This is a genomic window from Vibrio sp. B1Z05 (genome assembly GCF_052955985.1).
On the sequence record NZ_CP130464.1, the window covers coordinates 115,343 to 173,013 of the forward strand.

A 57,671-nucleotide genomic window follows, 5' to 3' on the forward strand; every position below is an offset into this window, starting at 1 on the left:
TTAATCTTTGTTTTTTGTTAAAAAATTCATTTACAACAAACACTTACTAGTTATATTTTGACAACGAGACCCACACGGATGCAGGAGGTTATCCTGCTACTAATTAATAAGCTGTTAGGCGTCAGGAATTAGCATGGTTGCTGTAAAAAGAATTCAAGCAGGTCAATACTCCGTTTCTGATGGCCGCTATATAATAAAAGACGGCTCAAATTGGTACGTACTAAATAGTGAGCAACAGCAAGATTTTGGTCCTTTACCAACGCTAACTGCTGCAAAAAAATATGTTAGTAGCGGTAAAATGCCTTTAGGCGAACATAATCTAGCTTCAAAGCATGGACGGCAACAAAGTAAAAAAGAGTTTAATGCTTATTTAGCCTCAGAGACTGAGAATGATAACCCTGTTCCTGCGATTTTATATATTTTGGTTATGGTAGCTATTTGTGTGTTTTTCTTTGTTGTTCGGGGGTATTAATTGCTGGACAGCTCGGTAGTCAGTCGCCTAACAAGGTGTTCAATATTTTAGCCAACAAATTTTTGCCGCTTGACGTGGCGTTAGAACGTATAAGTTCAAATTTGGAAAGGGTAGATTAGCTGTTAATTTTTAAGCGGGACTACTCATTGAATTAGAGTTTATATTTCTAATATTTAGTTGTTTTTTGTTTTGTATCGTAATTCATTTGATTTGTAGTTTTTATGCTCTTTTTATCGAACTATTTTCTTATTATTTACACTGAACTGAGCAAGTAACATCTGAAGTTTATTTAGTGAAGTTCCGTGGAGCATTCACGTTGGGCATAATTTGTTATGCGAATTGCGGTTGTCGGTAATATTTAAATTTAATGCCCTTTTTATCGAGCTATTATTTGATAGTTCACGTTCAGTTAAGCAAGTAAAATACGAAATTTATTTGGTGAAGCTTCGTGGAGTCTTACGAAGGGAATAATTTGTTTGAGTACAAGAGAATACGAATTTCAGTCGTCGGTAACATTTAAATTTGGTGATATTTATTAATATTTGAGCGACATCGAATAAGTATTTTTTAGTTTAATATAGAATTGTGTACAACAGTTCTAACAAACAATGGAACAGGGACAAAAATGCTCGGCATTATCGCTTTGAAGCGAGATTTTATGCCAAACGTTTTTGCCATTTAGCAGAACATTAGCTACCTAGCGGTTGACCTAAATTATACGTAGAGTGCAAGGTAGATTCAAAAATCATTTACAAAATTAGAGAGGTAGTTATGTCGTCACCTTTTGGGCAGGGTAGACCAAAAAAATGGGAAGAAACTGATGGGATGTCTGCACTTCCAAAAACCTGGGGAGCATATCGGTTTAAAGGGCATGATGGAGTTGATTACTTAGGAATTACTTCCAATATCTATAATAGAATTAGCCAGCATCGATCTGTAAAAACTTATTTCCGTTCTGGAGAGCATTATGTAGAGTACCAAGAAGCTAGAGTTGGGACTACTTGGGATGAGTTATGTTCTTGGGAGAAAACAAAGATACAGAAACATTCTCCGAATCTTGTAACTTATATTGGTGGTAATGGTCGACGTCCGGCAATACAAGTGAATGGCAAAGTTATCGAAATTGCGGATAACGAATCTATCGAAGACACATTGATTAAGCATGGGCTATTTAGTCGGATGTCAGACTTTATTAAAAGTTTAATCCGGTAGCTAACAAATGCTTCAAGTGGATATTAATGCTTGGCATGATGAGTTTGAGTTCAAGGTAATACAAATTGCAGTTGTATAAATGGGGTCAGGTCTTTCTTTTTGCACAAAAACTTTCAAAAGCAAAATTCAAGACCTGACCCTGTAGACAGGAGCAATGTTTATTTATGGTCATTCATTCGATGAGTCAGATAAACACATCTTTGATGAATTGAAAACGAGTGATATTGAACGCTTTGATATTAGTATTTTTGGTAATGAAAATTCAGAGTAAAATCAACGAACTATAGCAAATGCAAGAACTTTCCTTGCACCAAAAGATGTAGTGATTTTTAGTGCGGGTAGCACCCATATTTGAAGAGTGGCATACAATCTGTTTAAGAGTAATTCGCAACGCTTGGCAGTTTAGCTTCGCTCAAGTGTAAATGGGGTCAGGTCTTTCTTTTTGCACAAAAACCTTCAGAAGCAAAATTCAAGACCTGACCCTGAGATAGTTCTCGATACTTCGTGGCGAAGCCTGATCATCAAAAGGGATGTGTGGTGAAATCGGGAAACCAGTGTGTTTCCATTCATCTTCATAGATGAACGAGAACTCTGTTTCTGTTCCGACAGGAAGAATCAAACGACCAATTTTGGTATTCGTACCGATAAACACATCTAACTGTTGTAACTTACTCATACCAACCTTCCTCATTGCTTCTCACGCTGTTTTCATCTTGGTTGGGGATTTGGTTATGTGGACGAGTAAATAAGTTTTAAGTCGATAAGGCGTAACGACCGCCCTAAGATATCCATGAGGACAAGTACATTGGTAAAGGTGACACTGGTATCGCCTTTTTCAATCTTCATGATTGTCCTACGAGATAAATTAGCTTTTGAAGCGAGATCATCAATACGCCAGCCTCTATTGGTGCGCTTTGAGCGAATGGCGCTCCCCAGCGTTTCCATACTGAATTCGGTATTCAAGTCAGGTATAGGTTGTGCTTTTACCATCTTACCTTTTTTCATAAGTGCCTTTTAATGTACTTTTGTAGCACCTAAATAAGAAATTATTTAAAAGTACAATTTAAGTAACTTATGGATGAAAAAGAGCTAGAGAAAAACAATCCAGAAGAGTTAAAAAACTGAAGAAACAATACCAACATTAACAACCATGTCTTTGCTCCATTCCAAGCTAGACCAGAATTTAAACCTATATACCACCACACTTCGACCTAGAACCAAGTATCAATAAATCAGTTTGTTAGAATGCTCATATCAATTCAAGCAGATTAAAGAGAATAAAATATGATAGCTGTTATTTTTGAAGTTCAAATTGCTGAGGGTAAAACGGCAGAATACTTAGATATCGCCAATGAGATAAAGTCACAATTGTTTGAAATAGAGGGGTTTATTTCCGTTGAGCGTTTTCAAAGCCTTACCAATGAAGGCAAAGTTCTTTCTCTTTCATTTTGGGAAAATGAAGAGGCAATTCAAGAGTGGCGTGCGTTAGAGTCGCACAGGTACGCACAATCTAAAGGGCGTGGTGGAGTATTTAAAGACTATCGACTGAGAGTCGCAGGTGTTATGAGGGACTATGGTATAAACCATCGCTCTGAAACCCCTAAAGATAGCATCGAAGTTCATGGGTGATATGACGAAATTGATAATTGTCACGAGCCGATTTGTTATGCGTTGCGTTTAGTGTTTAAGTTGCTGCACGCAGACACATTTTTCTACGCGACTTTTGGTTCAAGGTCGTAAACTCCCATTACAACACCAAAAGTAGCTCCGCAAAACGCGCGCATGAGCAAGGCGTTATATGCCAGTAATCAAAAAGTCGATAGCGGCAAGGATCTCGTCTCTAAATGTGCTGAGTTCATTGACAGGCTCACGTAGGATTTTAGTTGGTACACTTGCCATTTGGTGAGTCAAAATAACGAAGTCACCTTCATCAATATGTATCACAGGGCATAGGTGACTAGGTGCTTTCTTTTCTAACAGTTCAACAGGTGTTAGTGGGATGACTAGTCGGGTGTTCAGTGTATCGAGTAATTCGCTCTGAACATCAACAAAGTAAGGGTAAGCAGTTGCAGTGCTCTTATCATTGTTTTGGTATAGCGCAAATTGTGACATTAGAATACTCGGTAAGAGTCAGAAAATAGACCATGCTTTTCGGTGAGCTCGTTGCAAGCATTGATAGCTTCAGCATTTTGCTCTTGCCATTCAGCTTTAAGGCGTTGGCTTACTTCTTTCTCAAGGGCTTTTTCCATTGTTGCTGACAAGTTAATCTTCAGACGTTTCGCCTCTGCTAGCAGCTCGCTATTCAAACTTAAATTGGCTGCTTTCTTTGGTGCTTGTCTATCAAATGCGTTTCTCATAGTATCAATCCATGCGTATTTTATATGCGCATTAATTATAGGTGCGCGCTAGGCATATAACAAACAATTTTCCCCAAAATAAATGGGGTCAGGTCTTTCTTTTTGCACCCAAACCTTCAAAAGCAAAATTCAAGACCTGACCCTGAGATAGTTCTCGATACTTCGTGGCGAAGCCTGATCATCAAAATGGATGTGTGGTGAAATCGGGACACCAGTGTGTTTCGATCCATCTTCATAGATGAACGAGAACTCTGTTTCTGTTCCGACAGGAAGAATCAAACAACCAATTTTGGTATTCGTACCGATAAACATATCTAACAGTTGTAACTTACCCATACCAACCTTCCTCTTTCCAATTAGCAGCAAGTTGGTTTTACTCTCTATGTGGAAAACGTTCATATTTGGATCTCGAAACATATGAATGAATATGAAAAAGAGTTAGAAAAAAACAATCCAGAAGAGTTAAAAAACTGAAGAAACAATACCAACGTTAACAACCAATAACCCGATGCAACCGTAAATGTTATTAAATTTACGGTCACTACTCTTACTGACTAACTCGAGTTTTTCGGAAATATAAAGACAGACAATACTAGTGGTTGGTTGCACAAGGTGTTATCTAACTAGGTTAACAGGTAAGTATCCTTACACTACACGCTCGAGTAGTTTGATTATCAAAAATAAATTGAATGTAATTAAAAGATTAGGCGGTTTATCTAGGATAAAAAATCTCTATGATGTGGGTGTCCAATCAAAGGAGAAACAACATGTCAGCACCAACAACTATGAAAGCAATTGGTTTTACTCAATCACTAGCAATTACAGAGCAAGATAGCTTATTTGAGTTTGAAATAAGCCTGCCAGAGTTAAAAGACAATGACCTGCTTGTGAAGGTGAGTGCGACCTCGATTAACCCTGCAGATGCGAAGATTCGTATCCGTAACGCACAAGATAAAACCCTAGAACAACCAAAAGTATTAGGTTACGACGCAGTGGGTGAAGTGATTGCTAAAGGCGACAATGTTGTAGGCTTCGAAATTGGTGACCGTGTTTATTACGCAGGTGATGTGACACGTATGGGGGCGAATGCTGAGTATCAAGCGGTCGATTACCGAATCACAGCTCACGCACCAAAAAGTCTTTCTGACGAATCAGCTGCAGTCATGCCTCTAACAACACTGACAGGTTGGGAAGCCTTGTTTGATCGCCTACGAGTTCGCCCAGAAGAGAAGAAGTCTATCCTAATTATTGGTGGTGCGGGTGGTGTCGGTTCGATAACGATTCAATTGGCGAAACAGCTTACTAACCTGACAGTGATTGCGACGGCTTCAAGACCTGAGACGGAGCAGTGGGTAAGAGATATGGGGGCTGACCATGTTGTGAATCACCGTAATCTGGTGGAGTCAGTACGTGAGCAGGGAATTCAACATGTTGACTACATCTTCAACGTTGCTGATACCAAGGGCCACTGGGATGCAATGGTTGAGCTGATTGCTCCACAAGGCATGATCAGCTCCATTGTAGAATTTGATGGTGGTGTTGACCTATCAAAACTACAAGGCAAATCAGCAGGCTTTGTCTGGGAATTGATGTTCACTCGCTCACTGTTTAATACTGACGATATTCAGAAGCAGCAAGATATCCTGTTCCAAGCGGCAAACTTGATTGATGCTGGCCGCATTAAGTCAACACTCACTACAACATTGAATGGCTTTAGTGTTGAGACGCTAAAAGACGCACATCAACGCATCGAAAGTAGCGCATCAATTGGCAAAACTGCGATTAAATACTAATACCAATCGTACTAAATAACTGGTCATTCTAGCTTGTTAAAATACTCGATAACGGCGTTAGAATTTTTGATTGTAGAATAACTACTTATCGAAAAATTGTGCCTTGTTCTCGAGCATTTTTCCTGCGCTAGTTCTGATCACTTACTTAGTGTGATTGGTATAATTCAAAATATAATAAATGGGATTATTGATGAAACTGTATATCTACGAGCATTGTCCATTTTGTGCACGTGTTGCTTACGTTGCTAATGTACTGAAACTTAACGTTGAATACCAGGTTGTGGATTATGCTGATGCACAAACTCTGATTGATTTAATCGGTCAGAAAATGGTGCCAGTATTGGAGAAAGCTGATGGTAGCGTGATGGCGGAAAGCATGGATATCATTGCTTACTTTATCGAGCAAGCTGGTATTGATGCGGTAGCTGTACCATCGGCAGAGACGTTGGTATTTCAGCGTGAGGCTTTCCCTTTGATTCAAAGAATTGGCTACCCCCGCTGGACGAAATTGAATCTAAAAGAGTTCGCTACTGAAGCAAGTGTTGCTGCATGGCAAGCAAAGAAAGAGACAGAAGAGCTGAACTTTGTTCGCCTGTTAAAAAACACAGAGCAGATTGTTGCAGACGTGAATGCACAGTTACTTAAAGCTGAAGCGTTGATCCAACCGAATGCGGGTAGATCGCCACTCCCTTTGGTTGATCAGGCAATCTACTTCTCGCTACTGCGTGGCTTCTTTACCGAATCTACGATTGAGTGGCCGCAAGAGCTTAAATTATGGCTAGAAACAAACAGTAATGAGCTAGGTGCAAGTTTACTAACTTTTTAGGCTGGTTGGATGAAAGCACATTAATTAGCCCCGAGTTATCACTATGATAGCTCGGGGCTTTCTTCATCAAACTAGAAGACAATAAAGGCTGTGATCTCCTTTTACTCATTGTTATCCAACAACGTGCTAGATCTTTACGCCAAAAAATACCCCATAGAACAAATATCTATCCAAAAAAAAACGCCTCAATGAGTCTGGAGTGACTATCATTAAGGCGTTTGAGTGCATTTGTAAGGTTAAGCAACAGGAAAGCGTAATAGCTTGTAATTCTTTTCTGTTTTTCGCTATTAGAAATGACTAATTAATTAACTAAAAATCAATAGCTTAACCAGTAAATGATGGTAATAAACCTACCATAGACATTAGGTGGAATACCGCAGTTAACACACCAAAAGCAATTACGCCGTAAACCATCGCGTTGCCGCCAGGTGCTTTAAAGGTGTTTTCACCTGTATTCGTTTTACGTGCTTTGTACACTAGAAGTGCAGGGATGATACAAGTCCATACCGTTGCTGCTGCGCCTGCGTAACCGATAGCGATAACAAAACCGAATGGGAACAGTAAAGAAAGCACCAGTGGTGGTAGAAAAGTCACAGCCCAAGTTTTACCACGACCTTGTTTAGTGTCATCAAATTTGCACAAGTCAGCTAGGTAATCAAATACGCCCAGACCTACACCAATGAACGATGACAAGATAGCCGCCATAGAGAAGGTGTTGATTGCACTTGCTACTCGCTCAGATTCAATGACAGAGCCTAAAGCGCCAAGTAGGGCATCAATGTTGCCACCTTGCTCGATGATAGGTACAAAGTCAGTACGTGGCAGGTTGCCAAAAATGCTGAATAGCCATAGGAAGTACAAAGCTAATGCGATACTTGTACCAAGTAGAATCGCTTTACTGGCTCTTTTCTCATCACCGTAATAAGAACGCATAGAACCTACAGAGTGGTGGTAGCCAAAAGAGGTCAGTGCGACAGGCAGCATAGCCAGTACATAAGGAGTGTAACTTGCGTTGCTATTGATTGAGTCAGACAAAATAGCGAAATCAACATTAACCGCTAGCCCTGATACGCCAAACACAAAACTTAAAATCATAAAAGTAATGAGAACGACCGAAATACGGTCTACAGCGCGAGTAGAGTGCCAGACAAAAATGGAGAAAACTAAAACGAATAGAATAGAGGAGATCTGACTGCTAACGCCGAGCATATCTTGCAGGATCAAACCTGAAGACGTGATGTAAGCGTACAGTAAGATGCCACCCACGAAGTAAACGGTTAAGTTGTTAAATAGGTTAACTTTTTCCCCAAGAATATCCTTAGTTACAGTGTTAAAAGAAGCTTTTAAATCGTAGCTTTTGTACGCTTCAAGTAGCATCCAACCAGAGATGGTCATGACTGCCATTGTGAGGGAAATAGCAACGATTGACCAGAAGGTCCATGCGCCCGCTCCCGCACTTGGAAGGCCTAGCATTCCTGCGCCCACACAGACGCTAGCAATGATACATGCGCCTCCAATGAGGGAAGGACCTTTTTCCTTCGCTCCCTGTTTTTCTAAGGGCATATCAATACTTTGTGCCATAGATGATCCTTTGTTTCACGTTATTAGAATTTAATACCCAAACCTATTTTTATTTATGATGGTTTTTTGGGTCTGAAATATAAAAGGCCCCAAAAGTTGAGGCCTTATATTGTGTTGCTTATGCTGTTTCTAGTACTTTTTCTTCAGTCTTAGGTGCAACTTTTACTGATTCAACTTCTTTTAGTCGAGCAGTGAAGTGACGCAATACTTTAGGTTCGTAAGTGAACTCAAGTCCTTTCACATTGGCTGCATTCTCTTTAACTTTCTGGAATGCTTCGATAACGAAGTCCATGTGTGTTTGCGTGTAAGTTGCGCGTGGGATAGTCAAACGCAGTAGCTCAGCTGGACATGGGTGTTGCTTACCTGTAGCAGGATCGCGACCCAATAGTAGAGAACCAATTTCAACCGCACGGATACCGGCAACTTTGTACAGCTCACAAGCCAGTGCGTGTGCTGGGAATTGACCTGCAGGGATATGAGGAAGAAGTTTGCCTGCATCAACGAATGCAGCGTGTCCGCCTGCTTGTTGACAAACAATGCCAATTTTCTCTAGGCCATCAACCAAGTATTGAACCTGACCGATACGGTAAGCTAGCCACTCTTGACGCATGCCGTCATATAGACCAACCGCTAGACGTTCCATTGCGCCGCCTTCAAGACCGCCGTAAGTAGGGAAGCCTTCTTGAACAACACACAAAGTACGACATTCAGTGTACGAATCTAGCATTGAGTCATCTTTGAAACACAACAAGCCGCCCATTTGTACCATTGCGTCTTTCTTAGCAGACATTGCTAGGCCGTCAGCATACTTGTAGGTTTCGCGAGTGATTTCTTGGATAGTCCAATCTTGGTAGCCTTCTTCACGTTGCTGAATAAAGTAAGCATTTTCAGCGTAGCGAGCAGAATCCATGATGACTGGGATGTCATATTTTTGTGCCATTTCGTACACAGCTTTTAGGTTAGCAATAGAAACTGGCTGACCACCTGCAGAGTTACAAGTGATTGTGCTAACAATGTAAGGTACGTTGTTAGGGCCTGCTTCTAAAATAGCTTCTTCTAGTTTAACTAAGTCGAAGTTACCTTTAAAGTCTGCGTTTACTGAAGTATCAAATGCTTCTTCTGTATAAACGTTTTTCGCAACACAGCAGTTAACTTGAGTGTGGCCTTGAGTTGTATCGAAGAAGTAGTTAGAAAGTGCAACCATCTTATTGCGGTCTAGGCCTTTCTCCATTTCACGTTTCTTAATAAGAACAGGAATATAAATCTGCTCTGCACCACGTCCTTGGTGAGTTGGAATCGTGTGCTCGTAACCGAAGATATCTTTTACGGCATTTGCTAGAGCGTAGTAGCTGCGGCTACCACTGTAGGCTTCATCACCACGTAGCATAGCGGCTTGCATTTCTTGAGTAATAGCGCCGGTGCCACTGTCTGTTAGTAGGTCAACAAATACATCTTCACTGTCCAGTAGAAACGGGTTCATTCCTGATTTGATGATAGCTTCTTCGCGGTACTCACGAGTTGTGCGTTTCACAGGCTCGATTACACGAATGCGGAATGGTTCTGGTAGATGCTTAAAGTTTTCCATAATAATACCTTTGGATTTTTGGGTGTATAGAACACCACTTATATAATGTAGGATGTTATTTTTAATTACGTGTATTTATTAAATCTATTTTATTAATCACGTAAGTATACAGACTCACTCTATTATTTTATTAGAGTTAAGTTTTATTGGTGGAGCTTTATTATTAAAGTTATTGGTCAATATTTATATAAGCAAAAGTTAACTATATTGAATCTAAATATTTTCTATATAATTTAACGTTAAACTTGTTTGCTTACGGCCAACCTAAAAGACAACAATCACAGTACAGAACTCGCAAGTTATTGAGAGGTTCTGTTGAACGGATTTATGACTAATGGTCAGTGGTAAAAATAAAATATTGATTTATAACAGTGGTTTACAAGGTTACTCTGACGACAAGTGGAAAGACAACTGATGATCAATATTATACCAAGCTAACAGGGTTAGCTCTTTTTCAGATTGCGATTTGTAGTAGATAGACATTTGATGTCTCCGTTTTATTCTGCAATGTTGTATAACTTGATGGAAAGAATAATAGTGCATATTAATAATGAATGAAACGCCAGTTAATTATAATTGTGACGAATGGGAAAATGAAGATCACAGATAAGGTCTATTCGCTATTAAAATAGAGTTTTATTGAGTATTTCACTATATTTAATTTGATCACCGTCAAATTTATACTTTGGTCATTCATTGCCTATTAACTAAAATGAGTAACACTGCAAAGAATAAATAAATGATAGTTGTTTCATATCGATAGTATTCATCGTAATTATGAGTGGTAATTTCATCGCAAAGTAATACTAAGATATAAAGATATGTCTTATTAGTTGCCATTTATGCAGGATCTGGACGATTCTTAGTGGGCTGTTCATTTTTTCTGCTAAATATGGTGTACAAACGATTTTAACTATTGCACACGCAAACGTTTAGCTGTATTTTTTCGCCACTGAAATTTTTACTAACATTTTTATGGGAAATGAGCTTGTCAGGGGCTTTTCCAACAAACACAAAGGAAACAAAATGTCCGAGAATACATCAAATCAGTCCTCAAAAGCGGGACTGAATGATAATGGCACATCTGCTACTGGCGGCTGGCTTGATACATTCTTTTTGATTTCACAGCGCGGAAGTAACGTTCGCCGTGAAGTAGTAGCGGGGTTAACTACCTTCTTAGCTATGGTGTATTCCGTAATCGTTGTGCCAAGCATGCTAGGCAACGCAGGTTTTGACCAAGGTTCAGTGTTTATCGCAACCTGTTTAGTGGCGGCGTTTGGTTCTCTGTTGATGGGGTTATGGGCAAATCTACCAATGGCGATTGGTTGTGCTATCTCATTGACCGCATTTACCGCTTATAGCTTAGTATTGGGGCAAGGCGTATCTATCCCGGTTGCTCTAGGCGCGGTATTCCTAATGGGTGTGGTCTTTACGGCTATTACCGTAACGGGTGTGCGTCAGTGGATTCTAACCAACTTACCTTCAGGTATCGCGCACGGTACGGGTATTGGTATTGGCTTATTCCTACTACTTATCGCCGCAAGTGGTGTTGGTCTTGTGATCAAAAACCCAGTAGCTGGCTTGCCTGTAACTTTGGGCGAATTCACTTCTCTACCTGTAATCATGTCAATGCTAGGTCTAGCGGCGATTTTTGGCCTAGAAAAACGTCAAGTTCCTGGCGGCATTCTATTGGTTATCGTGGCTATCTCGATCTTTGGTCTTATTTTTGATCCTGCAGTGCAATACCAAGGTTTCTTCGCTCTGCCTAGTATCGGCGGCGACAGCTCTTTGATTGGCTCTATGGATATCATGGGCGCACTTAACCCAATCGTACTACCAAGTGTACTGGCATTGGTAATGACCGCGATTTTTGATGCAACAGGTACAATCCGCGCAGTAGCAGGTCAAGCTAACCTTCTTGATAAGAAAGGCAACATCATCGATGGCGGCAAAGCGCTGACTTCTGATTCTATCTCTAGCATCGTATCTGGTGCTGTAGGTGGCGCGCCAGCAGCGGTTTACATTGAATCAGCAGCAGGTACAGCAGCAGGTGGTAAAACAGGTCTAACTGCGGTAACGGTTGGCGTTCTGTTCCTTCTACTATTGTTTGTGGCTCCAATTAGCTACCTTGTTCCTTCTTACGCAACTGCGCCTGCACTTATGTACGTAGGTCTGTTGATGCTAGGTAACGTTCGTAAACTGGACTTTGAAGATTCAGTTGATGCACTTTCAGGTCTTGTATGTGCGGTATTTATCGTACTCACAGGCAACATCGTAACGGGCATTATGCTTGGCTTCATGTGTCTAGTGGTTGGCCGTGTGTTCGCGGGTGAGTGGAAACGTCTAAACTTCGGTATCTTATTGATCACCATTATTTTGGTTGTGTTCTACGCTGGTGGTTGGGCTATCTAAGCTTCGCTATACAACACAGTTACATAGAATTATGAATACCCAGCCAATTGGCTGGGTATTTTTTTACGTGAGGGGTTATATCAATCGCCGCAATTAATGGTCATCGTGTAAGGTTAAAACACGTTAGAGCTTACTCAATGTTGCTAGACCATTCTTCAGGGTGAGTGAGCATGGTTTTGTCAGCAAATTGCTTTGCTCGAATGTCTTGCGGGTTGTAAATCGCGCACGATTCCATAGATAAACAACCACAACCAATACAGCCACCGAGATCGTTTTGCAGTGCTTTTAACTGCTCAATACGATGTTCGAGCATGGCGTTCCAATTTAACGCCATTTGCTCCCAGTGCTGGCGGTTGGGAGCTTGATGCTTTGGTAAATCTGCCAGTGACGTTGCAATCTCGTCTAAGGTCAGCCCAACCATTTGCGCCGCTTTGATCACCGCAATTCTGCGTATTACGCTGCGATGATAACGTCTTTGATTGCCCTGATTTCGCCAACTGTAGATAAGCGCTTTTTGTTCATAAAAATGTAGGGTAGAGACCTTAACCCCAGTTCTTTTTGCTACCTCACCAATGGTCATTTCCATAAATTATCCCCGTATTTGTTTCGCCCTTTTGCATAATTAAATGCGAAAGCGCTTTACCTCAAGTTAACTTGAGGTATTAACCTAGCATCAAATAAGCAATAAATGGAATATAAGTATGGGATTGACTGTAAAAAATCGTACACGCCCCTATCTGACAGGACAGCTCTTTGATGGCATTTCATCCGGTTTATTTATGATGGCGCTCCCTTGGATCATGCTATCTACTCCAAATATGGGGGTATTTGTCGCGATATTAGCGCTTGTTTGTACCGCACTTTCTTTTTGTCTGACTCCCATTTTCTCAACCTTGATAGATCGAACCTCAAGGAAACATTTGTTGATATGGGTGCAAATGTTGCAAACGAGCACGGCACTTTTAGTCGCGCTGGTTTATGGATTGGGCTATGAATCTCTGTGGTTGTTAGCCATTGCGCAGATAGTATTTTGGACATCCAGTAACTTAGCGTGGACCGCCAATAACGCTTTTACTCAAGAGAATTTTGAACAGCATGAATATGCGGCGCTTTCAGGGAAGCAAGAAGTGATAATGCAAGGCGCTACGTTAGGTGCTGGAGCATTAGGCGTGCTGTTACTAGAAAGGTGGGGCATGTATGAATTTGCCTGTTTTGCAGCTAGCGCCTCAGCCATCGCAACGGTCAGTTATATATTAACGCCATATCGCCGACAATTACGTCAATCAAAGGCAGTTTCTTTTGTCACGCAGATGAAAGAGAGTCGCGAGATATACACTCAAAGGCCGCACTTCTATGTGTTCTTGATGCTGTCTGCACTGAGCTACCCAATCTTAACTTTTTTAACTAAGTTGGTTCCTATTTGGTTTTCCGAAATGGGTATCTCTGGTGATTGGTTTGCCGGCTATAACATTGCCTTTGGCATGGGATCATTAATGACGGGGTTATTGGTCAGTCGTTTATTAGGCTTGGGCTCTCATCAACGGATTATGATGGGTTCTATGGGGTTTGCCGCCATCATGCTGGTGGGAATGAGTCTGTCACCATCGCCACACTTTATATTGGTCTTCACGTTTTTATTTGGCACCTTTAACGCTTTAAATCGAATCGCTCGTACTAATTGGATGCATCATAGTATCCGCATCGATCAACGTGGCCGAGCCGATGGCGGGTTGCAGATGTTTGCGACATTAGCGCAAAGCATCAGCTATGTTGGCATTGCGTTTCTAAGCCATTTTGGTATCACGCAACTCGGTTTCTTTATTGCCGCTGGTGTTATGTTGTTCGCGGTCTTGATGATGATGCGTCTTAACAATAGATTGCACGGCGCGCGTAAAATAAATCCATCGCTTACTTGAATGTCTTTGATAACTATAGCTAAAAATTGTGCTGAAAGTTTCTTCTGATAGATAGTGTCTATTCTATAAGAGACAAATAGCCAAGGGGGCACAGCAATGAAGAAGAAAGTCACAACTCGAATCAGTATGTTGATCGCAATCGGCCTGTTATTTTTCGCCAGATCCGTATTTGCATTGGATGCGGTGTACAGCGATTTTCTTGGGAAAGCGATTAAAGGCTATGATCCCGTGGCGTATTTTACGATGCAAAAGGCGCAAAAAGGGGATAAGCAGTATCAATATGAATGGAAGGATGCGACTTGGTATTTTTCGTCTGAAGAAAACCGAAACTTGTTTGTAGCAAATCCAGAAAAATATGCTCCGCAATATGGGGGATATTGTGCATGGGCAGTCAGCAATGGCTATACCGCGAAGATTGATCCAAATGCTTGGTCTATTTATGAAGGCAAGCTGTACCTTAATTACAACCAATCTGTTCAGGTAAAATGGGTAAAAGACGTACCGAATAATATTGCTAAAGCGGATGGTCACTGGCCAACATTGTTGGCGCAGTAACGCTTGTTCTGCGGTTATTTTTCAATAACAGCAGCCAAGAAAAGAGAGGCGCGCGCCTCTCTTAGTCTTAGTTATTTGTTAGTTATTTCTTAGCGTTAAACATTTTTTCGTTACGCTTGTCTGAATCAGACCAGAAGTTGATGTTGAATTGCGCATCATCAGACATTTCAATGCGGTGCCAGTATTGCGGTGGGCTAGTTGCAAATTGACCGGCATTGATCACTACAGTGACTTCAGGTTCTGTCGCATCGCCATCAGCAAAACCGTAGTAAGTTACAGTACCTTCCATTACAACAAGCTGACCAAATACTTCTGCCGCAGTGTTGTGATGAGTAAGTAAAGCTTGTGGCACGCTGTCTTTAGTGAAAAATGGAGTAGAACGTTGGATAGTCCAGTTTTTTGGGATTCTTAAATGGCTCATAATTTTTCTCCTACACACCGGTTGGTGTGATTGATGTAAAGGTAACTGTAGACTGCTTTGCGATAGAGTGTTGAGATTGATTGAGATTTGGCAACACAGTATTTTTCAGCAGCGAAGACCAGATAGAGTGCACAGCATTTTGGATGCCTTTAAAAAGCAAACTGGCAGAAGAGTTACGCTCTTTTGCGAAGCAGTGTGCGGATTGGCATTGAAGCTCCTCAATGTAAGCCTCTGCAGTTTGGTTTTCTAAAAACATCTGATACATGATGGTCTCTTATCGGTTTGATTATCTATTTGATACTTTATACATAGCAATTGCCGTGCCAAAAAATTAAATCTACTAATTTCAATTACTTACGAATATGCGGTTAGTTTCGTTGTTAAATTGACAATCTTATTTCGTTATCGCAAACACAAATAATTATCATTTAGATAATGCTGTTCTATTTTCAGGGTAATTTCTCGCCTGTTTAAGTGAACACTTCTAATCTAAGTAAAGGACAAATAAATAAGGCAGGGAATATGAGTCGAAAAAAACCAACACCTAAGCGAGTGACCGTCATTAGTACGCAACGTATTTCTCCCAATATGCAAAGAGTGGTGTTACAAGGCGAGGCACTGGCTAATTTCCCAGAAGATTGCGCAGCAAGCTATGTTAAGTTTTTGTTTGACGGGAAAGGCAATACCATTTCTGAGATAGCGCCTGATTCTCGGCCAATTATGCGCACTTATAGCATTCGACGTTTCATGCCAGACACTGCCTCTATCGAAGTCGATTTTGTGCGTCACATTACCCAAGACCCAGACAGCGGTTTTGCAACTCGTTGGGCCGATGCCGCACAAGTCGGCGATGAGATTAGTTTGATGGGGCCGGGCGCAATCGCGCCCATTAATACTGATGCCGATTGGTTTTTTATGGTGGCGGATATGACAGGTTTGCCCGCTTTATCAGCCAAGCTGAAAACATTGCCTAAGCAAGCGATAGGGTATGTGGTGATCAAAGTGACTCATCAAGACGATATTCAACCCCTTTCGCTCCCGAGCAATATGCAAGCCACTTGGATTACAGATGAGTCATTAAATAAAACAGTGCAAGCATTGCCGTGGCTGGATGGCTCTCCCTTTGTTTGGGTGGCGAGCGATTTTGATTCTATGCGCGAGCTGCGCCAATACTTTAGAAACGATAAAAATATCCCTAAGGATGACATTTATATCAGCAGTTATTGGAAAGAGGGCATTGCAGAAGACGGGCATAAAGTATTGAAAAAACAAGATGCCGAAGCGCATGAATAACGGGGAATTGTAGTTTTTAAACAGTTAAACCAGCAAGCTCCATGTTACACGTTCCATAGCATAAGCGGAGCTTGCTGATTAATTTCTGTTATCTACCTGAGTAATACACGATCACCGCATCATCATCGAGGGTGCGAGAGAAAGCGTAACCTCTGCTCTGCTTGAGATCTTTATGTACGCCGCCGCCAATAGCAGGGTGGCGCTGGCGAAATTGCCCCAGTGTTTGCCAGTGTTCTAACAAACCCTCTCGCTGTGCATCAAGTTTCCACAACATATCTGAGCGTGTGCCTTGATGAAAATCGTCTGCATACGGGCCAATTTCTCTGGCTATTTCATCGCCGTAATAAATTTGGATAGCGCCCGGTGATAGCAATAAAGCGTTGGCCGCATTGCGTTGCATCTCAAAAGATTTGAAGCGTGAAAAGAACAACTCGGTATCGTGAGAAGACATATAGCTAACAGGCGTATATCCGGGGTTTTGCTGAATTTCGGCGCTGTAATTGGCATAAGTCTTACGCATGTCAGAGAAACAGGTCGCCCCTCTATCCAATTGTTTTTGCATATCAAAGTTAATTAGAGCATCAAAGCCCTCATCGGCATACGGTGAACGATAAGCCGAATGCGCCCATACTTCTCCCATCATCCAAAACGGTTGCTGTGGGCGTTGGTTCTCTTTTTGCCATTGTGCTAATTTTTCACTGGCTTGCGCTTTTAGATCCAGCCAAACATCACCTTCTACGTGTTTTACTGTGTCGACACGAAAAGCATCGATGCCAAAACGTTTCACCCAGTCGGTTTGCCATTCGACTAAATAATCAGCAACCCGATAATGCTCTTTTGCCACTACATGCGTGCCGGGGTTATCTAACAACCATTGCGGTGGTGTGACAAACTTATCTGATTCGGTTTTAAAATCAGGCAGCCCAGCTAGCGTTAATGTTTTGTCACTGCTACCGGGTTTATCGTATCCTGGCAGACCTGAGCGCACCCAATCTGCGCCCCACCATTGCGACCAATTTTGACTCTGGTAGTCGATAAGCTCATGAGAGGAGTGCCAGTTTTTGCCTGATTTCGGTTGCCATTTAGTGAGATCTTGGTCTTTGGCAGCCGCTTTGAGGACATCAATGTTATCAAATTCAAGATCGGCTAAGGTGGCATAGCCTGGGTGATTGATCACCGCATCTAACATTACCTTGATGCCGCGTTTGTGCGCTTGCTCGACCAATGTTTTCAGGTCGTTGTCATTACCAAAGTTTTCATCAATCTTGGTGAAATCTCGTGACCAATAGCCGTGATAAGCATAGAAAGGAAAAGAGCCTTTATCGCCACCACCGACAAAGCCATGCACTTGCTCTACAATAGGGGAGAGCCAAATAGCATCGGTTCCAAGAGATTGAATATAATCAAGTTTGTTGATTACACCTTGTAAGTCACCGCCATGGAAGGTGCCAATCTCTTGCTTACCATCTTGTTGACGCCCATAGCTATGATCATTACTGCTATTACCGTTGTTGAATCTGTCTACCATCACAAAGTAGATATTGGCATTGCGCCAATCTAACGGTTTTGCATCTGTGCTAGATTTTTTAGCCACAGGTTCTATTAGCATCACACTACCGGTTTTACGTGTAGGGTTAAAAACCACTACGCCGTTATTTACCGTCGCAACTTGGCCACTAAACGCTTCTTTGAGTTGAGTGCCGTCGGCAAAAGTATCGGCTACGTTAATTTCAGCAGGCATATCGGTATATGCTTCACAACCTACTTTAGGCAAAGGGCGGACAAAAGTTTGTTTTACGGCCTGTGTAGGTTGGCGCTTAATTAAAAGAGTATGTTGTTGATTATCATAAGTAATGGCGTAATCACCAGAAAATCGAATATTAAACGGGAGCTCAGTTTGTGTTTCACAGTTCAGGCCCAGTGGCGTGTTAAAACGAATTTTCTGCGAATCAGGCGCAATACAATTACCGCCTAAACCGGTGACAGTAAAAGTGTATTGGTTTTTGTTTAAGGTAACCACTAGCGGTTCACTGGCGTTTAAAGGATAGTCTCTAGCCGTAGTTGAAGTGGCGATAGAAATATTAGGGCCAGCGGCGTACGCAAGGGATCCACTTAATGCGATAGCGGATAGTACAGCGCCATAAACTAAAGTTGTTCTGATGGTCATGGAAGCTCCATAGATAATGTCTCAATTGGGCTTAGAATGACCAAACTTGGCATTGAGCTCAAATAGCTCGATAGGAATTTGCAGTGCAGATCATTAACTGCGCAAACACAAAGGAGTTCATTGATTTTTATGATTTGTTATAGTGTTTATCGCCTAATGCCACAGAGCTCACACATATGAGTGTTCACCAATTGCGCAGCACAATTTGCTGTTTGATGTTTTTAATTATGCTACCCGTACCACTACAAGCGGCCCCAAACCCGCATTGGTACCCCTCTTTTATTTCCTCTCAATATCATGCGTGGACCGAAACCGATTTTCGCCAATCTAGCCAATGGTTTGACTGTGCAGAAAATGAAACGCCTTTATTTTGTTCCGATGAGGTAGTTATACATCGAACTCCCATGTATGGGACGGTTGCGTTTGACGGACAACAAAAGCCAATACTGAAATTAAACAGTGAGTTTAGCTTGGTCTATTTCAATGAATTGCAACTAGGTTTAAGAAGCGATGGTTTTCAATTAATCAAAATTGAAATAAAGGGCCACATGTTCGATATCACCCAGCAATTAACCACTCAATCCGCAACCGAGGTCGATAAACAGGTACAACAATTTATCCAAGGTTATCGAGCCACGGATCCAAGAGTCTTGTATTGGCAAAGTCTAGATCAGCAATATTCAGTGTTATGGCAGAGCGATAAAACCGCGATACAACTTATTTACACCCAAGGGGACACGCAGTTTGATGCCCATTGATGTGGATGAAATGTACAGCTTAGTCCCTGCAATGTGTGTCCAGCCTCGCAGTTCTTACTTAATTCAATGCAATTTAAATACTCGTTAATTGAGCAATAGCACTACAGCACATAGGATGAGGGCTTACTCGACCGACAAAACTTGGAGTAGTTAATGGTACAGAAAGTGACTCTCGCCCCACAGGGACCGCAGTTATCAGAGTTAGTACAAGGATATTGGCGTGTTGCTGATTGGAATATGACCCCAGAGCAACGTCTTGCTTTTTTGCATCAACATGTAGAATTAGGCGTAACCACCGTTGATCATGCCGACATTTATGGCAACTATGAGTGTGAGCGTCTATTTGGCGAAGCACTGGCGTTAGATAAAAGCATCCGCGAGCAAATACAAATTGTCACTAAGTGCAATATCATGCTCTGCGGCGATAAAACGCCACAACGCAAAATCAATCACTACAACTCATCACAGCAACATATTATCGCTTCAGTAGAGAACTCACTGCGCAATCTGCAAGTCGACAATATCGATGTATTGTTGCTGCACCGCGCAGATGCCTTAATGGACGCTGATGAAGTGGCGCAAGCTTTTGCAACCTTAAAAGCGTCAGGTAAGGTTTCGCACTTTGGCGTATCAAACTTTACTCCGCGCGGCTTTGAGTTACTGCAATCGCGCCTAGATGCGCCTTTGGTAACCAACCAAGTTGAAATTAACCCATTAAACTTTGATGTTGCCGATGATGGCACACTCGATCTCATGCAAACCTTACGCACTCGCCCTATGGCATGGTCATGCTTAGCCGGTGGCGCTATTTTTGGTGGTGATACCGAGCAAGCACAGCGCGTTCGAGGCGAGCTAGAAGCATTAAAAGAAGAGTTAGGGGCATGCAGTATTGATCAGGTCATTTACGCTTGGGTCAGAAAACTGCCATCAAAACCACTGGCTATTATTGGTTCAGGCAAGATAGAGCGCGTAAGCTCAGCGGTAGAGGCACTTAAACTGGATATGACCAACGAGCAATGGTATCGAGTGTGGGTAGCGTCGAAAGGCCATGGTGTGCCATAGACAAAACATAAAAAGCAAAGACACTTAACGAGAAATGGCTTAGTTGCGAACAACTAAGCCATTTTTGTTTATTTCAGATATTTATATAAAAGTCGATGGGCAATTAAATTAAGCGTTGCGAGCCGTATAAATATAAGCGCAAGTTGCACCTAAGGCGCACAGCACCATACTCAATACCAGAGTAAAGGTCGGATTATGTGGGGAACCTGCCACAATGGAGCCTAGCACGGCACTCATACCAAAGCGCATTGTTCCGGCAAGTGCTGATGCGGTACCTGCTAAAGAAGAGTAGTTGTTGAGTAACAGTGCCATGCAATTACTGTTAATTAGTCCAATTGATCCCACATACACCATGATGCAAGGAACCAATCCGACAATACCTAAATCAAAGTACCACACGTTAATTAAGCCGATGCTTGCTAGAACGATGAGCGCTAAGCCTGCACGCAATAAGCTGTGTACGCCAATGCTGACTACCCACTTTGCATTGATCATAGTTAATAAGGTCATGGTAATCACATTCAAGCCAAACAGGTAGCCAAAGTGCTCAACCTTCACGCCAAAAATATCGATATAAACAAATGAACCTACGGTTAAGAACGAAAACATTCCGGTAAAGGCGAGCGAGTCACAAGCGATGAGCCCTAGAGATTTCTTATTACGCAAAACCTGTATGTAATTTAGGAAGATGGAGCGAAACTTCAGGGGTTGACGTTTTTCTACCGGCAGCGTTTCTGGCAACTGCTTGGCAATAAGCAGAATCATCACCACAGATAAACTGGCTAATAATATAAAGATGGAGCGCCATCCAAACCACACGGTAAGGTAGCCGCCAATTAAAGGAGCAACGAGTGGGGCTATGGTCATGATCAAACTGACCAGAGACATTACTCGAGAAAACGCCTCGCGATTAAACATGTCGCGAATCAACGCCATTAGCACAACCGCTCCTGTGGCGCCGCTTAGTCCCTGACACAAGCGTGATAGTGTTAATGCAAAAACCGAATCAACAAATACGCTAGTCAGTGACGATATGCCAAACAGCGCGATACCTATCATTAATACCGATTTTCGGCCATAACTGTCGGATAGCGGGCCATGGACAATTTGCCCTATGGCAAAGCCTGCCATATAAATGGTTAATGTGAATTGGATACTGTTGATACTAGTTGCGAGATCGGTGGCCATGATTGGCATCGCCGGCAAGTACATATCCATTGAAAGAGGCGTTAGCCCCGAGATAGCGCCAAGGGTGAGCATCATCGCTAGCGTTAGGTGAAATATGGGCTTAGAGTTGGCTGTCATTATTTAGTCACATGCTTTGAGGTACAAAATTGCAGAAACGGCTTTGTACTTTTGAGAGTAGAACCCAAATTATGCGCTAAATAAGGAGATGTAGGCATTCACAATAGGCCGGAGTGTTAGCACTATTTGAACATTTTTAAGCGATAGTCGCTTGGCGAGCAACCCTCTTGGTTTTTAAATAAACGACTAAAATAGGAACTGTCTTCATAACCCAGTTGTTGAGCAATGGTTTGCACAGATTTAGTGGTAAAAGTCAGCTCTCGCTTTGCTTCCAAACAAACTCGATTAATGATGCTGGTGGTGACAGTTCTGCCTCGGCTATTTCTCATCAACTCATTGGTGCGCTTGGCGGTGAGGTTGATGGTTGCGGCGTAAAAATCACAACGTTTATAGCTCCGATAATGTTGTTCGATAAGCGATTCTATTTTTAACACCCGTGGATCAAGGGTGCGGGGTTCGGACGATAAGCTCGTATCTTGCTTATAACGGCATAAGTATCGCAAGTAACTAGACAGTAACGATTCTAATAACGCGCTATTTTGTTCCTGATCCGCTTCTTCAAGCAGTTGCCACAATTTGTTGAGTTGTAGTGCACCTTGCTCATCTAAATCTAAATAAGGCACTGCAAAAGCTTTATCAAAACCTAAAGTAAACATGGTCGCTTGTTGGCGAGTCGTGTGTTCAAACAGCTCACTTTTGAATGCGATAACACGCAATCCTCCCTTTAACTGTCTTGCATCGTGTACCTGATCGGGGGAGATAAGAAAGACGCGATTTTTCGCTAATGGGTATTGGATAAAGTCGATGGCATGATGCCCGCAACTTTCTAGCGACCACATCACTTCATAGTAATCGTGGCGGTGTGGTAACCAAATGCCATTGGGTTCATGGCCTTGGATATTAAGCACTTTTGCCGCGCGACCTTCAGGAATAATTTTACTTGGCACCATAACGACATCGACCTAGGGTTAATTGTACATTTTGTAAACCAGTGATTAGCGCTGTTCAATCATGAACGACTGGCAAAACTCGGTTTAACCTCAGTAGGTTGCGCTAACTCATTAGTTAATTACTACTAATACGCTACCTAAAACAGATTATCATTCGCGCTATGCCCGAGCCATTTGTTTTTAGCAATATTGGTCGTGTTATCAATAAGATGTGATAAACAAGCAGCATGATAATTTTTGCTCATTCGACTCGCCAATTTCACAAGGTTCTACAATACTCAGCATAGGTAGGAAATAATCATCTCTATTATTGAATGACTCGGATTGCGATAAGTTAAGGACGGCAAGCCATATGCACAGGACAAGATTGCAGTTAGTCGGTTTTTTAGCGCCTAAACGAGGGCAAGTTAAAGGCGTATTGTTGGCGGCGTTGTTACTGACGTTAACAGCGTGCACAGCCAAGATGGTTTATCGTAATTTAGATTGGGTGGTGCTTGAGTATGTGGAAGATTACGTCACCTTAACGGGGGGACAGGAAGAGATACTCGATCAGCGTTTACAACAATTGGCGCTGTGGCACAAAAACGAAGAGCTGCCTCACTACCAAGCGCAATTACAAACCTTATATGATGCCGATCTTTCAGCGGTGGATATGGCGTTTTTACAGCAACAGCAAGAGGTGTTTCGCTCGCATATTCGTCGCTTATCTAACAAGGCCACGCCGGATGTGTATTTGTTGTCTCGCTCCCTTAGCAAAGGGCAAATTGACGAATTTATCGAGAATTTGACCTTAAAGCATGAGATGTTCACAAAAAAATTCGCCAGCAAAAGCGACCAACAAGCCAAACGTTACTACCAAGAACGAATTGAGAAAAATTTACATCGCTGGCTAGGCTCGGTATCCGATGAACAGCAAGTGATTGTCGAAAGCTGGGCTAATAACATAGAGCGTTCACATAATGAGTGGGCCTTGTATCGAATTACCATGCGCGATCGCATTCACACTATGTTTGCGCGTCGTGATGATCCGTTCTTTTATCAAAAAGAGCTGACCTTTTTAGTCAATGAACCAGAGCAGGTGTATCCAGAGCTGCTTACCCTCAAACTAGAGCGTAATCGCCAGCTCGCCAATCAAAGCATTGTCAGCATACTTGCCAGTGTTTCCGATGCACAAAAGCGACATTTCCGTGAAGAAATCCAAGATTGGCTAAAGTTAGTCAAAGAGCTGCAAATTGAGTGATGAGAGATGTCATAGCAAGGTCAATATGCAACATAATTAGGTGTTTTTAGAATGAATTAGCTTTTGTGATTGTCATACTTTGGCTAATACCTGTTATGAAACTGGTTTTGTAAATTTTGGTTACATTTGTTTTATTAATACTACTGATTTTCACGAATACACTTATCGATTATCCATCTTTTGCTGGGGCGAAAATGACGCCTTTGTGTAAGAGATTTTTGATTTTTAAAAGGTGTATTAATGAAGAAGTCGTTACAAGTAGTGAGTCTGGTGAGTGCTTTGATGCTTGCAGGTTGTGGGGAGTCGCAAAAGCCACAACAAACCGCAGTCGCTCCTACTGTTATCGTCGAACCTGTTGCCATTGTCGCGTATCAGCCTAGCAAAGCTTATGTGGGTCGTATTGAGGCGGTGGAAGATGTTGATATCACTGCGCAAGTGACGGGTTATCTCAAACAACGTCATTTTAAAGAAGGTCAAATTGTCGAAAAAGGCCAATTGCTGTATACGATAGAGCCTTCTTCTTTTGAAGCTCAAGTTGCCAGCGCCAAAGCCTCTGTTGCCCAAGCAAGTGCGCACTTAAAACGTGCCGAAAACGATTATCTGCGTGCAAAAAACCTGCTCCCTAGAGGCAGTATTTCTCAGTCTGAATTTGATACCAAACAAGCCGAGAAATTGGGTGCTGATGCACAATTGCAAGCAGCCAACGCACAGTTATTGCTAGCGCAAGTGAACCTCTCATATACCCAAATTACCGCGCCGTTTACCGGCCGTATTTCAGATACTAAAGTCAGCACAGGCGATCTACTTTCCCCGTCATCTGGCACATTGACCACATTAGTCAGCCTTGATCCTGTGCACGCGTCATTTCAGCTTAGTGAAAGAGAGCGCTTAGCGTTTGGCTTTGATAAATACCAAGGCGATGGCGAATCCAATAGTACTGAATCCAATAGCGGTGGTGTTGAAGTGACGTTAGAGCTGGAAAATGGTCAGCAACATCCGCAAAAAGGCACTTTAGACTTTGTGGGCAACCGCATTGATTTAACCACAGGCACATTAGCCGTGCGCGCGTTAGTGCCGAATGCACAGCATACTTTATTGCCGGGTCAGCACATCAATGTCGTGATCGCTTCAACCAATACCCAAGATGCGGTGGCAATCCCTCGTCGCGCCGTGCAAACCGATGTCGCGGGCGATTTTGTGATGCTAATGAGTGAGGGCAACGTAGCGGAGCGACGTAACGTTGAGCTAGGCGTACAGACTGAAAATGGAGTGATTGTACACACTGGATTAGGTGAGGGCGATAAAATCATCGTCGGCGGATTACAGCGTGTGCGCAATGGCTTACCTGTGCAGGTAGCGCCAGCCAAAGCTGACTCTAAACCAGAAGCGGCGGAGTAATCATATGCTAAGTCGATTCTTTATCCAGCGCCCCAAATTTGCGCTGGTGATTTCTATTATTTTGACCTTGGCAGGCGTCATATCTTTGGCGGTATTGCCCGTTTCAGAATACCCACGAATCAGCCCGCCATCGGTGAGTGTGACCGCTTACTACACAGGTGCTAGCGCCGAAACCGTCGAGCAGGCGATTGCCGATCCGATAGAAACTTCGGTTAATGGCGTTGAAGGCATGATTTACATGTCGTCAAAAAGCGCGAATGATGGCTCGTATAATTTGAACGTGACCTTTGAGGTCGGTACTGATCCTGATATGGCTCAGGTCAACGTACAAAACCGCGTTACGCAAATAGAATCTAAGCTGCCGCCAGAGGTGCGCTCGGTCGGGGTGACGGTGAAAAAACGTTCGCCTGATATGCTGATGGTATTGAATTTCTATTCGCCTGACGGGCGCTATGACGATCAGTTCTTGGTCAACTACGTTAACTTAAATATTAAAGATCAGCTCACTCGCGTGCGCGGCATTAGTGAAGTCAACGTCGTCGGCGGCGGTGAATTTGCCATGCGCGTATGGCTTGATCCGGAAAAGCTTGCCAGTTTAGGGCTGACCACCTCGGATGTGTATGCCGCGTTAAGTGAGCAAAACATTCAGGTGGCGGCAGGTAAAGTGGGCGCTCCGCCGTATGATGCGGCGACTGACGTGACCTTTAACCTAGTGACTAAAGGGCGTTTAGACAGCGTTGAAGAATTTGAAAACGTCATGCTACGCGCCAATCACAATGGTTCGGCGGTGTATCTAAAGGACGTGGCTCGGGTAGAGTTAGGTAAAAAATTCTACGACGGTACGGGTCAGTTTCGCGGTGAAGATGCCTCGATTGTTATCTTAAATTTGCAATCCGATGCGAACGCTCTAGAGAGTGGCGAGTTGGTGATGAGCACCTTAGAGAAGTTAAGCGTTAACTTCCCTGATGGGCTGGCCTATGAGAGCAGTTACGACACCACTTTGTTTGTAGAGGAATCGATAAAAGGGGTAGTCAAAACGCTGATTGAAGCCATCTTATTGGTGATTGCCGTGACCTACCTATTTTTAGGCAGTGCGCGCGCCACGTTAATTCCTGTGGTGGCAATTCCCGTATCGTTAATTGGTACCTTTGCGGTGATGCAAATCACGGGCTTTACCATCAATACGGTTACGTTATTTGGCTTGATCCTCGCCATAGGTATTGTGGTGGATGATGCGATTTTGGTTATCGAAAATGTCGATACCACTATGGCGAAAAACCCATCGCTGACACCAAGAAAAGCCACCTTAATCGCGATGAAAGAGGTGACAGGTCCAATTGTTACTTCAACATTGGTATTGCTGGCGGTATTTTTGCCAGTGGCGATGTTGCCGGGCATTACGGGCATTATGTATCGCCAATTTGCCTTAACCATCTGTATTTCTGTAGTGATTTCATCCATTAACGCACTGACTTTGTCTCCTGCACTGTGTTCACTGGTGCTAAAACAAGGCGGAGGCAATACCGCTGGTTGGTTTAAAGCCTTTAACCGAGGTTTGGATAAGGTGACTTCAGGTTATGGGCGCTTGGCGGGTTTCTTGGTTAAAAAAGGCCTGTTGTTAGTGGCGTTTTTCCTTGTGGCAGTGGCGTTGGTGACTTACTTTGGCAAAACCACATCCACTGCATTTGTGCCGCAAGAAGACAAAGGCATTTTGCTGACCAATGTGCAGCTTCCTGACTCAGCATCGCTGTCTCGCACCGAAGCTGTGGTGGAAGATCTGGTCGGGCTATTTGAAAATGAACCTGGAGTCGAAGGCGTTACTGTAGCTACTGGCTATGCCTTTATGACAGGCGCGGCGGCATCAAACGGTGCTTCGCTGTTCGTGAAATTAAAAACTTGGGATGAACGCGCTAAGCTTGAGGGCGATCATTCATCGTTTGCTATTTCAAACAGAATCAATGCAGCTTCTGCGGCGCAAATTCCAGATGCTATGGTATTTGCCATGGGGCCGCCAGCGGTGCCGGGCATGGGCTCTGCATCGGGTTTTGAGTTTGTATTAGAAGATACCTTAGGCCGCAGTCGCACCGACTTGGCGCAATTGATGAACGATGTGATTCAAGAAGCCAATAAACAGCCAGAGATTGCCTACACCTTTAGTACTTTCCGTGCCAATGTGCCGCACTATTATGTGGATATCGACAGAACTAAAGCCAAACAATTAGGCATTTCGCTCACGGATATCTTCCAAACCCTACAAGGCAACTTAGGCTCAATGTACGTGAATGATTTCACTATGCTGGGTAAGAACTTTAGGGTGACCATGCAAGCGGATAGCGAATACCGCTCGTCGATGGACGATCTGGAACGCTTCTTTGTGCGCAGTAATGAGGGAGTCATGGTGCCGTTAAGCACCTTGATTACCTACGAGCAAGTGTTTGAACCTGATGTGGCGTGGCGTTACAACATGTATCGCTCAGCAGTCATTCAAGGGCAACCTGCACCGGGATTCTCCAGTGGCGATGCGATTGAGGCGATGGAGCGAGTCGCCGACGAAATACTGCCGCAAGGTTATCAGTACGAGTGGACAGGTATGGCGTATCAAGAAAAGATGGCTGGTAATCAGGCAATCTTTGCCTTTGCCCTAGCGCTTATCTTTATCTACCTGTTTATGGTGGCGCAATACGAGAGTTGGACTATTCCGATTGCCATTATCTTAGTGGTGCCAATTGCCACGTTAGGTTCTTTCTTGGCGCTGAACTTAGCCGGTATTCCGTTAAATTTGTATGCGCAGATAGGCTTGGTTCTGCTAATAGCATTGGCGGCAAAAAATGCGATATTGATTGTAGAGTTTGCTAAAAATGAACGCGAAGAAAATGAGCTAGAACTGGATAAAGCGGCGGTAATGGGCGGTAAATTACGCTTTAGAGCAGTGAACATGACCTCGTGGTCATTTATCTTAGGTATTTTCCCGTTAGTGTTTGCCTCGGGCGCGGGTCATATTAGCCAAAACTCATTGGGTATTTCACTGATTGGTGGTCTGCTATGTGTGCTCTTGGCGGGTACGTTATTGATTCCGGGCTTTTATGCCATGATTCAAAGACTACGTGAAAAAGCGCACGGCGGTAGTACTAAGTTGGTGGATCTTGATGATGAATAGCACCGGTTAGGTTATTGCTAATTTAGAGAAAACAAAAGGGTCATGCACAAATGTGCATGACCCTTTTCTATTAAAGGAGCTGATAAAAGCTAACTATTTAGCAACAGCCACCTCATCCAACAAATACAAGATAGATTGATACGGAATACCGCTGTGGTGCGACAGCCCAATCTCACAGGTTTTACTGTTACTAAAGCCGCGAGAGCACCCTGCTGGCACTTGTTCTTTGAGCGGATGCACCGCCGCTTCATTAAGCTCTGGGGTGGTGAAACCTTTGTCGCCTGCCCAGCCGCAACACTGTATGTGCTCTGGAACAATCACTTTTGAGGTACACGCTTTGGCAATGTTTTGCATGGTTTGCTCAAGGCCCATACGTCTTGAACTGCACGTGATGTGTAACATGACCGGTTCATCAAGAGGGGAAAGAGTTAAATGTTCTAGTAAATAAGCTTCGGCAAACCCTGTTGGCTCTAAAACTTCTAAAGGTTTAGTAAATTGCTCAATACTGCGTTTCGCACACGGGCTAGTGTCCATCAGCACTGGGTATTTACCTTGCTCACTGGCTTGCCAAAGCACGGCTTCTAACTGCTGGGCTTTCGATTGCGCTAGCTCATTCATGCCTTTGCTATCGTAGGGCATTCCGCAACATTGCTCGTTAAGTTGCGATGGCATAATCACTTCAAAACCGGCTTTTTCTAGTAGAGATAAAGTGACTTCGGTAAGAGGTCTTTGATCAGGCGCGTCATTTTGCTGTCCCATACTGCGACTGGCGCACGAGGGCATATAAACCACTTTCTTCTGCGCATCGGCGTGCGAAGCGGCATTGATTGATGCGTGTTTCTCAACATCAAAACGGTTTGCTTGTGGATACTCTTTTAGCCAAATCGGCGTACGATTTTTGCTGATTTTACGCAAACCATTGGTCAATTTACCCACGCCATTATTGCCTATTACTTTAGTGGCGACTTGATTGGCCGATAAGCCCGCTTTAGTCAGCGTAGTGGTGGTGGCAAAGTGATTGGCTGTCCATTTCGCAATAGGCGTGAACTTTTGATATTTCTCCGTGCGCAACTGTTTCACTAGATCGCCGGTGTTGATCCCAACTGGGCAACGGTCGGCGCACAAGCCAGTAGCGGCGCAGGTATCAATGCCTTGATAGTTGAAAATCTCTTCCAGTTCAGAGGCTTGCGTTTGCTCGCCTGCAGCGCGTCTACGTTGTAATTCTCTATAAAGCACTATACGTTGTCGCGGTGACAAGGTAAGCGTGCGAGAAGGGCACACAGGCTCACAGAAGCCACATTCGATGCAACGGTCAACAATGGAATCTGCCGCAGGCATTGGTTTTAGATTTTCAATGTGCGAGTGCGGGTTATCATTGATGATAACGCCGGGGTTAAATAAACCGTTTGGATCAAACAGCGCTTTAATTTGTTGCATTAAGGCATAGCCTTCTTTGCCCCATTCTAGCTCAACATACGGCGCCATATTGCGCCCAGTGCCGTGCTCTGCTTTGAGTGAGCCTTGGTATTTTACCGCCACTAAATCTGCTACTTCGTCCATAAACTTGCCGTAGCGGTCAATTTCCGTTTGCTGATCAAAGCCTTGGGTAAACACAAAGTGCAAGTTGCCCTCTAGTGCGTGCCCAAAAATAATCGCTTCGCTGTAGTGGTATTTATCAAATAAGGCTTGCAGATCGCGAATGCCGTTAGCGAGATTTTCTACTGGGAAAGCCACATCTTCAATGATTACTGTCGTGCCCACTTCACGCACTGCGCCAACGGCTGGAAACATGCCTTTACGAATGCCCCATAGCGTGGCAACGGTTTTAGCGTCGCTGGTAAACGGAATGGAATGGGTAATGGTGTAGTCGGCGAGTGCATTCATCACCACAGTGCATTGTTCATCAAGCGTGCTTTGACTGCAGGCGTGTGATTCAATCAAAATTGCCGTAGCATCTAAATCCAGCTCTTTAATGAACTCAGGCATTCCGGCTTTGTCTGCCACCGAGCGCATTGCGCGCCCGTCCATTAATTCAACCGCCGCAACAGGCAGTTTAGACAAAGCGGTGACCGCAAGGCTGGCTTCTTCAATGGTGGAGAACACCAATAGCGCAGAAGCTTTATTGGCATGCTCAATGACAGTGTTGTACGTGATTTCCGCAATAAACCCCAATGTGCCTTCAGAGCCCACCATCAAGTGTTGAATGACATCTATCGGGTCGTGATAGTCCACCAAAGCATTCAGTGCGTAACCTGTGGTGTTTTTCAAACGGTACTTATGTTTGATTTTTTGTGATAGCTCGGGGTTTTGTGCCACGCTTGCGCACAAGTCTTTTACTCCTTGAATCAGCTCAGGTTTAGCGGCAATAAAGGCATCAATGCTTTGCTGTGAACCTGTATCAAGGTGCGCACCATCGCTGAAAATGAGCTTCATGCTATCAACGGTTTTATAGGAGTTTTGCGCTGTACCACAGCACATGCCACTGGCGTTATTGGCCGCAATACCACCAATTTTACAAGTGTTGATAGAGGCCGGATCTGGGCCGATTTTACGCTGATAGGGGGCCAGATATTTATTGGCATCCGCACCAATGACGCCCGGTTGCAGAATGATCTTATTGCCACCATCGACAATTTCATGGTCGCGCCAATCGTCGGTTAAAGTAATTAATACCGAATCGGACAGCGCTTGCCCAGATAAGCTGGTACCAGCGGCGCGAAAAGTGCAGTGCACATTAAATTTGCGACAGCTATTGATGGCAAAGGTCACTTCTTCGAGGTTTTTTAATCGCAGAACAATTTTGGGAACCAGTCGGTAAAAGCTGGCATCGGTGCCGTAGGCGAGTCGCTTTGCCTCTTGGGTGACAATACGCTCAGCATCGATCTTCGACGCCAGTCGCGTTTCAAGTTGTTGATAGGTGGCTGATGAAAGAGTCTTGGCCATGAATGCTTCCTAATAAAAAAAATGATGACGGTGCGCTGTTAAGGTGTTCGTCTACAGCGGACTAATCAGAGAATCGCGCGACAGATCGCTGATGGATTTTGCTCCGGTTAAGGTCATAGCAACACGCATCTCTTTGTCATAAAGGTCTAATAAGTTTTCCACTCCAGCGCCGCCTTCAGCTGCCAGTGCATAAACAAATGAACGGCCTAGCAAAGTACAATCCGCGCCAAGCGCCAACATGCGAACCACATCCAGTCCGGTGCGAATGCCAGAATCGACCAAAATTTTAAGATCGCCCTTCACTGCATCGGCAATTGAAGGTAGTGCTTTCGCCGTTGATAGCACGCCGTCTAATTGTCGACCGCCGTGGTTGGAGACCACAATGCCGTCCGCGCCAAATCGCACAGCGTCTTTCGCATCTTCTTCATCAAGGATGCCTTTTATGATCATCGAGCCATCCCAACTGTCTCTGATCCACTCCAGATCTTTCCATGAAATGGAAGGGTCAAAGTTAGCGCCTAGCCAGCCGATATAGTCTTCAAGTTTAGTCGGTTCGCCGCGATAGGTAGAGATGTTGCCCAGATCGTGCGGTTTGCCCAATACACCGACATCGAGCGCCCAACTTGGGTGGCACATAGATTGTGCGATGCGACGAATATTGGCGTAAGGCCCGCTCATGCCTGAATGCATGTCACGATAGCGCGCACCGGGAACCGGCATATCTACAGTGAAAACGAGCGTTTTTACGCCTGCTTCTTTAGCGCGTTGTAAGACATTTTTCATAAAGCCGCGGTCTTTTAGCACGTATAACTGAAACCACATTGGTCTATCAATTGCCGGTGCCACTTCTTCGATTGGGCAAACCGAAACCGTAGAAAGGGTAAAAGGAATGCCTTTGTTGGCCGCCGCTTTTGCCGCTTGCACTTCGCCTCTGCGAGCGTACATGCCGGTTAAGCCAACGGGAGCAAGGGCAATAGGCATCGCCAGTTTTTCGCCGAACAGCTCTGTTTCCAGATTAAGATCGGACATGTTATTGAGTACGCGCTGTCTTAGGGCGACATCGCCAAGATCTTGGGTGTTATTTTTGAGAGTGCGCTCGTCGTAAGAGCCGCCGTCAATGTAGTGAAACAAAAAAGGAGGAAGCTTCTTTTTTGCGACAGCGCGATAATCGTTTGATGAAGAGATGATCATAATTGGAATACCCGTACCTTCGTGGTGAGAAAGTGGTAGATTGATTGTCAGAAGAGTGGATTTAAAGAGCGCCATTTAAGGCGCTCTTGCTTACAGGGTGTTACTTCATTAATACATCGGTGAAGCCCAAACCATACACCACAATTAATCCGATGATGCCGGTCATGACCAAGTAGTAGAACGTCGGAATGATGGTCTTACGTAGCACCGCACCTTCACGCCCTAGCAGTCCCACTGTTGCCGAAGCCGCTACCACGTTGTGAATGGCAATCATGTTACCTGCTGCTGCGCCAACTGCTTGCAACGCCACCACAATCACACTTGAGATGTTTAAGGTCTGCGCCACTTCAAACTGGAACTGACTGAACATCATGTTTGATACTGTGTTTGAACCTGCAATAAAGGCACCTAAAGCACCGACTGTGGCACTGAGCATAGGGAAGGCCGCACCCACAATGTCAGAGGCAAAGTTGGCGGTTGTCACTGGCATACTGGCAAGATCGGCGCCGTTAATACCTGAGTTGATGAAAATACGTACCATAGGGATAGTAAACAGCAGTACAAAGCCTGCACCAATCAAGGTTTTACTGGATTCTCCAAAGGCATTGCGCAGTGGTTTCAGCCCGCCGCCTTGTAAGATAACCGCCAGTAGCGCCACAAACACTAAGATGCCACCTGGCAAGTAAAGTGGTTGGAACGCTGTGCTGATACCCACTTCGCCCAGAATGTTGGCAAACGACACTTTAACGTCAGTCAGCATGCCTTTAAATGCAGGGCTAACGCGGCTTGCCACTAGAATAACCGCTAGCATCACATACGGTGCCCATGCTTTGGTTAAACTCATTGGTTTGCCAGTGGTTTTCTCTTTTAGGTCAATTTTTAGTGAACCTAACCACTCAGCAGGCCATTTGTTTTCGCTTTCAAAATCCCACTTGGTTTTTGGTACTAGGAAGCCTTTTTTCGCCGCCGTCACTACAATAGCAAGACCAATCATGCCACCAATCAGAGATGGGAATTCAGGGCCAAGGAATACACCGGTTAGCGCGTAAGGAATAGTGAAAGAAAGACCGGCAAATAGGGCAAATGGCAGAATGTCTAACCCTTCTTTCCAGCTACGGTTTTTACCAAAGAAGCGAGTCAGCATCACCGCCATAAGTACCGGAATTAACGTACCGACAATGGCATGAACAATCGCAACACTAGAAGTGATTTGCTGTAGGTAAATGTCCCATGTTGAGCCATTGGCAAGTAGTGATTCACCGATATTGTGGGTATCTAAACCGCGGTTTACCCCGACAATAATCGGTGTACCTACCGCGCCAAATGACACAGGCGTGGATTGAATCATCATTCCCATTAATACCGCGGCTAATGCAGGGAAGCCGATGGCGACTAATAGAGGGGCGGCGATGGCCGCTGGCGTACCAAATCCTGATGCACCTTCAATGAACGAGCCGAAACACCATGCAATAATGATGGCTTGGATGCGGCGGTCACTGGAAATATCGGTAAAGCCGTTACGAATAACGGTGATGGCTCCGGTGTGCTTGAGAGTGTTCAATAAGAAGATGGCACCGAATACAATCCAAAGTACCGAGACGGTAATGCCTAGACCTTGGAATACAGAGGCGATGACGCGATTGGCCGACATGTCCCAAAACACCAGTGCGATGACGACAGTTAAGGCAAACGCCACAGGCATTGCTTTTTTTGCTGGCCAGTTAAGGCCAACCAGTAAGATTGCCGCGACGACAATCGGGGAGAAGGCCACTAAGGCCAGTAGGGTTTCACTCATAGGTATACTTCCTCGTACGTTTGCACTTTATGAAAGAGCCTTCTCGTCATAAAGCGAAAGTATCTTGTAATGTTTTTGTTAATCGGCAGTGAATTTATCTCTTTATTTTTTGTTGATATAGGGAAATAATGAAAATGATTATTTCCAAAAATGACGGAATGATATGAAAGCAGATGACTTGATTTTATTTTCTCAAGTGATAGAACTGGGCAGTTTTAGCAAGGTCGCAGAAAAAAATAACCTTACAAATTCGGTAGTTAGCAAAAGAATTGCCAGATTAGAGCAAAACGCAGGCACGCAATTATTGTATCGAACCACCCGTAAACTGAGCCTTACGGAAGCCGGTAAGATATTGTTAATAAAAGCGAAAAATGTGACACAAGCCACCGAGGAAGCAAAGGATGCGGTTTCTGGATTTGGTGAAAACATCACAGGACACATCAAAATGTCGGTGCCGACCATCTCTGGTGAGCTCGTTTTAGCCGATGCCGTCGCAGAATTTTGTAATGAAAATAAAGGCTTATCTATCGATATGTCGTTAAACAATCGCTTCGTTGATTTGATTAGTGACGGCTATGATCTGGTCATTAGAACGGGATATTTGGAAGATTCGAGCTTAATTGCCCGTCATATTATCGATTCGCAATGGGTAGTGTGCGCATCGCCGACTTATATTGCGAAAAATGGCAAGCTCACCCACCCCTATGAGCTGATCAATCACAATTGTCTGCAATACGCCTATCAAACCACAGGTGCAAGTGAGTGGGAGTTTAAAGGCGATAGGGGCAATTACACCATTAAAGTATCGGGCGGTTTCTCCACTAACAATGCATCCGCATTGCGCCGCTCAGCCATCGGCGGACATGGCATTGCTTATGTGCCAAGATGTTTGGTGTATCAAGATTTTATCAATGGCGACTTAATTGATATTTTTCCCGATCAAGTGGGCAAAAAACTGGGGATTTATGCGGTGTATCCGTTTACCCGTCAGCCACCAAACAAAGTAAGACTGCTGATTGAGCATATTCGTCAGCGCTATTTAGAGATAGGACACTGCTTTTAATTGATATTTATCCTAAACCTTATTACATTCGCCAGCGAATAAAAGACTCACCAAACATTGGACGTGGGAGAAAGTATGTCACTGACCGTACAATTAGCACTTTTTCGAGACGTGGTGCAACAAGGATCGTTTTCCAAGGCGGCAACTTTGCACGATATGGATAACTCGTCACTATCAAAGCAGATCAAAAAACTAGAAGCGAGCTTAGAAGTGCAATTGCTCAATCGCTCAACACGTTCTATCTCGTTAACGTCAGCAGGCGAAGAGATACTTGAGCAAACCCATATATTGCTTGATACCTTAACTCATATTCACAGCATCGCTGATTCTTATCACTCTGAGCCAAAAGGCTCACTGCGCATTACCTCACCGATATTTTTTGGTCAGGAATACCTGCAACCCGTGGTGACGCGCTTTATGAAGCAATACCCAGATGTGCAGGTTAATCTCTCGTTGGATGATAAACGGGTCGATATTATTGCAGACCACTTTGATCTCGCGTTTCGCGTGGGTAAATTAAAAGAATCCAACCTAATTGCCAAACAGATAGCCAAAACCAACTTTGCGCTAGTGGCCTCAGAGCAGTTTATTCAGCAACACGGCATGCCGCAAACTCCGCAACAACTATTAGAGTTACCAGCGGTGGTGTACAGCAACGGTAATGTTACTTTAGATAGAGTGAGAATTAGTGAAAGTGCACACTCTTCGAATATGGTGACGCTACGCATGCAGGGTAATTATAAAATCAGTGATGTGCGCACTATGATGGGCGCGGTAAAAGACGGTTTAGGCTATGCGCTAATTGATTTGTTTAACTTAGACAGACCCATTTCCAGTCAAAACTGGTGCCGCTACTGACCGACTATCAATTGTCGACTATGGATACCGGCATTTATGCGATTTACCCGCACCGCAAGAAAACCTTATTGGTCAGTGAATTTATTGATTTTGTACAGCAACATATCGGCAGCCCTGCAATTTGGGAGAGCCATATTCCGAATTACAACGAGATGTATAAAGCTTAATCAACCAATTCTATGTTCAAGCTTTCAAGCAGATTTAGTGCTTCAAAGCGGGAGAATTTAGCGCCGGATAAGCGGTTATTATTAAGGTCGATAGCCAAATTTCTCGATTCGGTAAAGTCTACTCGCTCTAAGTTGGTGCGCATAAAGAGGCTGTGAGTAAAATCGCAATAGGTCATGCTTGAGCCTGAAAAGTCGCCTTCTCTTAAATCCGCGTCATGCAGTTTACATTCTTCAAATTTGAGCTGTTGCAGGGTTAGGCCAAACCAAGAGCAATCATTAAGAATACACTGCTTAAATTCCAATTCACAATCGACATGAAAGCTGGGCCAGTAGGCTGTGGTCCAGTCGATGCCCACCAATTTACTTTCAGTAAAAGCGATTTGATACCAACGGCTGTTGGGGATTTTTAGCAGGCTTAAATTACAGCGCACAAACGAGCAATTGATGAAGCGACAGTTTGCAAACTTAGTTTCAGAGAAGTCGCAGTCAACAAACTCACACTCTTCAAACTCGATGTCATCAAATTCATCATAAGCGGCAGAAAGTTTATTAAAAGAGGTGTCGTAATATTGTTGGTTGCTTTTCAAGGTGCAGGTCCATAACGGGGATGAATAGACTGAGTGCCGAGGTGCCTATTGGCGTTGGCACTCAGTTTTTACCACTTATTTTTTACCGTTTGCTTGCTTATCTACTTCAGTAAGTTCACGGATTTTACGGCTTAGATCGCGACGAGTTTTCGAGATTTCAGCACTAGTGATGATGTGATCATCAACGCGGTCTTCGTAATCTGCTTTCATGTTTTTCACGATGCCGATGATTTCATCGTGGCTCATGTCAGGCTTAATGTAATCCATTAGATTGTCTAAAAGATCTGCACGCTTGCGGTTGTCACGAATTTTCTTTTCGTGATCAAGAATTTCACGTTTAAGTTTATTTTTTTGACGAGCCAAATTTACAATTTCGTATACGTTGTTCATTTTATATCCTTTAGACGAAAATTAACTGAGGAAATTAAACCACAAGCTTTGACAAACATACAGTGGGAAGAGTCAGCTATTTTAACTGTTGCGTGCTTTTTTTACATTCAGCGCAAAACGCACATAAATTGCTAGATTAGCTATCGCAACCTCTTCAATACTTGCATACAATCTTAGTAAATAAAATATGAAGATGGAATTTGAGAATGTTATTGCAATTATCTCCCCTTGAAGCTCGCATTATTGGTTGTCTAATCGAAAAAGAAGTGACTACACCAGATTATTATCCTTTGAGCCTCAACAGTTTGACCACTGCCTGCAATCAAAAAAGTAATCGTGATCCAGTTATGGAGCTTACAGATGCAGAGGTGCTAGACGGGATAAATGCACTTATTGAACGCCATCTTGTTAGAGATGAGAGCACTTTTAACAGCCGCACCGCCAAATATCGCCATCGATTCTGCAACACAGAGTTTGGCGATCTGCAGTTTACTGCGCAAGATAAAGCCATTGTTTGTGTAATGCTTCTGCGCGGCGCACAAACACCGGGTGAAATACGCACTCGCACCAATCGTCTCGCGCAATTTACCGACGTAAAAGAGGTGGAAGCGACACTGGATAAGCTAGCAACGCTTGATTCGCCAATTGTGGTTAAACTGGCAAGAGAGCCGGGTAAACGTGAGTCTCGTTATCAGCATTTATTCTGTGGTGAAGTGGACGTACAAGCTATAGCAAGTGCCGCTCCTGCCGCGCCCGTCAGCACACCTACAACTGAAAAAATCAATGCTCTTGAAAAGCAAGTTCATGAATTGAAAGAAGAAGTGGCAGAGTTAAGAGCTTTGATTGAATCTGTGTTATAACGGATACTACGAGAATGCTATCGGACAGCTTGTGGTCTGTTTATCTTATTCGTACTCGCCACAATGCATTATATTGTGGCGTCACTAATAACTTGCAGCGACGCTTTGCTCAACACGTCAAAGGAACTGGCGCAAAAGCGTTGCGGGGTAAAGGGCCACTCACACTCGAGTGGTCAACTAAGGTTGAGAGTAAATCTCTGGCGCTCAAGTTAGAATATAAGATCAAGCAGTTAAGCAAGAAACAAAAGGAAAGTTTGGTGTTGGATAACAGCACCTTACAGTTGGAGTCTATGCTATGCGATATACCCTGACAGCACTGTTGCTGTTGTTATACACCAGTTCATGTTTTGCCAATGATCTGCTGCTTGATTACTGGCAATACGATAAGTATTTAGCCCAGCACCCCACCCAAAGTGCGCTGACTCAGGCAATGCATCAGCGTATTTATCAAGCGCCAGTCCCTCTTTACGTTCGTCAAGATAAACCGATTGAAATTGATATCGTTTATCCGGGCACTCAGTTGTCTGATTATTGGTGGCGTAATATTAAAGCGTTGGAGTTGAGGCTAAATGAGCTTGGTGTGGATTATCGACTGCGCAAGTATTCATCTCGTCCAAATATGGATTACCGCCGTGAAGCCGAAAGCTTGCAAACTGCGCTTAAAAACGCTCCTGATTATCTCATTTTCACTCTAGATACCAGCCGTCATAAAAAGTTCGCGGAGAATTTATTGGCTAACGGCAATGGCAAAACCAAACTCATTTTGATCAATATCACCACCCCGATAAAACACTGGAAAGATCATCAACCTCTGCTGTACGTAGGCTTTGATCATGTGCTTGGCACTAAGTTACTCGCCAATGAATATATGAAAGCGTTTCCTGAGCAAGCCAATTTTGGAATGATGTATTTTTCACCCGGTCATATTAGCGAAGCGCGTGGGGATACTTTTATTAAATATATGAAAACCCAAGGGGATTACGCGTTAAAAAGTGCTTATTTTACCAACGCTAATAGAAAATCGGCTTATGAAGCCACCTTGTCGATGATACAAAAAGAGCCAGATTTAGATTTCATTTACGCCTGCTCAACGGACGTCGCATTTGGCGTGACTCAAGCGCTGACTAAACTCGATAGACATGATGTGATGGTCAACGGTTGGGGTGGCGGCTCCGAAATTGAGGCGGTTGCAGACGGCATCATTGATTTTACGGTAGTGCGTATGACTGACGATACGGGGGTAGCGATAGCTGAGGCGATAAAGCTAGATTTGCAAAATGAGCCTGTGCCACAAGTGTATTCTGGCGATTATGAAGTGCTTACCAAATACGATGACGAACAAACAATAGAAGCGCTAAAAAGCAAAGCGTTCCGCTATTCAGATCGTTAACGTTATATTTTACGGGCCATTATGAAATCCATGCATAAACAAGATTTGCCACAAAAACAATCAAATAGAAAAGAGTCGCTCGCAGGACAGATCATCCGCACGGCTTGGATGTCTTGGTTTGCGGTGATTATTGGCTTTTTCTTATATAACTATCACCTAAGCACCAAGACTTTTGAAGCGGAATTAGAGAGAAACTTTAACCAAACTGCGCGCATTGCAAAGCAGTTGATGGAAAACCGTTTACAAACCATTCAAGTTACCCAAGACATTACCTCTCGCTCCCGCACGCTAATCGATTTGTTTGATGCTGGTGATTATCAAGCCATTGATAACTATATGTTTGAACTGGAAGAGGTGGATCCGCATGGCGTGTCAGATTTTCGCTTTATGTTCCGATATGGCAATTTGGTTTGGGATGATGGACACGCTACTTTTTATGGCCTGACTCATCAGCAGTTATCGGCATTAGAAGGTGAGGTCGATTACAACAATAAATGGTACTTCTTAGCGCCGTCAAAAGAGCTAGGCAATAAGCATATTATGATTCGCCGCTCGTCATTGATTAACTCTAAAAATGGCGAGTTAGTGGGCTATTACTACGTGGGTTTGGTGATGGATAATAACCTGAGCCTGCTACAAGATGTGATTGCAGACGCCAATATTAGTGAAATTATGCTAGTGGAAGGGGGCGATATTATTGCTTCATCTTCTGCGGAAGTGAGTCAAAAACTGCAGCAGCAACAAGAGTTAAAGCTAACCGATCATAGCTATTTTGGCTCAGAAATCATCAACCAAGTGGATGTGGTGATAGGTGGCGTTAAAACGCCAATTAAAGCGGTTTTTTTGCAAGATACCAGCAAATTAGAGCGAGTTGAGTACAGTTTTGCCGCGTCTTTGTTATTTGCATTGCTGACGGTTTCAATTTTAGCGGTGATCATCACCAAGTCTGTTCAGCGGCGAGTAGAGCGTGAAATTGAAGGGGTGATGCATCTTGCCGATAGCTTTGATAGCGCGAAAAAGAGCGTCGATTTTAAAGGCTCAAACATTGCTGAATTTGACCGTTTAGGTAAAACCTTATTAACCAGCATTCAGCGCGAACAGCAAAAAGAAACCTCGTTTAAAAACTTGTTCGACTTTTCGGTATTACCCACCGTGCTGTTAAATAATGAGAAAAAACTTTTAGAGCTAAACCCAGCCGCCATTGAGGCGTTTGCCAATGATCGCGGCGCGAAAACCTTAAAAAGGCACTTAGATAAACACCTAGATTTAGTGCTTGAAACGCAAAAAATTGCCGAAGTGGATAGCTATGTTGGCGATCAGGTTTATCGCTGGAGTATTGCCCCTATTTTGGTAGATGGCGCTGCGCCAACTTTAGTTATTCAAGGTCGTAGTATCACTCAGTTTATTGAAGCAGAGCGTCAAAGTGAACGAGCGCGTAAGGAAGCAGAGCAAACAGCGGTGGCGCGCGCCGAATTTTTGGCTAAGGTGAGTCATGAAATCCGCACCCCTTTAAATGGCATTTTGGGCATGGCGCAACTGCTTAAAGACAACGCCAATTCCGATGAACAAAAACAGCAAACGCAGGTGCTTTATCAAAGTAGTGAACACTTACTTAATCTGCTCAATGATATTTTGGATTTTTCTCGCATAGATAAGGGCGGGGAGATCATTGAGTACAGTAACTTCTCTCTTAACCAGGTATTAGAGACAGTAACCTCTTTTGCCAAGCCAAGTTGTCAGCAAAAATCGTTAAACTTTGTAGTCAATAAGCACTTTGATGGCGAAATAATGGTAAAAAGCGACCAAATGCGTCTGACGCAAATCTTTTTAAACTTATTGACCAATGCCATTAAATTTACCGCCAAAGGTGCAGTAGTGGTGGATGTTGAACTGCGTAATCAATTGGGAAATAGAGCCCTGTTGTGCTTTATGGTGACCGATACCGGGATTGGTATTGCGCAAGATAAACTAGAATCGGTATTTTCATCCTTTACTCAAGCCGATGTCAACATTAGCCGAGAATATGGCGGTAGCGGTTTGGGGCTGAGTATCGTAAAAAGCTTGGTTAGCCACTTAAATGGCAGTATTAAAGTAGACAGTCAGCTAGGCAATGGCAGCTGTTTTTCTGTGGTGCTCCCTATCGAAATGTTATCGAATAAAGCCCTGCTCGATACAGCGTCCGAGCTGCCAGCATGCGCTACTCAACCTAGCCTAATCAATCGTAATTTACGCATCTTGCTGGTGGAAGATAACAAAACCAATGCTTTTGTTGTGCAAGCATTAGGTAAAAAGCATGGCTTAGAGTTTGATTGGGTTACCGATGGCTTGCAAGCGATCGCCAAGGTACAATCGCAACGTTATGATTTGATACTCATGGACAATCAAATGCCGAAAATGGACGGCATTGAAGTGACCAAAAAGCTGCGCGAAGAATTGAATATTACTACACCAGTGGTGGCGTGTACCGCCGATGGTTATCAATCTACCGAGCAGGCCTTTATGTCTGCGGGCGCCAATGCTGTGTTAGTTAAACCGATAATAGAAGATAAATTTTTGCAAGTATTACAACAAGTTCTGGAATCATCAACATGCTAAATTATGAAGCTATCGATATCCCTTTTAATTATCGACATACTTGTTGGTTCTGCGGTGAGCCGAGCAATGCGGCTGTTAATTTCCCAAGTAGAGCGTCGGCTGTGCTGGCGCATACCCCATTGCAATTACCGGCTTGCCAAGAGTGTAAAACCATCGCTAGCAGTTGTGTGACCGATTCGGTTTGGGATTTACAGTTGCAAGTGACCAACACCTTGATGAAGCGTTACGCCAAGCATTTAGGCATAGGCGTGAACTGGACCAAACAAGAGCTTGCTGAAACTCAGTTAGAAGGCACTTCATTTAAAGGCTTCACTGATAGCGCTTGGATGATGTACGAAATTGCCAAAGGGCGCGTGGATTTTTCGGGCTGGCCTTTGGCGCTCAATGGCGTGCCGCTGGATATTATTGACGATAGCTACGGATTTGAATTTGATGGTGCGCGTTTTATCAATTTTCAAACCGCGGTGGATTTTTATCAAAAATCAGAATCACTTAACAAGCACTTATTTGATGAGTTAGTGGCGCTATTAGGTCAAAATCAACTTGCATACGCATTGCGCATTGCCCGTTTATATCCCTCAATTACTAAGAGGCAAGCTGAGCAAGTGCTAGCTGAAATTGCCCTGCAACAGTCTGATAAAGACGCTATTTTCCGTGATAACAGCCAAACATCACCATTATTGGCAGTAAAAGCGGTTTGTGTAGAAGATGTGCGCGAAGTGAGCATTCAAGGTGAAACGGCTCAGCCTGAAGCGATTGTATGGGTGATGAGCCGCAACATTCGCACTCTTGCCCAGTTGCAACAATGCGAAGATGCGTTTTTTGATGAGCATGAACATCTAGGCGGCGTAATTGCCTTTCAGCTTTATCATGGCGTGCAACTGTATTTAGAAGCAAGGCAAGATATTAACTGGTGCGAGCAAGAGGATCCTAATCAGCCGTTATGGCTAGGCGAATAGCTAGCTTGACCTGTAATCAGTCGCTTTTCACCAATAGCTTATCAAGCCATGCAGTGGGTAAAACACGGCGCAAAAAACCAAATATATAGGTAGGCTGAGTGACGTAATAGCGCGCCTTTGGCTTAGCACTGCTTAGTATTTTTTGTACCGGTTTAAGCACCGCCTCTGGCGGCAGAGTAAAGCGATTGCTAGGCGATGCTTTGCCTAATCTATCAATGGTATTTTGATAGTTTTTCTGATGGCGAGAGTGGGCAATATCAATAGTATTTTCAAAAGCATGCAACGCATTTTCTCGAAATTTACTGACAATTGGCCCAGGCTCTATCAAGCTCACCGAAATAGGCGTATCCATCAACTCTAAACGCAGAGTATCGGTATAACCTTCCAAAGCAAATTTGCTGGTGTTATAAGCGCCGCGATATTTCATTGCCACTAAGCCGAGCACTGAACTGTTTTGAATAATTTTGCCACCGCCTTGCGCCAGCATCAGCGGAATAATCGCCTTGGTCAGCTCATGCCAGCCAAACAAATTGGTTTCTAATTGCGCACGCAGTGCCTGAGTCGGCAGATCCTCCAGCGCGCCACATTGACCATAAGCGGCATTATTAAACAGCACATCAATTTTGCCATCACATAAGGTTAGCGCCTGAGCAATAGCCTGATGAATGGAAGCACTGTCAGTCACATCCAGTTGTACACAGTGCAGCCCTTGCCCTTGCAAGCGCGCCACATCTGCCAGATTGCGACAACTGGCAATGACCTTATAACCCGTCTGATGCAACTGCACCGCACAATGATAGCCAATGCCACTACTGCAACCTGTGATTAAGATGGATTCTTTCATGGAGACCTTTAATGATTTTAGTAATCAGATACTTATACCAATCGTACTAAATAACTGGTCATTCTAGCTTGTTAAAATGCTCGATAACGGCGTTAGAATTTTTGATTGTAGAATAACTACTAATCAAAAAATTCTGCCTTGTTCTCGAGCATTTTTCCTGCGCTAGCTCTGATCACTTACTTAGTGTGATTGGTATTATTGTGGCTATGGTAGCAGAGTCTAGAAAGAAGTGGGGCGGGTGTGAGTGATATCCACCCTAGTAATTAATTTGTAGGAAAATTGTGCTTTGTTCAGAGGTGTTTTCCTACGCTACTCCTAAAAACTCAAATAATGCGGTGCTTCGTTTTTCGAATATTTCGAATATTGACTTTCAGTTGATTGTTTCCGATACTATTGTCATATACAGATTTGTATAGTTTGAAATCAAAGACTAGAGAGAAATAGGATGAATACTGCTACAAAATTGCCAAGCGCTGAAGAAATTGCACTGGCTAAGCTTGGTAGTCAAGAGTTGTCTGCCGTTATAGAAGCGAATGGTGAGGCTCAAAGAATTAATGTGGTCGACAAGTCAGGTAAGACTCATGAAGTCACTATTCCATCAAGTGCGTTAAACATGATGATAGAAGTGCTTACTCAATTAGGGCAAGGGAACTCTGTCAGCATTACTCCTATTCATGCAGAACTTACAACACAAGAAGGTGCGGATATGCTAAATATGTCTAGACCTACATTTATTAAGCTTCTTGATGCAAAAGAAATTCCGTTTAGTCGCACGGGCAATCGTAGAAAGGTCGCGTACGCCGATCTTATGGAATATAAAAACCGTTTAGAAGAAAACAGACTCACGAGTCTTGCAGAATTATCCGAACTAGATCAAAAAATGGATATGGGATATTAATGACTTCGTACACGGTAATTTTGGACGCATGCGTTATATCCATCGTCCAAATTTAGCGCTTAGAAATAAAATACATCAGACAATGAAAAAGGTACTATTTTCCTAGCTCAATCCCTAGTTCTGAATGAAAGTATTGTAATGTACTGAAAATAAATCGTTTATCTTTAGTACTAGTACCTTTCTTGACGCACTCAAGATAAGCAGATACATATTTTTCAAATTCAGTTTGAATCTTCTCTTTATTTAATTGAATTTTATTAAATTCTTTCTGCTCTCTGAGTTTGAAAGCGGTTTTTTCAATATCATCTTGTTTAACAACTAGTGCCTTAGAGTAATCAAGGCCATTCCAGATCAGTTTATTTCCACGTTTCATGGAAATAGTTTTGAATCCATTGCTATGGTTCATATTGCTGCGTAGAGGTATCGCATAGGTAAGGGTATCGATAGTAATTGATACAATTCCATAGCCACGGTTTTTTTCTAGCACTTGAGGCCTATCTTTAGATAGTTTGTCATAAGAGTCTGGTTTTAATGTTCTTATATCCATCTTTTTCCTTTACATACAAAAAAGCCCCAATGAAGGGGCTTTTTTATGTAGATTAATCAATTGAGGTTGATACTATTTTATGTGGGGATGCCTCTACCGCCACTCATCCGTTGAGGTTGATACTATTTTACAAGGGGATGCCTCTACCGCCTTATATCTACAACTCAATATTAGTTCGTTTTAACATGACTTACAAGACTATTTAAGCAATGAGATGAAGAACTTGTTAAATAGCAAGCAAGATAATAGATAAAACCCTTAGTGCGCTGGCGCACCACCTGCTTTACCAATAGCTTGCTTAGGAATCTTAAGCAAGAACAGCAAAGGTATGATCAACACAAACATTGCCGTGATAAAGGTAAAAGTATGCACAAAGGCGATGATCTCTGCTTGTTTGTGCACTTGTTCTTGCAAGATGGTTTGTGTCATTGGATCTGTGATTTTTTGTCCCGTTTCTGCCAACCACTGTTGTAGGTTGGGGTTATAGGGGTTAATCGCTTGACCCAGTGAGTTCCATTCTTCTTGTGAGCTTCTAAACTGATAGGTAGTGGCAATCGAAATACCAAACGAGCTACCTATGGTTCTAAATAGGTTGAAAATACTCGCTCCTGCCACGCCTTGATCGGGTTTCAAAGTGGTATAAGCAATCGACGATAGGCTAGAGAACACTAGTCCCATGCCACAACCTTGAATCAATGCCGGTAAAATCAGCCAGTAAAAGTCGATGTTTTCTGAGTATGCCGACATGATTAGCCCGGCAATACCACATAAGATAGCGCCAGAGGCGACCATCCATTTTAAACGACCGTTGTTCATAAACTTAGCCGTAGCAATCAAGGTAATTGCCGCCGCAATGCCGCGCGGTGCCATCAACAAGCCGGTAGTGTCTACTGGGTAGTTAAGTACGCCTTCTAGCATCATCGGCAGTTGTGCGGTGAGGCCAAATAGGGCGCTGGCAAAGATGGCCATCATCAATGAGCCTAAGGCTAAATTTCGATTGCTTAGCATCCAAATGGGCGCAACTGGGCTACGGGTTTTAAAACTGCGACGCACAAAGTAGGCAATCCCCACAAAGGCAATGATAATGCTGGCTTGAATAGTGCGTGATTCAAACCAATCCAGTTGGTTGCCTTGGTCTAATACCATTTGTAGCATGCCGATACCGACCGCCATTGAAATCATAGTAGGCCAGTCAATGACCGCTTCACGTTTGTTGGAAGTTTTCACAAACAGGTAGATCATGGTTAAACAAAACAGACCCACTGGGACGTTGACATAAAACACCCAGCGCCAGTTCATATTTTGCGTAATCAAACCGCCTAGTGTTGGGCCTAAGATAGGGCCAAGCAAGATACCAATACTAAAGATCGACATGGCTTTGCCGCGCTCATGGCTTGGAAAAACCGCAATCAGCAGTGATTGTGACAATGGAATAACCACCGCGCCAAACATACCCTGAATAATACGAAACAGCACCATAGCTTCAATGGATTGTGCCTGACCACATAAAATGGACGACACCATAAAGCCCGATACTGCCACAATAAGCAGACGTCGCTCGCCCAGTTTGCTGGAAAAGTAGCTCGTCAGAGGGATGAAAATGGCTTCTGCCATGGTATAGGCGGTTAATACCCAAGTGATGGTATCGGAGGTTGCGCCAAGTGCGCCTTGCATCTGTGGCAAGGCAACGTTGGCAATCGTCATGTCCAGCAGCACCATGATTGCGGAGGTCATTACCGCAATCACAATCATAGTGCGTTTAAAAGGCGTGATGTTTTCCACGACTATTCTCCAGCCGTCGTATCCACGGTGACTTGGGTACTAGAGCCGATTCTTAAAATAGGTTTGTTGGTTAAATCGTCGGTAATTTCAATTTTCACAGGGAAACGCTGACCGATTTTCACCCAGTTGCCAGTGGCATTTTCTGGAGGAAGTAAAGAAAAACTGCTGCCACTTGCTGGTGAGATTTTTACTAGCTTGCCGTGCCAAACTTCATCAGGGTACATATCGACCGTGATTTCAACTAATTGGCCTTCAGCAAGACGGGGCATTTGTGATTCTTTAAAGTTGGCTTGAATCCACTGGCTGTATTGCTTCACGATAGGAAATAGTGGCTGTCCCGTTGAGACAAATGTCCCTAGGTGTGTTTTCACATCACCCACATAGCCATCAAAAGGTGCGCTAATTTCGGTGTAGCTTAAGTCAAGTTCCGCTTTTGCTAGATGCGCAGCAGCTTGTTGTACAGCGGCAGACGCCTCGCCTTTACCACCTTGAGTATCAATAGCTTGTTGTAATGAAGCTTGCGCGGCATGCAAACGAGCTTGAGCATCGGCAAGTTTAGTGCGGTCAGTATCGGCTTGCTGAATTGGCACTAGATGCTTTTTAACCAACACTTGAGTTCGTTTATAGGTTTTTTGTGCGTTCAATAGGTTCGCTTTTGCTTCGTTAAGTTGAGCAATAGCGGCATTAACGCCAGATTCTTGAGATTTGTTTTGCTGCAGCGCCGCTTGATAAGTTGCTTGCGCTTCTTTTACGGCAATTTGATAAGGCTGTGAATCGACAGAAATTAAATGATCGCCCATATGCACAAACTGGAAGTCATCCACTGAAATTTTAGTGATGCGACCTTGTACAAGGGGAGCAACAGAGACGGTTTTACCGTGAACGTAGGCATTTTCTGTGGAAGGGTGAAGATCGCTGTAATGCCAGTAATATGCCAGTCCACCTGCAACGGCAAGCAAAATGATAGCGGTAATATAACCTTTAATATATTTCTTCATGACCATCCAGTTGAATAACGTTTATATCGATGAGAATTTAAGGGGCTAGACTATAAGCTCTATTTTTAAGGTTTCATATGCGAAAAAGTGCACACTTACTTTTAATTTCTGTACGGAAAATTAAAGGGGCATTTTCTTGACTATAAGCGTGATCAGTGAACAGCCTAACTACTGGTAAATAGCTATGCTAATCAATGCTTAGTGCTTGATGCATATAGATATTTCTATTTATTGCACATAGAAAGTCTATCTTGTAAATAGCCCTTTTAGGGTATAAAAGGGCATGCGTTTGAGCATTCAGTGGGGAAAGGGAAGTATTGCAAGCGTTGCAATAAGATCAAGTTGAGGAGCAATTACCTGTTGCTAGTTATAGTGTTCATTTTGCAGATAACGTTCCAGTGCTTTGATTTCATCAGCGCTCATTTCTAGATACAGCTTAGTGCGTCGATAGAGGATGTCATCACTATTTAAGGCAAACTCATGTACTATTAAGTAGTCAACTTCAGCTGCAAATAACTGCTTAGCAAAGCGCTGTCCAAGTTCAGGGGTTTGCGCACCAATCATAAGTGCTCGTGAGCCATAACTGCTTATCCAACGCTTTAGCATGCTTTGCTGAGCATTTGGCCATTTTTGCTGTAATTGCGTCAAAAGTGTTTGATGATCAAAGTCTTCTGCGCCGGGCAGTAAGCTAGCTTTGGTAGTGCTGTTGGTCATTTCTGGGAAGAATGGCGCTAGCTTCTCGAATGCGGCATTGGCGAGTTTTCGATAGGTGGTGAGCTTGCCTCCAAATACCGACAATAGTGGCGCGCTAAACGGCGCATTGCTTTGACTGTTATCGAGAGAGGCATGTTGCACAGTCAAAGTGTAATCACGGGTGATGGCTTGTGGCGAGTCCGATTCGTCATCACACAAGGGCCTCACGCCGCTAAAGGTGGCTAAAATATCTTGCTTGTTTGGGGCATTGATAAAGTGCTCGCGCACCACATTTAATAAATAGTCTATTTCGCCATTGTTAATGGCAACGTGGCGCGGGTTGCCTTTATATTCTTCATCGGTAGTGCCAATCAAAGTGTATTTATCCAAATAAGGAATGGTAAATACAATGCGTCCGTCTTGGTTTTGTAAGATATAAGCGTGATCTTGCGGGTAGATTTTAGGCACTATGATGTGCGAGCCTTTGATTAAACGAATCCCCATTGGCGATTCACTGTGCAAACTTTCAGTGATGAAGCTTTTCACCCAAGGTCCAGTAGCATTGACTAACGCTCGGCTGTGGCGTGTAAAGGTTTGTCCCGTTCTATGATCCAATAATTGCACTGTCCAAATGCCATCTTGTTGTGAGGCAGAGACGGCGGTGCAGTAGTTGTTAATTTCAGCGCCATTTTGCTGTGCTTGCATCGCATTTAACAGCACCAGTCGTGCATCATCCACCCAGCAATCAGAGTATTCAAAGCCGACGCTAAAGTCGTTGTGCAAGACATCTTCATTAGCAAAGGAGATTTTACGCGATGCAGGTAGAGAGTTTCGTTTGCCAAGATAGTCATAAAGATACATGCCCGCACGTATCATCCAAGCAGGGCGTAAGTAAGGGCGATGGGGCAGACGAAAGCGCATCGGTTTGGCAATGTGTGGCGCTTTTTTAAGGATTACTTCACGTTCAGCAAGAGCTTCAGAGACCAAGCGGAACTCATAATGCTCAAGATAGCGCAAACCGCCGTGAATAAGTTTAGAGCTGGCCGATGACGTAGCACTGGCAAAATCTTTGGCTTCAAATAGGGCAGTAGACAAACCTCGGCTAACGGCATCTGTGGCAATACCCACGCCGTTGATGCCACCTCCCACAACAATAAGGTCTAAAATGGGGGAGGCTTGGTGAGTGTGTTTATCTACAACTGTTTTTATTGAGTCCATTCTCAATTTACCCTATAAGATCATTAACTTATCAAAAATACAAAACCAATAATTTGGCGTATTTGTTAGGGTAATATTAAGATATTTCAATAAGATGAAGGTAGAGGGATAAGGTGAAATTTAACGGTTTAGCTAAATTTCACCTTGAAGTGCGAGAGTGGTCTCTATTTTTGGCTATTTACGTATGCTTTAAAGCGCGCTTTAGTGGCGTCATCCGCTTTGTTGTACCAAAACATCAGCATTTCTTCTTCAGTGGTCGCTGATACTGCGTTTGCCGTGCTCGCGGTTGCGTTGTCAGTTTTGCTCGCCACAGGTACTACTGCAACTTCTGTACCTGAAGCTTGCGCTGCGGTAACTGCGGCATACGCTAGGCTGTTGCTAGTGGCAATGGCGGCTGCGCTGTCGGTGGTATTGAACTTCATGACTTCAGTGGCAAAATCACGACCAAACTGCACGCCATGGTGAATCAGCTTATCTTGAGCAAACGCCACTTTATCGCCAGACTCATCAATTAATGCCCAGTCAGGGTTTTTATCAAATTTTTGTGCTTCACGAATGTTGCGGTATTTCGGGAATTGGAAAGTCAGCTCTTGGTTGTCAGCGGTAAATTTTGCCACGATCACATCAGAGCTCATTTTTTCAAAGTCTTGACCTTGTTTAAAGGTTGGCTCGTAACGAAACACAATTTGGTTTTCGCCGTCTGGCAAAGTAACGGTTGAGTTTGATGAGAAAAAGCCACCATCCACATTCGGTTCTGCGCCATTTACAAGCAGTAAATCTACGTGTTCTGGTAGGTCGATTTTAACGTCGGCTAGCACAGGTGCCGTAAATGACAGTGCTAGTCCAGTTAGCAAAATTTTCTTGTACATAGAGCTTCTCTATAGTTTTAGGTATCAAACCTATTTGGATTTTGAAAATGTTTGGCTGAGAGTTTTTATCTCTGGCAACATTCTGTGGATCAAATGCAATTGTTGCAAGATCATCTGTGCAGATGTGCCGTCGCTCTCACGCCATTGTGACAATTTGTGTTGAATATGATTGGTATCGAACACTTGAGGGTCAAATGCTTCATCCCTGAGCGCCTTATCAATAGCGTCGAGCTTAACATGAATTTCCTGATATGCATCAATCACCAATTTATGGGTAACGGCATCGTTAATTAAAGTGCGGTGTGCGCCAAGGGCGGACACATAGCTCAGCAGTGCATGACTAAGGGTTAAAAAACGAAAGCTCTCATCAACCGCATAGCGATGTTTTCCCGGCTCTGCCAACATATTACTGATAGCGGCGCCAAGGTTTGCATCGTGACTGTGAGCGGCGCGCCTTGCAATGCGATAAGTCAGATCATCGGTTTTACCTACCCGATACTGGGCAATAATCTGCCCCAAATAGCGGTCATTGGCGGCAATGGAATTAGCCATTAGCGATGGGATCTTCTTCGCTTGCCAATCCGGCATAATAAAATACACTGCGCCAACGGCGAGAACACTGCCAATTAAGGTATCCACTAAGCGCGGCAGAATAACCGCATAACCTGCCCCCAGTTGCGAGAATAAAAACAGTACCAGTACCGTAATAACCGCAGTTGCGTAGGCGTAATTTTGTAAGCGGAACGCGAAAAACAGCACGCTGGATAACACAATGACAAATAACTGCCCTTGCACGTCTGGGATAAAGGTCAGCATGATGACGCCAATAATTAACCCAGCAAAGGTGCCACTGATGCGGTGAAATAGCTTTTGTTTGGTGGAGCTAAAATTGGGCTGACAAACAAACAAAGTGGTTAGCAAAATCCAAAAGCCGTGATCAATAGAAAACAGTTCAATAATGGCGTAGCCCAAAGTTAAGGCAATGGACATACGCGCCGCATGCCGAAACAATATCGACGAAGGTGAGATATTATCGCGAATACGCTGCCACATTTGTTTGGCGGTATAAGCGGTTTTATCTTCTAGCACATTGTCATTGGGCTGTGCATTAGGGTTATTGATGTTGTTCAGCAGGCGATCAACGGTGCATAAGTTATCAAATAAATATTGCAATTGTCTTAATGGCTGTTGCCAATCGGGATTATTTTGCTGTTTAAGGTGAGTCATCGCCCCTTGCAATTCATCTAAGGCAAAGACCGAGTTTTCACTGCGCACATAAGGCTGATTTAAGCGTGTAGCTTCGGCTATTTGTTGGCATTCTTGAGCATAGGTTTGCAACAAATGCTTAAAACGAAACAACACATCTGAGCGTTCAAAGTGTGCGGCAAAATCATGGTAACGATAATGGCTAGAGCTTAAGCGTTCATGAATATCTTGCGCCAAAAAGTAGATGCGTAAAAAACGATCATTTGGGCCGTTCACATGCCCTTTTTTGGAACGTTTTATAAAGGTATGGCGGCACAGTTCTAACGCTTCAACAATGTTGGCGTTTAAGCGTGCTTCTTCAAGACGCATGGGCTGTGAATGATTGCCAATAGAAGGGTGGAAACGACTGCTCTTAGCGTTTAAATAAAATGAAAGTTGCTGAAAAGTTTGCGCTAAGCTCAGTTGCACCGGTTGCATGGGCCAAAAGCTTTGCCAGAGCAATGATAAGAAGTAATACCAAGCCGCGCCCGTTAACAACATGATCGGTTGGGTAAAAATACTGCTGCTTTCGCTTGCACCGAGCATAGTATAAATCGCAATTAACAAAGAGCCGAACGCGATGCTAGCGTAACGAGTGCCAATTGCGCCGAGCATAATAAAAGCAAAGGTTGAGAAAAATAGCCCAATGCCAAAAAATAACGGGTAGGGGTAGAGAATTTCGATAGACAAACTGGCAATGGCAAAACAGATAAAGGTCAGCATTAAGGCTTTAAATCGGCCCCAAAAGTTATCATCGGTCTCGGCCAATGCGGCGGCAATTACCCCTAACACCAAGGGCGTAATCGCCGTATATTGTTCCATATACCAACAAGGCACTACCACACCTAACATGGTGACTAAAATCAGTAGGCTGTAATTGATGGTTTTACTCGCCCATATTTGGCGAAAAGTGAGTAGCGTATTTGCTGACATTCAGGCTAACCTTTTGTTATATAGGCGTACTTTACACAGGCTTTAGCAATTTTGCACCCGACAAAGTGGCTTCTATGTAGCAAGTTCTAGTGCCTATACTAACAGGCAAGATAATAGAACCTAGTTTGCAATCCAGTATCTCTCTGGATAAGTATCGCAGAAACATAGTAAACTGGAGCGGTTCAATCCATTCTCAAGGACAAGAAAGTTCACATGCAGTTGCAAGCAACCCCATCAGCTCAGTTTTTTCTACAAGATGAATACTTTGATATCAAGCTCGAAAAAGATCAGTTAATTCTGACCTCTCCAGAGAATCAAACATCTATCCCTTTTTCTGAATGGAGCGGTAAAACCGCAATTGAACGCGGCGTGGTATGGGGAAGCATTACCTTCTTTGGCCATCAACAAGAGGATGCCGATGGTGAAACCTGGCAAAGTGCTTGGCAAATTCAAGGACTGCCTTGGGGCAAAGCCAAAGCATTTGGTCGCACCGCAGTGCAATACTACGAGAAATGGCACCGCCTGCAATGCCGTCAACTTAATCTTTATTTGCCTAAGTGGCATCAAAAACTGCAACTGCTATTAAAACAGCCTGCTTATTTAGCCAACTCGCAATGGTTAGCATGGCAAGAGATGGTGCGTAACGATTTAGTGGAAATGGACATTAGCCTTACTGACGCAACCCAGCGTATGGCCGATGGCATGCAAGAGATCAATGCATGGCTAGCTCCGGATGGCGACGCGGTAAAAGAGCGTAATCAGCATTGGCTAGTCAACGAAGTGAAAAACTGGCAAGTGCTGTTCAATCAAATTGAGAATTCGCCACTGAATGAATCGCAACAAATCTCTGTGCTGTTAAATAACGACCACAACTTGGTGTTAGCCGGCGCAGGTACTGGTAAAACAAGCGTATTAATGGCAAGAGTGGCGTACTTACTGCAAAGCCATCAAGCGCAAGCCGAAGAAATTGCCTTACTGGCCTTTGGTAAAGATGCGGCCACTGAAATTGCTGAGCGTTTATCCGATAAAATTGGTGTGACCTCGCAAAAGGTTAACGTCAGTACCTTCCATAAAATGGCCTTGCAGATCATTGAGCAAGTTGAAGGTCAGCCCGCTAAAGTGACCTCTTTGGCGTATGAAGCCAATCAAAAACAGCAGTGGTGCGCCATGTGGCTTAAAGAGCACTGGACCAATAGCACCAACTTTAATCGCTGGAAAAAACACTTATCCTTGTGGCCTATTGCGTTCTTAAAAGGCGATGTTGAGTTAAACAGCCAGTTTGAAAACCCCAAATTAATCTCGTGGCTTGATCAACAAGTAGATCAGCTGTGCGCCATGAGTGTGACCAAGAAAACCATCCAACAACAGTTGGTGGAGCACCCTGAATATTCGCGCCTTAACAGCGAGTTACAACTAGTGTGGCCGTGTTATCAAGCATGGAAGCAATACTTGAAAGACCAAGGTGAGCTTGATTTTCACTCTATGATTGAAAAAGCCACTAGCTATGTGAGCAAAAAACGTTTCAAAGCGCCGTGGCGTTATTTGATGGTCGACGAATACCAAGATATTTCTCCGGCACGCTTGGCGTTAGTTGAAGCTATAGTGAATCAGCCATGTGAAGAGGGGCGCCGCTCTTTGTTTGCCGTTGGCGATGATTGGCAGTCGATTTACCAATTTGCCGGCTCTGATGTTGATTTAACCACTCGCTTTAGTGAGCGTTTCCCACATGCTACGACGCATTATTTAGATACCACGTATCGCTTTAACTCACAGATTGCCGATGTGGCGGGTGAGTTTATCGTGCAAAACCCTCAGCAACTGACAAAAACGTTAACCGCGCACAAACAGCAGAAACAAAAAGCGGTATCGGTGATTGCCGAAGCTAAGCTTGAGAAAACTCTGCAACGCATCAACAACACCCACAAACCGTTGTCGGTATTGGTGTTAGGGCGTACTCATAAAGATAAACCGGCGCTATTTGAACAATGGCAGAGCCACTACGAAAATTTGCAACTGACCTTCATGACATGTCATGCCAGTAAAGGCAAAGAAGCCGATATCGTGCTATTGATGGGGGTGAATGAAAATAACTTCCCGCAAAAAGAGCGAGCCCCGCATTTGGATGTGGCATTGAAATCAAACAGCGATAGCTTCCCGTTCGCCGAAGAAAGACGCCTCTTTTATGTAGCATTAACTCGCGCTAAACAAGAAGTGATTGTTAGCTACGACTTGCAGCCATCCGTCTTTGCCACCGAATTGTTAGAAGGCAATTATGCGGTGAAGAAAAAGTAACCATTTTTTAAAATGATTGCCGTGAATGACTACACTGTATGCAGGGAAACCAACAACAAGGTAGCAAGGCGGCAAAGATGAACTTCAAAGTGATACTACTATTGGCGATAGTGCTTGGCGCAAGCTACTTGGGCTATCGCGGGCATTTGTCTTCGTTGTATGCATTTAAAAGCTTCGTGATTGGCTCATTTTCCGAATATTTAACCGTCGACATTGCAGAAAACCGTGCTGGCACCAGTAATGACAGGAAGCGCAAGAAATCACAGCCAGAGCCTTATGAAGAAGATACAGAAATTGATGCCAATATCTTTGTAGAGTAACTGTCACTGATTATCTGTAATTAGCTAACCTACAAAAAAGAACCTCGAAAATAGCTTCCGTAATGGAGTTATCTCCGAGGTTTTTGAGTTTATAACGCTTTGAAAAATAGTTGATTACATGCGTTTTTCTAAATAGCTTTGATAATCAGGGATTTTGATCTCGACTTCTTCGTCAATCAAAGGCGAATCAAACAAGAAGCGAGCGGTCGCGCGGTTGGTGGCTACTGGGATATTCCATACGCTGGCAATACGCAGTAGAGCTTTTACATCTGGATCATGCGGCGCAGCATTCAGTGGATCCCAAAAAAAGATCATCACATCAATTTTGCCTTCAGCAATTAAAGAGCCTAATTGCTGGTCGCCACCCATAGGGCCGCTCATCAAACTTTTAATTTCTAGGCCTGTTTCACGGCTTAGCAAGTGACCAGTAGTACCAGTGGCGTACAGAGAATGCTTGGCCAGTTTTTCTTTATTTTCAATCGTCCACTGCAATAACTCTTGCTTGTAATGGTCGTGAGCAACAAGCGCAACGTGCTTTTGCTTGTTCATGGTGCGGGTCGTTTTTTCCATGGTTTACTTACCTAATGTTTATTATTTTAAGTGAGTTTATCATTAGTCGGATTGACTTTGGGAACTTGAAGTATAAATTTGTTTTATCACACAAATTTGTTAGATTGTGCGCGATCGACTCAATATCAGCAGGAAGACTAAACCATGAATAAAGCCGTCGTTATTTTCAGTGGAGGCCAAGACTCAACCACATGCCTTGTGCAAGCCTTAACTCAATATGATGAAGTACATGCCATCACTTATGACTACGGGCAGCGCCACCGTCAAGAAATTGAAGTGGCTAAAAGCTTAGCAAAACAATTGAGCGTAACCGCGCACAAAGTCATGGATGTTACGCTTCTTAATGAATTGGCGGTCAGCTCTTTAACTCGTGATGATATTCCTGTGTCCCATGAATTGGCCGAGAATGGCCTGCCAAACTCATTTGTGCCTGGGCGAAATATTCTCTTTCTTACCCTAGCGGGGATTTACGCTTATCAAGTAGGCGCAAAAACCTTGATTACTGGTGTATGTGAAACCGACTTTTCTGGCTACCCAGATTGCCGCGATGAGTTTGTCAAAACCATGAACTCGGCGTTAGCGCAAGGTATGGATTACCCGTTGCAGGTCAACACTCCACTTATGTGGCTCAATAAAGCCGAAACATGGGCAATGGCTGATAGCTACAACGCTCTTGAGATGGTGCGAGATCACACCTTAACCTGTTACAACGGCATTGTTGGTTCAGGTTGTGGCGATTGCCCTGCCTGCGATCTTAGAGCAAAAGGGTTGGCGGATTATCAAGAGAACGTTGAACAAGTGATGGCGGCCTATCAACAGAAAACAGCCAAAGCCTAAATCTTCAAGCAAGGTTCTGGGATAGTCATTCCAGAACCGGTTCCCTTCACATCTTGTCTTCCTCTTACATTCCGCTAACGCTGATTTGACAATCAACTTTGTGCATAAGCGACACTATTGGCAACTGAAATAGACTCTGAACAGCACAATGGAATTTACCGAACAAGACCGAACCGCCCTTTACGACACTTGGATGTCACAAAAAGCCAAAATGCGTTTAACGCAAATGGATATCTCAAGAAAACTAGGTGTATCGCAGGCCGAGTTTGGACAACTGTTGCGTGGCAGAGCAACGCTGACCTATCCGTTTGTGACACGCTTTTGCGAATATTTAAAGGTGGATGCGAGTTACGCTATTCCGTCATTA

48 protein-coding genes and 4 pseudogenes (1 of these 52 cut by a window edge) are annotated in these 57,671 nt (G+C 43.6%); 26 read left to right on the top strand and 26 right to left on the bottom strand.

The genetic code is table 11. The annotated features are described in order from the left end of the window. Nucleotides 1–133: 133 nt before the first annotated feature. Both QV280_RS13460 and QV280_RS13465 read left to right on the top strand, forming a co-directional pair. A complete protein-coding gene (locus tag QV280_RS13460; RefSeq protein ID WP_152820362.1) occupies nucleotides 134–472 on the top strand; it encodes a hypothetical protein in 339 nt (112 codons plus the stop codon). A 771-nt stretch (nucleotides 473–1,243) separates the two neighbouring features. Continuing rightward, nucleotides 1,244–1,684, top strand: a complete 441-nt coding sequence (locus QV280_RS13465) for a GIY-YIG nuclease family protein (RefSeq protein WP_152820364.1) — start codon at nucleotides 1,244–1,246, stop codon at nucleotides 1,682–1,684. 481 nt (nucleotides 1,685–2,165) lie between these two features. Here QV280_RS13465 and QV280_RS13470 read toward each other — a convergent pair. Both QV280_RS13470 and QV280_RS13475 read right to left on the bottom strand, forming a co-directional pair. Beyond that, nucleotides 2,166–2,360: pseudogene (locus QV280_RS13470) on the bottom strand (HipA N-terminal domain-containing protein); the annotation flags it as partial. Further along, a pseudogene (locus QV280_RS13475) lies at nucleotides 2,353–2,689 on the bottom strand (helix-turn-helix domain-containing protein). The pseudogenes QV280_RS13475 and QV280_RS13470, both read right to left, overlap by 8 nt. A 279-nt stretch (nucleotides 2,690–2,968) precedes the next feature. Here QV280_RS13475 and QV280_RS13480 point away from each other — a divergent pair. Next, on the top strand, nucleotides 2,969–3,313 hold the full coding sequence (locus tag QV280_RS13480) for an antibiotic biosynthesis monooxygenase family protein (RefSeq protein WP_152820366.1): 345 nt from the start codon (nucleotides 2,969–2,971) through the stop codon (nucleotides 3,311–3,313). A gap of 165 nt (nucleotides 3,314–3,478) precedes the next feature. Here QV280_RS13480 and QV280_RS13485 read toward each other — a convergent pair whose 3' ends face one another. The 3 genes and pseudogenes from QV280_RS13485 to QV280_RS13495 all read right to left on the bottom strand — a co-directional run. Further along, nucleotides 3,479–3,796, bottom strand: a complete 318-nt coding sequence (locus tag QV280_RS13485; RefSeq protein WP_152820368.1) for a CcdB family protein — start codon at nucleotides 3,794–3,796, stop codon at nucleotides 3,479–3,481. Continuing rightward, nucleotides 3,796–4,041, bottom strand: a complete 246-nt coding sequence (locus tag QV280_RS13490; RefSeq protein ID WP_152820370.1) for a type II toxin-antitoxin system CcdA family antitoxin — start codon at nucleotides 4,039–4,041, stop codon at nucleotides 3,796–3,798. The genes QV280_RS13485 and QV280_RS13490 overlap by 1 nt, the downstream gene beginning before the upstream one ends. 141 nt (nucleotides 4,042–4,182) lie before the next feature. Further along, a pseudogene (locus tag QV280_RS13495) lies at nucleotides 4,183–4,377 on the bottom strand (HipA domain-containing protein); the annotation flags it as partial. A gap of 431 nt (nucleotides 4,378–4,808) precedes the next feature. On the opposite strand from QV280_RS13495, the gene QV280_RS13500 reads away from it, so the two are divergent. Together QV280_RS13500 and grxB are read left to right on the top strand one after the other, a co-directional pair. Further along, nucleotides 4,809–5,834 (top strand): zinc-binding alcohol dehydrogenase family protein, encoded by a 1,026-nt coding sequence (locus tag QV280_RS13500; protein ID WP_152820373.1) that lies wholly within the window; start codon nucleotides 4,809–4,811, stop codon nucleotides 5,832–5,834. A 190-nt stretch (nucleotides 5,835–6,024) separates the two neighbouring features. Next, nucleotides 6,025–6,660 carry a glutaredoxin 2 gene (gene grxB, locus QV280_RS13505; protein ID WP_152820376.1) on the top strand — a complete coding sequence of 212 codons (636 nt, stop codon included), beginning with the start codon at nucleotides 6,025–6,027 and terminating at the stop codon, nucleotides 6,658–6,660. A gap of 324 nt (nucleotides 6,661–6,984) precedes the next feature. Here grxB and QV280_RS13510 read toward each other — a convergent pair whose 3' ends face one another. Next, nucleotides 6,985–8,241 carry an aromatic amino acid transporter gene (locus QV280_RS13510; protein ID WP_253912542.1) on the bottom strand — a complete coding sequence of 419 codons (1,257 nt, stop codon included), beginning with the start codon at nucleotides 8,239–8,241 and terminating at the stop codon, nucleotides 6,985–6,987. A gap of 118 nt (nucleotides 8,242–8,359) precedes the next feature. Next, nucleotides 8,360–9,826, bottom strand: a complete 1,467-nt coding sequence (gene tnaA, locus QV280_RS13515; RefSeq protein WP_152820386.1) for a tryptophanase — start codon at nucleotides 9,824–9,826, stop codon at nucleotides 8,360–8,362. 1,026 nt (nucleotides 9,827–10,852) lie between these two features. Between tnaA and QV280_RS13520 the strand changes: the two genes are divergently transcribed. Further along, complete coding sequence (locus QV280_RS13520) at nucleotides 10,853–12,238, top strand: NCS2 family permease (RefSeq protein WP_253912543.1); 1,386 nt, start codon at nucleotides 10,853–10,855, stop codon at nucleotides 12,236–12,238. 130 nt (nucleotides 12,239–12,368) lie between these two features. Here QV280_RS13520 and soxR read toward each other — a convergent pair whose 3' ends face one another. Next, the gene (gene soxR, locus QV280_RS13525; protein ID WP_152820389.1) at nucleotides 12,369–12,824 is read right to left on the bottom strand and encodes a redox-sensitive transcriptional activator SoxR; all 456 of its coding nucleotides are present in this window, start codon (nucleotides 12,822–12,824) and stop codon (nucleotides 12,369–12,371) included. A gap of 115 nt (nucleotides 12,825–12,939) precedes the next feature. Between soxR and QV280_RS13530 the strand changes: the two genes are divergently transcribed. After that, complete coding sequence (locus tag QV280_RS13530; protein WP_152820391.1) at nucleotides 12,940–14,154, top strand: MFS transporter; 1,215 nt, start codon at nucleotides 12,940–12,942, stop codon at nucleotides 14,152–14,154. A 96-nt stretch (nucleotides 14,155–14,250) separates the two neighbouring features. Next, the gene (locus tag QV280_RS13535; protein ID WP_152820394.1) at nucleotides 14,251–14,709 is read left to right on the top strand and encodes a YHS domain-containing (seleno)protein; all 459 of its coding nucleotides are present in this window, start codon (nucleotides 14,251–14,253) and stop codon (nucleotides 14,707–14,709) included. Nucleotides 14,710–14,791: 82 nt separating this feature from the next. On the opposite strand, the gene QV280_RS13540 is transcribed toward QV280_RS13535, so the two are convergent. Both QV280_RS13540 and QV280_RS13545 read right to left on the bottom strand, forming a co-directional pair. After that, nucleotides 14,792–15,130 (bottom strand): DUF1971 domain-containing protein, encoded by a 339-nt coding sequence (locus QV280_RS13540; RefSeq protein ID WP_023405183.1) that lies wholly within the window; start codon nucleotides 15,128–15,130, stop codon nucleotides 14,792–14,794. Nucleotides 15,131–15,140: 10 nt separating this feature from the next. Continuing rightward, complete coding sequence (locus tag QV280_RS13545; RefSeq protein WP_152820396.1) at nucleotides 15,141–15,395, bottom strand: hypothetical protein; 255 nt, start codon at nucleotides 15,393–15,395, stop codon at nucleotides 15,141–15,143. 257 nt (nucleotides 15,396–15,652) lie between these two features. Between QV280_RS13545 and QV280_RS13550 the strand changes: the two genes are divergently transcribed. Further along, entirely contained in the window at nucleotides 15,653–16,423 is a 771-nt protein-coding gene (locus tag QV280_RS13550) for a siderophore-interacting protein (protein WP_152820398.1), read from the top strand. An 88-nt stretch (nucleotides 16,424–16,511) separates the two neighbouring features. On the opposite strand, the gene QV280_RS13555 is transcribed toward QV280_RS13550, so the two are convergent. Further along, nucleotides 16,512–18,590 (bottom strand): alpha-amylase, encoded by a 2,079-nt coding sequence (locus tag QV280_RS13555; protein ID WP_152820400.1) that lies wholly within the window; start codon nucleotides 18,588–18,590, stop codon nucleotides 16,512–16,514. Between the two features lie 176 nt (nucleotides 18,591–18,766). On the opposite strand from QV280_RS13555, the gene QV280_RS13560 reads away from it, so the two are divergent. Together QV280_RS13560 and QV280_RS13565 are read left to right on the top strand one after the other, a co-directional pair. Then, a complete protein-coding gene (locus tag QV280_RS13560; protein ID WP_253912544.1) occupies nucleotides 18,767–19,348 on the top strand; it encodes a hypothetical protein in 582 nt (193 codons plus the stop codon). 153 nt (nucleotides 19,349–19,501) lie between these two features. After that, complete coding sequence (locus QV280_RS13565) at nucleotides 19,502–20,410, top strand: aldo/keto reductase (RefSeq protein ID WP_152820401.1); 909 nt, start codon at nucleotides 19,502–19,504, stop codon at nucleotides 20,408–20,410. A 108-nt stretch (nucleotides 20,411–20,518) separates the two neighbouring features. Here QV280_RS13565 and QV280_RS13570 read toward each other — a convergent pair whose 3' ends face one another. Next, nucleotides 20,519–21,715, bottom strand: coding sequence for a Bcr/CflA family multidrug efflux MFS transporter (locus tag QV280_RS13570; protein WP_152820403.1), 1,197 nt, complete (start codon nucleotides 21,713–21,715; stop codon nucleotides 20,519–20,521). Nucleotides 21,716–21,837: 122 nt separating this feature from the next. Continuing rightward, on the bottom strand, nucleotides 21,838–22,665 hold the full coding sequence (locus QV280_RS13575) for a helix-turn-helix domain-containing protein (RefSeq protein ID WP_152820404.1): 828 nt from the start codon (nucleotides 22,663–22,665) through the stop codon (nucleotides 21,838–21,840). A gap of 352 nt (nucleotides 22,666–23,017) precedes the next feature. Between QV280_RS13575 and QV280_RS13580 the strand changes: the two genes are divergently transcribed. The 3 genes from QV280_RS13580 to QV280_RS13590 all read left to right on the top strand — a co-directional run bounded on the left by QV280_RS13580 (nucleotide 23,018) and on the right by QV280_RS13590 (nucleotide 28,460). Continuing rightward, a complete protein-coding gene (locus QV280_RS13580) occupies nucleotides 23,018–23,905 on the top strand; it encodes a DUF6279 family lipoprotein (protein WP_152820407.1) in 888 nt (295 codons plus the stop codon). A gap of 240 nt (nucleotides 23,906–24,145) precedes the next feature. Then, nucleotides 24,146–25,303, top strand: coding sequence for an efflux RND transporter periplasmic adaptor subunit (locus QV280_RS13585; protein WP_152820409.1), 1,158 nt, complete (start codon nucleotides 24,146–24,148; stop codon nucleotides 25,301–25,303). A gap of 4 nt (nucleotides 25,304–25,307) precedes the next feature. Then, nucleotides 25,308–28,460: an efflux RND transporter permease subunit gene (locus tag QV280_RS13590; RefSeq protein WP_152820410.1), complete on the top strand. Its 3,153-nt coding sequence runs from the start codon at nucleotides 25,308–25,310 to the stop codon at nucleotides 28,458–28,460. A 93-nt stretch (nucleotides 28,461–28,553) separates the two neighbouring features. On the opposite strand, the gene QV280_RS13595 is transcribed toward QV280_RS13590, so the two are convergent. From QV280_RS13595 to QV280_RS13605, 3 genes are all read right to left on the bottom strand, one after another. Further along, on the bottom strand, nucleotides 28,554–31,403 hold the full coding sequence (locus QV280_RS13595; protein WP_152820412.1) for an FAD-binding and (Fe-S)-binding domain-containing protein: 2,850 nt from the start codon (nucleotides 31,401–31,403) through the stop codon (nucleotides 28,554–28,556). A 51-nt stretch (nucleotides 31,404–31,454) separates the two neighbouring features. Next, on the bottom strand, nucleotides 31,455–32,594 hold the full coding sequence (gene lldD, locus QV280_RS13600; RefSeq protein ID WP_152820884.1) for an FMN-dependent L-lactate dehydrogenase LldD: 1,140 nt from the start codon (nucleotides 32,592–32,594) through the stop codon (nucleotides 31,455–31,457). A 100-nt stretch (nucleotides 32,595–32,694) separates the two neighbouring features. After that, nucleotides 32,695–34,389, bottom strand: coding sequence for an L-lactate permease (locus QV280_RS13605; RefSeq protein ID WP_152820414.1), 1,695 nt, complete (start codon nucleotides 34,387–34,389; stop codon nucleotides 32,695–32,697). 163 nt (nucleotides 34,390–34,552) lie between these two features. Between QV280_RS13605 and QV280_RS13610 the strand changes: the two genes are divergently transcribed. Continuing rightward, on the top strand, nucleotides 34,553–35,452 hold the full coding sequence (locus tag QV280_RS13610) for a LysR family transcriptional regulator (RefSeq protein ID WP_152820416.1): 900 nt from the start codon (nucleotides 34,553–34,555) through the stop codon (nucleotides 35,450–35,452). A gap of 75 nt (nucleotides 35,453–35,527) precedes the next feature. Next, nucleotides 35,528–36,477: pseudogene (locus QV280_RS13615) on the top strand (LysR family transcriptional regulator). On the opposite strand, the gene QV280_RS13620 reads toward QV280_RS13615, so the two are convergent. Further along, entirely contained in the window at nucleotides 36,474–37,064 is a 591-nt protein-coding gene (locus QV280_RS13620) for a pentapeptide repeat-containing protein (RefSeq protein WP_152820418.1), read from the bottom strand. The pseudogene QV280_RS13615 and the gene QV280_RS13620 overlap by 4 nt on opposite strands. Nucleotides 37,065–37,139: 75 nt before the next feature. Continuing rightward, nucleotides 37,140–37,454 (bottom strand): DUF496 family protein, encoded by a 315-nt coding sequence (locus QV280_RS13625; protein ID WP_021713314.1) that lies wholly within the window; start codon nucleotides 37,452–37,454, stop codon nucleotides 37,140–37,142. 206 nt (nucleotides 37,455–37,660) lie between these two features. On the opposite strand from QV280_RS13625, the gene QV280_RS13630 reads away from it, so the two are divergent. Genes QV280_RS13630 through QV280_RS13650 form a run of 5 tightly spaced genes read left to right on the top strand, consistent with a single transcriptional unit; the run spans nucleotide 37,661 to nucleotide 43,258 of the window. Beyond that, nucleotides 37,661–38,314: a YceH family protein gene (locus QV280_RS13630; RefSeq protein ID WP_152820420.1), complete on the top strand. Its 654-nt coding sequence runs from the start codon at nucleotides 37,661–37,663 to the stop codon at nucleotides 38,312–38,314. 14 nt (nucleotides 38,315–38,328) lie between these two features. Further along, nucleotides 38,329–38,625, top strand: coding sequence for a GIY-YIG nuclease family protein (locus tag QV280_RS13635; protein ID WP_152820422.1), 297 nt, complete (start codon nucleotides 38,329–38,331; stop codon nucleotides 38,623–38,625). Beyond that, nucleotides 38,610–39,704 carry a substrate-binding domain-containing protein gene (locus QV280_RS13640; protein WP_152820424.1) on the top strand — a complete coding sequence of 365 codons (1,095 nt, stop codon included), beginning with the start codon at nucleotides 38,610–38,612 and terminating at the stop codon, nucleotides 39,702–39,704. The genes QV280_RS13635 and QV280_RS13640 overlap by 16 nt, the downstream gene beginning before the upstream one ends. A gap of 21 nt (nucleotides 39,705–39,725) precedes the next feature. Then, nucleotides 39,726–42,299, top strand: a complete 2,574-nt coding sequence (locus QV280_RS13645) for a LuxQ periplasmic sensor domain-containing protein (protein WP_253912545.1) — start codon at nucleotides 39,726–39,728, stop codon at nucleotides 42,297–42,299. After that, nucleotides 42,293–43,258: a hypothetical protein gene (locus QV280_RS13650; protein ID WP_152820428.1), complete on the top strand. Its 966-nt coding sequence runs from the start codon at nucleotides 42,293–42,295 to the stop codon at nucleotides 43,256–43,258. The genes QV280_RS13645 and QV280_RS13650 overlap by 7 nt, the downstream gene beginning before the upstream one ends. Nucleotides 43,259–43,274: 16 nt before the next feature. On the opposite strand, the gene QV280_RS13655 is transcribed toward QV280_RS13650, so the two are convergent. Beyond that, the gene (locus tag QV280_RS13655) at nucleotides 43,275–44,102 is read right to left on the bottom strand and encodes an SDR family oxidoreductase (protein ID WP_152820430.1); all 828 of its coding nucleotides are present in this window, start codon (nucleotides 44,100–44,102) and stop codon (nucleotides 43,275–43,277) included. Nucleotides 44,103–44,547: 445 nt separating this feature from the next. Between QV280_RS13655 and QV280_RS13660 the strand changes: the two genes are divergently transcribed. Further along, entirely contained in the window at nucleotides 44,548–45,000 is a 453-nt protein-coding gene (locus QV280_RS13660; RefSeq protein ID WP_152820432.1) for a helix-turn-helix domain-containing protein, read from the top strand. A gap of 94 nt (nucleotides 45,001–45,094) precedes the next feature. Here QV280_RS13660 and tenpIN read toward each other — a convergent pair whose 3' ends face one another. From tenpIN to yccS, 6 genes are all read right to left on the bottom strand, one after another. Continuing rightward, nucleotides 45,095–45,547, bottom strand: a complete 453-nt coding sequence (gene tenpIN / locus QV280_RS13665) for a type III toxin-antitoxin system TenpIN family toxin (RefSeq protein WP_152820434.1) — start codon at nucleotides 45,545–45,547, stop codon at nucleotides 45,095–45,097. Nucleotides 45,548–45,805: 258 nt separating this feature from the next. Further along, nucleotides 45,806–47,299, bottom strand: coding sequence for a DHA2 family efflux MFS transporter permease subunit (locus tag QV280_RS13670; RefSeq protein WP_152820886.1), 1,494 nt, complete (start codon nucleotides 47,297–47,299; stop codon nucleotides 45,806–45,808). Between the two features lie 32 nt (nucleotides 47,300–47,331). Continuing rightward, complete coding sequence (locus QV280_RS13675) at nucleotides 47,332–48,327, bottom strand: HlyD family secretion protein (RefSeq protein WP_152820436.1); 996 nt, start codon at nucleotides 48,325–48,327, stop codon at nucleotides 47,332–47,334. Nucleotides 48,328–48,690: 363 nt separating this feature from the next. Next, nucleotides 48,691–50,238 carry a glycerol-3-phosphate dehydrogenase gene (gene glpD, locus QV280_RS13680; RefSeq protein WP_023404448.1) on the bottom strand — a complete coding sequence of 516 codons (1,548 nt, stop codon included), beginning with the start codon at nucleotides 50,236–50,238 and terminating at the stop codon, nucleotides 48,691–48,693. A gap of 164 nt (nucleotides 50,239–50,402) precedes the next feature. Beyond that, nucleotides 50,403–51,107 carry a DUF2057 family protein gene (locus QV280_RS13685; RefSeq protein WP_152820439.1) on the bottom strand — a complete coding sequence of 235 codons (705 nt, stop codon included), beginning with the start codon at nucleotides 51,105–51,107 and terminating at the stop codon, nucleotides 50,403–50,405. Between the two features lie 30 nt (nucleotides 51,108–51,137). Next, entirely contained in the window at nucleotides 51,138–53,285 is a 2,148-nt protein-coding gene (yccS, locus tag QV280_RS13690; RefSeq protein ID WP_152820441.1) for a YccS family putative transporter, read from the bottom strand. A gap of 213 nt (nucleotides 53,286–53,498) precedes the next feature. On the opposite strand from yccS, the gene helD reads away from it, so the two are divergent. Both helD and QV280_RS13700 read left to right on the top strand, forming a co-directional pair. Further along, a complete protein-coding gene (gene helD / locus QV280_RS13695) occupies nucleotides 53,499–55,577 on the top strand; it encodes a DNA helicase IV (RefSeq protein ID WP_152820443.1) in 2,079 nt (692 codons plus the stop codon). Between the two features lie 38 nt (nucleotides 55,578–55,615). Then, nucleotides 55,616–55,897 carry a hypothetical protein gene (locus tag QV280_RS13700; RefSeq protein WP_253912546.1) on the top strand — a complete coding sequence of 94 codons (282 nt, stop codon included), beginning with the start codon at nucleotides 55,616–55,618 and terminating at the stop codon, nucleotides 55,895–55,897. Between the two features lie 114 nt (nucleotides 55,898–56,011). On the opposite strand, the gene QV280_RS13705 is transcribed toward QV280_RS13700, so the two are convergent. Further along, entirely contained in the window at nucleotides 56,012–56,467 is a 456-nt protein-coding gene (locus tag QV280_RS13705; protein ID WP_023404443.1) for a methylglyoxal synthase, read from the bottom strand. A 144-nt stretch (nucleotides 56,468–56,611) separates the two neighbouring features. Here QV280_RS13705 and queC point away from each other — a divergent pair, with 144 nt between their 5' ends. Together queC and QV280_RS13715 are read left to right on the top strand one after the other, a co-directional pair. Then, nucleotides 56,612–57,304 (top strand): 7-cyano-7-deazaguanine synthase QueC, encoded by a 693-nt coding sequence (queC, locus tag QV280_RS13710; protein ID WP_152820445.1) that lies wholly within the window; start codon nucleotides 56,612–56,614, stop codon nucleotides 57,302–57,304. Between the two features lie 148 nt (nucleotides 57,305–57,452). Further along, nucleotides 57,453–57,671 carry the 5' portion of a helix-turn-helix domain-containing protein gene (locus tag QV280_RS13715; protein ID WP_023404441.1) on the top strand. The gene runs 132 nt beyond the window's last position, so 219 of the gene's 351 nt are visible here — the first part of the coding sequence; the start codon lies at nucleotides 57,453–57,455; its stop codon lies off the right edge, out of view.

Excerpts from the sequence above, each read along its gene's own strand:
- QV280_RS13460 (WP_152820362.1), top strand. The coding sequence starts at position 134 with ATGGTTGCTGTAAAAAGAATTCAAGCAGGTCAATACTCCGTTTCTGAT.
- QV280_RS13465 (WP_152820364.1), top strand. The coding sequence starts at position 1,244 with ATGTCGTCACCTTTTGGGCAGGGTAGACCAAAAAAATGGGAAGAAACT.
- QV280_RS13480 (WP_152820366.1), top strand. The coding sequence starts at position 2,969 with ATGATAGCTGTTATTTTTGAAGTTCAAATTGCTGAGGGTAAAACGGCA.
- QV280_RS13485 (WP_152820368.1), bottom strand. The coding sequence starts at position 3,796 with ATGTCACAATTTGCGCTATACCAAAACAATGATAAGAGCACTGCAACT.
- QV280_RS13490 (WP_152820370.1), bottom strand. The coding sequence starts at position 4,041 with ATGAGAAACGCATTTGATAGACAAGCACCAAAGAAAGCAGCCAATTTA.
- QV280_RS13500 (WP_152820373.1), top strand. The coding sequence starts at position 4,809 with ATGTCAGCACCAACAACTATGAAAGCAATTGGTTTTACTCAATCACTA.
- grxB (WP_152820376.1), top strand. The coding sequence starts at position 6,025 with ATGAAACTGTATATCTACGAGCATTGTCCATTTTGTGCACGTGTTGCT.
- QV280_RS13510 (WP_253912542.1), bottom strand. The coding sequence starts at position 8,241 with ATGGCACAAAGTATTGATATGCCCTTAGAAAAACAGGGAGCGAAGGAA.
- tnaA (WP_152820386.1), bottom strand. The coding sequence starts at position 9,826 with ATGGAAAACTTTAAGCATCTACCAGAACCATTCCGCATTCGTGTAATC.
- QV280_RS13520 (WP_253912543.1), top strand. The coding sequence starts at position 10,853 with ATGTCCGAGAATACATCAAATCAGTCCTCAAAAGCGGGACTGAATGAT.
- soxR (WP_152820389.1), bottom strand. The coding sequence starts at position 12,824 with ATGGAAATGACCATTGGTGAGGTAGCAAAAAGAACTGGGGTTAAGGTC.
- QV280_RS13530 (WP_152820391.1), top strand. The coding sequence starts at position 12,940 with ATGGGATTGACTGTAAAAAATCGTACACGCCCCTATCTGACAGGACAG.
- QV280_RS13535 (WP_152820394.1), top strand. The coding sequence starts at position 14,251 with ATGAAGAAGAAAGTCACAACTCGAATCAGTATGTTGATCGCAATCGGC.
- QV280_RS13540 (WP_023405183.1), bottom strand. The coding sequence starts at position 15,130 with ATGAGCCATTTAAGAATCCCAAAAAACTGGACTATCCAACGTTCTACT.
- QV280_RS13545 (WP_152820396.1), bottom strand. The coding sequence starts at position 15,395 with ATGTATCAGATGTTTTTAGAAAACCAAACTGCAGAGGCTTACATTGAG.
- QV280_RS13550 (WP_152820398.1), top strand. The coding sequence starts at position 15,653 with ATGAGTCGAAAAAAACCAACACCTAAGCGAGTGACCGTCATTAGTACG.
- QV280_RS13555 (WP_152820400.1), bottom strand. The coding sequence starts at position 18,590 with ATGACCATCAGAACAACTTTAGTTTATGGCGCTGTACTATCCGCTATC.
- QV280_RS13560 (WP_253912544.1), top strand. The coding sequence starts at position 18,767 with ATGAGTGTTCACCAATTGCGCAGCACAATTTGCTGTTTGATGTTTTTA.
- QV280_RS13565 (WP_152820401.1), top strand. The coding sequence starts at position 19,502 with ATGGTACAGAAAGTGACTCTCGCCCCACAGGGACCGCAGTTATCAGAG.
- QV280_RS13570 (WP_152820403.1), bottom strand. The coding sequence starts at position 21,715 with ATGACAGCCAACTCTAAGCCCATATTTCACCTAACGCTAGCGATGATG.
- QV280_RS13575 (WP_152820404.1), bottom strand. The coding sequence starts at position 22,665 with ATGGTGCCAAGTAAAATTATTCCTGAAGGTCGCGCGGCAAAAGTGCTT.
- QV280_RS13580 (WP_152820407.1), top strand. The coding sequence starts at position 23,018 with ATGCACAGGACAAGATTGCAGTTAGTCGGTTTTTTAGCGCCTAAACGA.
- QV280_RS13585 (WP_152820409.1), top strand. The coding sequence starts at position 24,146 with ATGAAGAAGTCGTTACAAGTAGTGAGTCTGGTGAGTGCTTTGATGCTT.
- QV280_RS13590 (WP_152820410.1), top strand. The coding sequence starts at position 25,308 with ATGCTAAGTCGATTCTTTATCCAGCGCCCCAAATTTGCGCTGGTGATT.
- QV280_RS13595 (WP_152820412.1), bottom strand. The coding sequence starts at position 31,403 with ATGGCCAAGACTCTTTCATCAGCCACCTATCAACAACTTGAAACGCGA.
- lldD (WP_152820884.1), bottom strand. The coding sequence starts at position 32,594 with ATGATCATCTCTTCATCAAACGATTATCGCGCTGTCGCAAAAAAGAAG.
- QV280_RS13605 (WP_152820414.1), bottom strand. The coding sequence starts at position 34,389 with ATGAGTGAAACCCTACTGGCCTTAGTGGCCTTCTCCCCGATTGTCGTC.
- QV280_RS13610 (WP_152820416.1), top strand. The coding sequence starts at position 34,553 with ATGAAAGCAGATGACTTGATTTTATTTTCTCAAGTGATAGAACTGGGC.
- QV280_RS13625 (WP_021713314.1), bottom strand. The coding sequence starts at position 37,454 with ATGAACAACGTATACGAAATTGTAAATTTGGCTCGTCAAAAAAATAAA.
- QV280_RS13630 (WP_152820420.1), top strand. The coding sequence starts at position 37,661 with ATGTTATTGCAATTATCTCCCCTTGAAGCTCGCATTATTGGTTGTCTA.
- QV280_RS13635 (WP_152820422.1), top strand. The coding sequence starts at position 38,329 with ATGCTATCGGACAGCTTGTGGTCTGTTTATCTTATTCGTACTCGCCAC.
- QV280_RS13640 (WP_152820424.1), top strand. The coding sequence starts at position 38,610 with ATGCGATATACCCTGACAGCACTGTTGCTGTTGTTATACACCAGTTCA.
- QV280_RS13645 (WP_253912545.1), top strand. The coding sequence starts at position 39,726 with ATGAAATCCATGCATAAACAAGATTTGCCACAAAAACAATCAAATAGA.
- QV280_RS13650 (WP_152820428.1), top strand. The coding sequence starts at position 42,293 with ATGCTAAATTATGAAGCTATCGATATCCCTTTTAATTATCGACATACT.
- QV280_RS13655 (WP_152820430.1), bottom strand. The coding sequence starts at position 44,102 with ATGAAAGAATCCATCTTAATCACAGGTTGCAGTAGTGGCATTGGCTAT.
- QV280_RS13660 (WP_152820432.1), top strand. The coding sequence starts at position 44,548 with ATGAATACTGCTACAAAATTGCCAAGCGCTGAAGAAATTGCACTGGCT.
- tenpIN (WP_152820434.1), bottom strand. The coding sequence starts at position 45,547 with ATGGATATAAGAACATTAAAACCAGACTCTTATGACAAACTATCTAAA.
- QV280_RS13670 (WP_152820886.1), bottom strand. The coding sequence starts at position 47,299 with ATGATTGTGATTGCGGTAATGACCTCCGCAATCATGGTGCTGCTGGAC.
- QV280_RS13675 (WP_152820436.1), bottom strand. The coding sequence starts at position 48,327 with ATGAAGAAATATATTAAAGGTTATATTACCGCTATCATTTTGCTTGCC.
- glpD (WP_023404448.1), bottom strand. The coding sequence starts at position 50,238 with ATGGACTCAATAAAAACAGTTGTAGATAAACACACTCACCAAGCCTCC.
- QV280_RS13685 (WP_152820439.1), bottom strand. The coding sequence starts at position 51,107 with ATGTACAAGAAAATTTTGCTAACTGGACTAGCACTGTCATTTACGGCA.
- yccS (WP_152820441.1), bottom strand. The coding sequence starts at position 53,285 with ATGTCAGCAAATACGCTACTCACTTTTCGCCAAATATGGGCGAGTAAA.
- helD (WP_152820443.1), top strand. The coding sequence starts at position 53,499 with ATGCAGTTGCAAGCAACCCCATCAGCTCAGTTTTTTCTACAAGATGAA.
- QV280_RS13700 (WP_253912546.1), top strand. The coding sequence starts at position 55,616 with ATGCAGGGAAACCAACAACAAGGTAGCAAGGCGGCAAAGATGAACTTC.
- QV280_RS13705 (WP_023404443.1), bottom strand. The coding sequence starts at position 56,467 with ATGGAAAAAACGACCCGCACCATGAACAAGCAAAAGCACGTTGCGCTT.
- queC (WP_152820445.1), top strand. The coding sequence starts at position 56,612 with ATGAATAAAGCCGTCGTTATTTTCAGTGGAGGCCAAGACTCAACCACA.